54 protein-coding genes (1 of these 54 running past the window's edge) are annotated in these 57671 nt (G+C 64.0%); 38 read left to right on the forward strand and 16 right to left on the reverse strand.

Features of this window, described 5'->3' with window-relative positions; genetic code table 11:
• Both P0D87_RS24780 and P0D87_RS24785 read right to left on the reverse strand, forming a co-directional pair.
• Window positions 1-903 (reverse strand): DNA translocase FtsK 4TM domain-containing protein (locus P0D87_RS24780; RefSeq protein ID WP_459252723.1); only part of this gene is annotated, 903 nt, incomplete at its 3' end.
• Between the two features lie 170 nt (window positions 904-1073).
• Window positions 1074-1622, reverse strand: a complete 549-nt coding sequence (locus P0D87_RS24785; RefSeq protein ID WP_006048358.1) for an META domain-containing protein — start codon at window positions 1620-1622, stop codon at window positions 1074-1076.
• A gap of 257 nt (window positions 1623-1879) precedes the next feature.
• Between P0D87_RS24785 and purT the strand changes: the two genes are divergently transcribed.
• From purT to P0D87_RS24815, 6 genes are all read left to right on the forward strand, one after another.
• On the forward strand, window positions 1880-3103 hold the full coding sequence (gene purT, locus P0D87_RS24790) for a formate-dependent phosphoribosylglycinamide formyltransferase (protein ID WP_053857747.1): 1224 nt from the start codon (window positions 1880-1882) through the stop codon (window positions 3101-3103).
• A gap of 86 nt (window positions 3104-3189) precedes the next feature.
• Window positions 3190-3438, forward strand: a complete 249-nt coding sequence (locus P0D87_RS24795; protein WP_029969968.1) for a DUF6726 family protein — start codon at window positions 3190-3192, stop codon at window positions 3436-3438.
• Window positions 3439-3460: 22 nt separating this feature from the next.
• Window positions 3461-3817, forward strand: a complete 357-nt coding sequence (locus P0D87_RS24800; protein WP_029969966.1) for an MliC family protein — start codon at window positions 3461-3463, stop codon at window positions 3815-3817.
• 282 nt (window positions 3818-4099) lie between these two features.
• Window positions 4100-5752 (forward strand): acetolactate synthase large subunit, encoded by a 1653-nt coding sequence (locus P0D87_RS24805; RefSeq protein WP_053857748.1) that lies wholly within the window; start codon window positions 4100-4102, stop codon window positions 5750-5752.
• 76 nt (window positions 5753-5828) lie between these two features.
• A complete protein-coding gene (locus P0D87_RS24810) occupies window positions 5829-7265 on the forward strand; it encodes an aldehyde dehydrogenase family protein (RefSeq protein ID WP_053857749.1) in 1437 nt (478 codons plus the stop codon).
• Window positions 7266-7807: 542 nt separating this feature from the next.
• On the forward strand, window positions 7808-9289 hold the full coding sequence (locus P0D87_RS24815; protein ID WP_006048352.1) for a DEAD/DEAH box helicase: 1482 nt from the start codon (window positions 7808-7810) through the stop codon (window positions 9287-9289).
• 132 nt (window positions 9290-9421) lie between these two features.
• Here P0D87_RS24815 and gluQRS read toward each other — a convergent pair whose 3' ends face one another.
• Window positions 9422-10321 carry a tRNA glutamyl-Q(34) synthetase GluQRS gene (gene gluQRS, locus P0D87_RS24820; RefSeq protein WP_053857750.1) on the reverse strand — a complete coding sequence of 300 codons (900 nt, stop codon included), beginning with the start codon at window positions 10319-10321 and terminating at the stop codon, window positions 9422-9424.
• Window positions 10322-10395: 74 nt separating this feature from the next.
• Entirely contained in the window at window positions 10396-11259 is an 864-nt protein-coding gene (locus P0D87_RS24825) for a sulfurtransferase (RefSeq protein WP_029969960.1), read from the reverse strand.
• Between the two features lie 402 nt (window positions 11260-11661).
• On the opposite strand from P0D87_RS24825, the gene dnaE reads away from it, so the two are divergent.
• Complete coding sequence (gene dnaE / locus P0D87_RS24830; RefSeq protein ID WP_053857751.1) at window positions 11662-15252, forward strand: DNA polymerase III subunit alpha; 3591 nt, start codon at window positions 11662-11664, stop codon at window positions 15250-15252.
• A gap of 13 nt (window positions 15253-15265) precedes the next feature.
• Here the strand turns inward: dnaE and P0D87_RS24835 are convergent, their stop codons facing one another.
• Window positions 15266-16051, reverse strand: coding sequence for a glycosyltransferase family 2 protein (locus tag P0D87_RS24835; protein WP_053857752.1), 786 nt, complete (start codon window positions 16049-16051; stop codon window positions 15266-15268).
• A gap of 239 nt (window positions 16052-16290) precedes the next feature.
• Between P0D87_RS24835 and msbA the strand changes: the two genes are divergently transcribed.
• The gene (gene msbA, locus P0D87_RS24840; protein ID WP_006048347.1) at window positions 16291-18084 is read left to right on the forward strand and encodes a lipid A export permease/ATP-binding protein MsbA; all 1794 of its coding nucleotides are present in this window, start codon (window positions 16291-16293) and stop codon (window positions 18082-18084) included.
• A 147-nt stretch (window positions 18085-18231) separates the two neighbouring features.
• On the opposite strand, the gene P0D87_RS24845 is transcribed toward msbA, so the two are convergent.
• On the reverse strand, window positions 18232-18564 hold the full coding sequence (locus P0D87_RS24845) for a hypothetical protein (RefSeq protein WP_006048346.1): 333 nt from the start codon (window positions 18562-18564) through the stop codon (window positions 18232-18234).
• 249 nt (window positions 18565-18813) lie between these two features.
• Here P0D87_RS24845 and P0D87_RS24850 point away from each other — a divergent pair, with 249 nt between their 5' ends.
• Window positions 18814-19731: a recombination-associated protein RdgC gene (locus P0D87_RS24850; protein WP_029969958.1), complete on the forward strand. Its 918-nt coding sequence runs from the start codon at window positions 18814-18816 to the stop codon at window positions 19729-19731.
• Between the two features lie 192 nt (window positions 19732-19923).
• On the opposite strand, the gene P0D87_RS24855 is transcribed toward P0D87_RS24850, so the two are convergent.
• Window positions 19924-20388: a VOC family protein gene (locus P0D87_RS24855; protein WP_006048344.1), complete on the reverse strand. Its 465-nt coding sequence runs from the start codon at window positions 20386-20388 to the stop codon at window positions 19924-19926.
• Between the two features lie 174 nt (window positions 20389-20562).
• The gene (locus tag P0D87_RS24860; RefSeq protein WP_053857753.1) at window positions 20563-22239 is read right to left on the reverse strand and encodes an SH3 domain-containing C40 family peptidase; all 1677 of its coding nucleotides are present in this window, start codon (window positions 22237-22239) and stop codon (window positions 20563-20565) included.
• A gap of 204 nt (window positions 22240-22443) precedes the next feature.
• On the opposite strand from P0D87_RS24860, the gene P0D87_RS24865 reads away from it, so the two are divergent.
• From P0D87_RS24865 to P0D87_RS24945, 17 genes are all read left to right on the forward strand, one after another.
• Window positions 22444-22869 (forward strand): TOBE domain-containing protein, encoded by a 426-nt coding sequence (locus P0D87_RS24865; RefSeq protein ID WP_006048342.1) that lies wholly within the window; start codon window positions 22444-22446, stop codon window positions 22867-22869.
• Between the two features lie 87 nt (window positions 22870-22956).
• Window positions 22957-23457, forward strand: a complete 501-nt coding sequence (gene msrC, locus P0D87_RS24870) for a free L-methionine (R)-S-oxide reductase MsrC (protein ID WP_006048341.1) — start codon at window positions 22957-22959, stop codon at window positions 23455-23457.
• A 102-nt stretch (window positions 23458-23559) separates the two neighbouring features.
• A complete protein-coding gene (locus P0D87_RS24875) occupies window positions 23560-25209 on the forward strand; it encodes a putative bifunctional diguanylate cyclase/phosphodiesterase (RefSeq protein WP_053858977.1) in 1650 nt (549 codons plus the stop codon).
• 103 nt (window positions 25210-25312) lie between these two features.
• Window positions 25313-25552, forward strand: a complete 240-nt coding sequence (locus P0D87_RS24880; RefSeq protein ID WP_006048339.1) for a type II toxin-antitoxin system ParD family antitoxin — start codon at window positions 25313-25315, stop codon at window positions 25550-25552.
• Window positions 25552-25776, forward strand: coding sequence for a chemotaxis protein CheB (locus tag P0D87_RS24885; RefSeq protein WP_408637072.1), 225 nt, complete (start codon window positions 25552-25554; stop codon window positions 25774-25776). The genes P0D87_RS24880 and P0D87_RS24885 overlap by 1 nt, the downstream gene beginning before the upstream one ends.
• Window positions 25736-28696 (forward strand): CheR family methyltransferase, encoded by a 2961-nt coding sequence (locus P0D87_RS24890; protein WP_408637070.1) that lies wholly within the window; start codon window positions 25736-25738, stop codon window positions 28694-28696. Before P0D87_RS24885 ends, P0D87_RS24890 begins: the two co-directional genes overlap by 41 nt.
• 2 nt (window positions 28697-28698) lie before the next feature.
• The gene (locus tag P0D87_RS24895; RefSeq protein WP_006048337.1) at window positions 28699-29076 is read left to right on the forward strand and encodes a response regulator; all 378 of its coding nucleotides are present in this window, start codon (window positions 28699-28701) and stop codon (window positions 29074-29076) included.
• A 190-nt stretch (window positions 29077-29266) separates the two neighbouring features.
• On the forward strand, window positions 29267-30286 hold the full coding sequence (locus P0D87_RS24900; RefSeq protein WP_053857755.1) for a chemotaxis protein CheB: 1020 nt from the start codon (window positions 29267-29269) through the stop codon (window positions 30284-30286).
• A gap of 194 nt (window positions 30287-30480) precedes the next feature.
• Entirely contained in the window at window positions 30481-32256 is a 1776-nt protein-coding gene (locus tag P0D87_RS24905) for a methanol/ethanol family PQQ-dependent dehydrogenase (protein WP_029969950.1), read from the forward strand.
• Window positions 32257-32308: 52 nt separating this feature from the next.
• The gene (locus P0D87_RS24910; RefSeq protein WP_321175789.1) at window positions 32309-33136 is read left to right on the forward strand and encodes a substrate-binding domain-containing protein; all 828 of its coding nucleotides are present in this window, start codon (window positions 32309-32311) and stop codon (window positions 33134-33136) included.
• Window positions 33133-33753, forward strand: a complete 621-nt coding sequence (locus P0D87_RS24915; protein WP_053857758.1) for a c-type cytochrome — start codon at window positions 33133-33135, stop codon at window positions 33751-33753. The genes P0D87_RS24910 and P0D87_RS24915 overlap by 4 nt, the downstream gene beginning before the upstream one ends.
• A gap of 1 nt (window position 33754) precedes the next feature.
• Window positions 33755-34822 carry a cytochrome c oxidase subunit II gene (gene coxB, locus P0D87_RS24920; protein WP_171800282.1) on the forward strand — a complete coding sequence of 356 codons (1068 nt, stop codon included), beginning with the start codon at window positions 33755-33757 and terminating at the stop codon, window positions 34820-34822.
• Window positions 34823-34833: 11 nt separating this feature from the next.
• Window positions 34834-36759, forward strand: a complete 1926-nt coding sequence (gene ctaD / locus P0D87_RS24925; RefSeq protein WP_053858979.1) for a cytochrome c oxidase subunit I — start codon at window positions 34834-34836, stop codon at window positions 36757-36759.
• Window positions 36756-37394: a cytochrome c oxidase subunit 3 gene (locus P0D87_RS24930; protein ID WP_053857759.1), complete on the forward strand. Its 639-nt coding sequence runs from the start codon at window positions 36756-36758 to the stop codon at window positions 37392-37394. The genes ctaD and P0D87_RS24930 overlap by 4 nt, the downstream gene beginning before the upstream one ends.
• 10 nt (window positions 37395-37404) lie before the next feature.
• Window positions 37405-37734: a hypothetical protein gene (locus tag P0D87_RS24935; protein ID WP_029969942.1), complete on the forward strand. Its 330-nt coding sequence runs from the start codon at window positions 37405-37407 to the stop codon at window positions 37732-37734.
• A 17-nt stretch (window positions 37735-37751) separates the two neighbouring features.
• Window positions 37752-38177 (forward strand): c-type cytochrome, encoded by a 426-nt coding sequence (locus tag P0D87_RS24940; RefSeq protein ID WP_321175791.1) that lies wholly within the window; start codon window positions 37752-37754, stop codon window positions 38175-38177.
• A 285-nt stretch (window positions 38178-38462) separates the two neighbouring features.
• Window positions 38463-39338, forward strand: a complete 876-nt coding sequence (locus P0D87_RS24945) for a lipid A biosynthesis lauroyl acyltransferase (protein WP_006048327.1) — start codon at window positions 38463-38465, stop codon at window positions 39336-39338.
• Window positions 39339-39359: 21 nt separating this feature from the next.
• On the opposite strand, the gene P0D87_RS24950 is transcribed toward P0D87_RS24945, so the two are convergent.
• The 3 genes from P0D87_RS24950 to P0D87_RS24960 form a co-directional block, all read right to left on the reverse strand.
• Window positions 39360-39830: a YaiI/YqxD family protein gene (locus P0D87_RS24950; RefSeq protein ID WP_006048326.1), complete on the reverse strand. Its 471-nt coding sequence runs from the start codon at window positions 39828-39830 to the stop codon at window positions 39360-39362.
• A 114-nt stretch (window positions 39831-39944) separates the two neighbouring features.
• Complete coding sequence (locus P0D87_RS24955; protein WP_053857760.1) at window positions 39945-40139, reverse strand: hypothetical protein; 195 nt, start codon at window positions 40137-40139, stop codon at window positions 39945-39947.
• Between the two features lie 539 nt (window positions 40140-40678).
• Window positions 40679-42274 carry an MFS transporter gene (locus P0D87_RS24960; protein WP_321175792.1) on the reverse strand — a complete coding sequence of 532 codons (1596 nt, stop codon included), beginning with the start codon at window positions 42272-42274 and terminating at the stop codon, window positions 40679-40681.
• A gap of 120 nt (window positions 42275-42394) precedes the next feature.
• On the opposite strand from P0D87_RS24960, the gene P0D87_RS24965 reads away from it, so the two are divergent.
• Together P0D87_RS24965 and P0D87_RS24970 are read left to right on the forward strand one after the other, a co-directional pair.
• Window positions 42395-43294, forward strand: a complete 900-nt coding sequence (locus P0D87_RS24965; RefSeq protein WP_006048322.1) for a LysR family transcriptional regulator — start codon at window positions 42395-42397, stop codon at window positions 43292-43294.
• A 24-nt stretch (window positions 43295-43318) separates the two neighbouring features.
• Complete coding sequence (locus tag P0D87_RS24970) at window positions 43319-43828, forward strand: GNAT family N-acetyltransferase (protein WP_029969936.1); 510 nt, start codon at window positions 43319-43321, stop codon at window positions 43826-43828.
• Window positions 43829-43843: 15 nt separating this feature from the next.
• On the opposite strand, the gene P0D87_RS24975 is transcribed toward P0D87_RS24970, so the two are convergent.
• Window positions 43844-45037: a porin gene (locus P0D87_RS24975; protein ID WP_082366956.1), complete on the reverse strand. Its 1194-nt coding sequence runs from the start codon at window positions 45035-45037 to the stop codon at window positions 43844-43846.
• A gap of 272 nt (window positions 45038-45309) precedes the next feature.
• On the reverse strand, window positions 45310-46668 hold the full coding sequence (locus P0D87_RS24980) for an MFS transporter (protein ID WP_053857762.1): 1359 nt from the start codon (window positions 46666-46668) through the stop codon (window positions 45310-45312).
• Window positions 46669-46881: 213 nt separating this feature from the next.
• Here P0D87_RS24980 and P0D87_RS24985 point away from each other — a divergent pair, with 213 nt between their 5' ends.
• From P0D87_RS24985 to P0D87_RS25015, 7 genes are all read left to right on the forward strand, one after another.
• Window positions 46882-48069: a CaiB/BaiF CoA transferase family protein gene (locus tag P0D87_RS24985; protein WP_053857763.1), complete on the forward strand. Its 1188-nt coding sequence runs from the start codon at window positions 46882-46884 to the stop codon at window positions 48067-48069.
• Window positions 48070-48107: 38 nt separating this feature from the next.
• The gene (locus tag P0D87_RS24990; protein ID WP_053857764.1) at window positions 48108-48752 is read left to right on the forward strand and encodes a carboxymuconolactone decarboxylase family protein; all 645 of its coding nucleotides are present in this window, start codon (window positions 48108-48110) and stop codon (window positions 48750-48752) included.
• Between the two features lie 184 nt (window positions 48753-48936).
• Window positions 48937-49701, forward strand: coding sequence for a GntR family transcriptional regulator (locus P0D87_RS24995; RefSeq protein WP_053857765.1), 765 nt, complete (start codon window positions 48937-48939; stop codon window positions 49699-49701).
• 110 nt (window positions 49702-49811) lie between these two features.
• Window positions 49812-50429: a glutathione S-transferase N-terminal domain-containing protein gene (locus tag P0D87_RS25000; RefSeq protein WP_053857766.1), complete on the forward strand. Its 618-nt coding sequence runs from the start codon at window positions 49812-49814 to the stop codon at window positions 50427-50429.
• A gap of 4 nt (window positions 50430-50433) precedes the next feature.
• Entirely contained in the window at window positions 50434-51351 is a 918-nt protein-coding gene (locus P0D87_RS25005) for an amidohydrolase family protein (RefSeq protein WP_051154040.1), read from the forward strand.
• Window positions 51352-51401: 50 nt separating this feature from the next.
• Window positions 51402-52163 carry an enoyl-CoA hydratase-related protein gene (locus tag P0D87_RS25010; protein WP_029969922.1) on the forward strand — a complete coding sequence of 254 codons (762 nt, stop codon included), beginning with the start codon at window positions 51402-51404 and terminating at the stop codon, window positions 52161-52163.
• 90 nt (window positions 52164-52253) lie between these two features.
• Window positions 52254-52706: a winged helix-turn-helix transcriptional regulator gene (locus P0D87_RS25015; RefSeq protein WP_006048319.1), complete on the forward strand. Its 453-nt coding sequence runs from the start codon at window positions 52254-52256 to the stop codon at window positions 52704-52706.
• An 86-nt stretch (window positions 52707-52792) separates the two neighbouring features.
• On the opposite strand, the gene P0D87_RS25020 is transcribed toward P0D87_RS25015, so the two are convergent.
• Window positions 52793-53698, reverse strand: coding sequence for a LysR family transcriptional regulator (locus tag P0D87_RS25020; RefSeq protein WP_029969921.1), 906 nt, complete (start codon window positions 53696-53698; stop codon window positions 52793-52795).
• Between the two features lie 130 nt (window positions 53699-53828).
• Between P0D87_RS25020 and P0D87_RS25025 the strand changes: the two genes are divergently transcribed.
• Window positions 53829-54227, forward strand: a complete 399-nt coding sequence (locus P0D87_RS25025) for a RidA family protein (RefSeq protein ID WP_053857767.1) — start codon at window positions 53829-53831, stop codon at window positions 54225-54227.
• Here the strand turns inward: P0D87_RS25025 and P0D87_RS25030 are convergent.
• Entirely contained in the window at window positions 54193-55095 is a 903-nt protein-coding gene (locus P0D87_RS25030) for a LysR family transcriptional regulator (protein WP_053857768.1), read from the reverse strand. The genes P0D87_RS25025 and P0D87_RS25030 overlap by 35 nt on opposite strands.
• 169 nt (window positions 55096-55264) lie before the next feature.
• On the opposite strand from P0D87_RS25030, the gene P0D87_RS25035 reads away from it, so the two are divergent.
• Window positions 55265-55447 carry a hypothetical protein gene (locus P0D87_RS25035; protein WP_053857769.1) on the forward strand — a complete coding sequence of 61 codons (183 nt, stop codon included), beginning with the start codon at window positions 55265-55267 and terminating at the stop codon, window positions 55445-55447.
• A 14-nt stretch (window positions 55448-55461) separates the two neighbouring features.
• On the opposite strand, the gene P0D87_RS25040 is transcribed toward P0D87_RS25035, so the two are convergent.
• A complete protein-coding gene (locus P0D87_RS25040; protein ID WP_053857770.1) occupies window positions 55462-56676 on the reverse strand; it encodes an MFS transporter in 1215 nt (404 codons plus the stop codon).
• A 136-nt stretch (window positions 56677-56812) separates the two neighbouring features.
• Here P0D87_RS25040 and P0D87_RS25045 point away from each other — a divergent pair, with 136 nt between their 5' ends.
• Window positions 56813-57671, forward strand: partial view of a LysR substrate-binding domain-containing protein gene (locus tag P0D87_RS25045; RefSeq protein WP_053857771.1) — the 5' portion only. It continues 116 nt past the right edge of the window; 859 of the gene's 975 nt are visible here — the first part of the coding sequence; it begins with the start codon at window positions 56813-56815; the stop codon falls past the right edge of the window.

Raw genomic sequence — 57671 nt, forward strand, 5'->3', positions numbered from 1 at the left:
ACCAACACCACCAACACCACCAACACCACCAACACCACCAACACCACCAACACCACCAACACCACCAACGCCGACCTTCGCACCCGCCCCCGACCGCGGACTCCCTTCCCGCAACCACCCAGCCGGCGCAACCGGCTCAGCCGGCGACCAACCCGATTTCCCAGCACCGGACGCAGACACCGGCGTCTGCCCCGAAGCCTGCCGAGCGGGCATCGCGCTACCAGTCCGCAACACCGGCTCAACTGGCGCAACCTGGCCGCGCGTCACACCTTGCCCGCCACGCCACCCTTGCGCAGCCGCGCGCGCTCCCGCATCCCGGCCAGCAGCCGGTCCAGCCGCCACCGAACCCGCACCGCCGACAGCCGCACCGCCCGCAACCCGTCCCTTGACAGGCGGCCGCCACACGGTCGGCCGCGCGTAGCGCCCCTTGCTTTTGGGCGCCATCGTGTTCATCGAACTGGAGATGTGCGGCGGCGCACCGTCGTCGAGCGCGCGATGGCGGCGCGCTTCGTCGTCGCGTTTCGCAAGACCGCGCGACGCGAGGCCGAGGCCGAACGCGCCGTCCGCCCACGCGAGGAACTCGCTCCAGTGAAAGCCGATCAGCCACGGCAGGCTGACGACCAAGAGCGCGAGCGCCGCGAGCGGCGTGCCGATATGCCCGAGCAGATGGCCGAAGCCCGCCGCGAGCGCGTGACCGATCGAGTTCATACCGGCCGCGCCGATCAGCGACGCCTCGAGCGTGCAGCTCGCCACCATCGCACAGATGAAGCCGAGCCATAGCCGGATCGTGCCGGGGCCGCGCAAGCCCGCGCCGCCCGGCAACATCGACTTGATGAGCCGCCAGATGAGAGGAATGAACCAGACGGCCGACCCGCCGAACCAGCCGAAAACTACCGTGTGCATACTAGACATCGACGAATGACGGATTGGCAAAAACGCAATCCGTCGAGTTTAAACCGGCGAAGCGCAACGCTTCGAAGGCGGACGCAAGTATGCCTGCGTCCTCGTGCAAAGCGGGCGGCGCGCCGGACAACTCGAACTCACGCGCCGTTCGCTTCGCCACTATTTCCCGCTTATTTGTCACTACTGCCGCTGCGCTCGAACACCAGCGTATCGCCGTTGTCGAGCACGAGCTGCATCTGCTGCGGCGCGCGCATCTGCACGCCGGTTCGCGCGATATGCGTGAGCGCGTTCAGATAAGTGCTTTCGATCTGTCCGCCCGGCGTCGCGCAGGCCATGCGCGTGCCGCCGAGTGTGCCGAACGAGAGCTTGCCGTCCTTCAGCGCGTACGAGCCCATATAGCGGTTACAGCCGGAAAAGCCGCTCGCGTGCCGCTGGCCTCCGGCGGTCGAAAGCGTCAGCGTGATCGGCGTGCCGAGGTTCGCGAACGGAACCGTGCGCGCCGTGCCGTCCGACTGCTTCCATGCAGTGAGCGTCCAGCTCGTGTCATCGAGCAATTGCGTCGCGGCGGGGTTGAACGGGTCAGGCGCGGCTGCTTCCGAATCCGGATGTTTCGGAATCGCGCATGCGCCGAGCAGCGCCGCGACGCTCAACGCGGCGAGGGCCGTGCGCGCGTAAGGGGCGATGCGCGCAAGACGTCGCGTGGACAAGCGTGGTTGCATGGCGTCGTTCCTCTTCAAACTGGCAAAGGCGTAAGGGTAACGCACTCGGCACGCGGCGCGCTCGTGGACATTGGCGCGAACTGACTAGGCGCTGCCTGCGTGCGCCGCGCCGTGCCGTGCGGCGTCATGTAGCGACCCGTTGCGCTTCGCGTGCGGATTAAAACCGGCCGCCGCGAGCAAGCCGCGGCGAGGGGTCCGCATGTTAACATCGTGTTCCACCCAATCCCACCCTCATCCGACTTTTATCTGGAGACCTCATGCAGATCGGCCAACGGATCGGCACGCCCCTTTCTGAATCCGCCACGCGCGTCATGCTGCTCGGCGCGGGCGAACTCGGCAAGGAGGTGATCATCGCGCTGCAACGGCTGGGCGTCGAAGTGATTGCCGTCGACCGTTATCCGAATGCGCCGGGGCATCAGGTCGCGCATCGCTCGCACGTGATCGACATGACCGACCGCGCCGCGCTGCGCGCACTTGTCGAACAGGAGCGTCCGCATTTGATCGTGCCGGAAATCGAGGCGATCGCGACAGACGCGCTGGCCGCAATCGAAACCGACGGCATCGCCGAAGTGATCCCGACCGCGCGCGCCACGCAACTCACGATGAACCGCGAAGGCATCCGGCGCCTCGCCGCCGAGGAACTGGGCTTGCCGACCTCGCCGTATGCATTCGCCGATTCGCTCGATGAACTGCGCGCGGGCATCGCAAAAGTGGGCTATCCGTGCGTCGTGAAGCCGGTCATGTCGTCGTCGGGTAAAGGGCAATCGGTACTGCGCAGCGACGCGGACGTCGAACCGGCCTGGCAATACGCGATGGCCGGCGGCCGCGTGAATCATGGGCGCGTGATCGTCGAAGGCTTTATCGACTTCGAGTACGAGATCACGCAGTTGACGGTGCGCGCGGTCGATCCGTCGAACGGCGAAGTCGCCACGTATTTCTGCGATCCGATCGGCCATGTGCAGGTCGCGGGCGATTACGTCGAATCGTGGCAGCCGCAGCCGATGAGCCCGCTCGCGCTCGAGCGTTCGCGCGAAGTCGCGCACAAGGTCACGGCCGCGCTCGGCGGGCGTGGACTCTTCGGCGTGGAACTTTTCGTGCGCGGCGATGACGTATGGTTCTCGGAAGTCAGTCCGCGTCCGCACGACACAGGCCTCGTCACGTTGTGCTCGCAACGCTTTTCGGAATTCGAACTGCACGCGCGCGCGATTCTCGGTTTGCCGGTGGACACGTCGTTGCGTGCGCCGGGTGCGTCGGCCGTGATTTACGGCGGGCTCGACGAGGCCGGTATTGCATTCGAAGGCGTCGCCGCCGCGCTTGCCGTGCCGAATGCGGACTTGCGTCTCTTCGGCAAGCCGGAGAGTTTCGTCAAGCGCCGCATGGGCGTTGCGCTCGCGACCGGCGAGAACATCGGCGAAGCACGCTCGCGTGCGAAAGAGGCTGCGGCGGCGGTGCGTCCGGTGTCGGCGAAATCCGCGCGATGATGTGCGCCGGGCTTATGTCCGCAAAGCTGGTGTGAATGATCCGAGCCCATCGAACGAATCGCGGGTTCATTGAAGTCGAGGTAGGTATGTCGCAGGAATCCCCGCAGGAATCCAGTTACGAAGCGGCGCGCGTGGCAACGCGGCGCACCGCGGCCGGCTCTGTCCGCACGCTTGGTTCTCTCGGCGTGCTGCTCGCGCTGTGCGCCGGATTGACGGGCTGCGGACTCGCGGCCGCGCCGTGCCGCATTGCGTCGGCGGGGCTGAAGATCGTGCCGGTGGTCGGACACGTAGCCGCCGCACCGACCGACGCCTGCGCCGATGTCATCGACCCTTGATCCGCAACGACCGGGGCATCCAATGAAAAAAACGCTGCTTGCAGTGAGCCTCGCGGCGATCTGCGGCTATACGTTCGCCGCGCCCTCGCAGCTCGACGAGGTTCAGGCCAAAAGCCGCCAGACGCGCAAATACACGTGCGCGACCGGCAAGATTCTGCACGTCACTTACTGGAACACGGCCAATGGCCAGAGCTTCGCGCTCGTGCCGGTGAAGGGCAAGCAACTGCTGTTCGTCAACACGATAGCGGCGTCGGGCGTGAAATATCAGGCCGGCAGCTATACGTGGTGGACCAAGGGCCCGCGCGCCGATCTCTACGACGTCATGGCCGGCGAGGACGCAACGCCGGTTTTGTCCGACTGTATTACGCTCAATCGCTGAGCTTAGGGTGAGCTTCGACCGAACGCGCCCGCTCGACATCATCGAGCGGCGCGTCGAAGCCGCCTGTTTCTTTCTTCAGCCACGCAGCATTGCCAGCGTGCGCGCATCATTTCCCCCTGAGTAGTAAGCTGTCCGGCGTGACCTTCGGCGCGTCGCCGCGACGGTTGCTGTCGTCGCGATCATCACCGTCTTTTACAGTCGCCCCGAGTCTCCGAAAGTCCGTTTCCGCTCACCCACGGCCCGGCGTCACGTCCGCGTCCATACCATCAAGCGAGACCCTCCATGAAAGCATCGGACCTGTTCGTCAAATCGCTGGAAGCCGAAGGTGTCGAGTACGTGTTCGGCATCCCCGGTGAAGAGAATCTCGATCTTCTAGAATCGCTGCGCCGCTCGAAAATCCGTTTGATCCTGACGCGTCACGAACAGGCGGCGGGCTTCATGGCCGCGACCTATGGACGCCTGACTGGCCGCACGGGCGTCTGTCTCGCGACGCTCGGCCCCGGCGCCACCAACTTCGTGACCGCGGCCGCGTACGCGCAACTGGGCGGCATGCCGATGCTGATGGTGACCGGCCAGAAGCCGATCAAGTCGAGCAAGCAGGGCCATTTTCAGATCGTCGACGTCGTGCGGATGATGGAGCCGCTCACCAAATACACGCGCCAGATCGTGTCGATCGCGAATATTCCGGCGGCCGTGCGCGAAGCCGTGCGGCAGGCGGAAGAAGAACGCCCCGGCGCCACGCATCTCGAACTGCCCGAGGACGTCGCGCATGAGGAAGGCGACGGCAAGCCGATTCCGAAGAGCTACAGCCGGCGTCCGGTCGCGGAAGAAAAAGCGGTCGCGCGCGCGGTCGAGGCGATCACGAAAGCGAAGCATCCGTTGCTAATGATCGGCGCGGGCGGCAATCGCAAGACCACGACGAAGATGCTGCGCGAATTCGTCGACCAGACCGGCATTCCGTTTTTCACGACGCAGATGGGCAAGGGCGTGATCGACGAATCGCATCCGATGTGGCTCGGCAACGCGACCTTGTCCGATGGCGACTTTGTGCATCGCGCGATCGATCACGCCGACTGCATCATCAACGTCGGGCATGACGTGATCGAGAAGCCGCCGTTCTTCATGCGCAGCGGCGAGGCCGGCGAGAAAACGGTGATTCATGTGAACTTCCTCGGCGCGGAAGTGGACACGGTGTACTTCCCGCAGATCGAGGTGGTCGGCGACATCGCCAACGCGGTGTGGCAACTGAAGGAAAGCCTCAAGGAGCGTCAGGAGCATTGGGACTTCACGCGCTTCAAGGAGATCAAGGAGCATTTCGAGGCGCATCTGGTGAAGGGCCAGCACGACGACCGCTTTCCCATGTATCCGGTGCGCGTGGTCAACGACGTGTACGAGACCACGCCGGTGGACGGCATCGTGTGTCTGGACAACGGCATGTACAAGATCTGGTTCGCGCGCTATTACCGCGCGCACGAACCGAATTCGCTGTTGCTCGATAACGCGCTGGCCTCGATGGGCGCGGGCTTGCCGTCGGCCATCGCCACCAAGATCGTGCATCCGGAGCGCAAGGTCATGGCCGTGTGCGGCGACGGCGGCTTCATGATGAACTCACAGGAACTCGAAACGGCGGTGCGTCTGAAGCTCGATCTCGTGATTCTGATTTTGCGCGACGACGCGTTCGGCATGATCCGCTGGAAGCAGGAGAACATGAACTTCCCCGACTACGGCATGACGCTGGCGAATCCGGACTTCGTCGCGTATGCGCAGAGCTATGGCGCAAAGGGGCATCGGATCGAATCGGCGGAGCAGTTCGCGCCCTTGCTGCGCGAGTGTTTCGCGACGCCGGGCGTGCATGTGATCGACCTGCCCATTGACTATTCGGATAACGAGCGCGTGCTGAACCGCGAGATCAAGCGGCTGTCCGCGCAATTGTGAGCGGCGCGGGTTCGGCTTCCTGCTCGTGCAAGAAGGCCCGAGTTGCCGCTGTCATCTATCGGAAGGAGAACGCGTGATGTTGAACAAGACCTACCCGTACTACCTCGCGAACGAAGCGGTGGCTGCGAATACGGATCTCGAAGTCACCGACAAATTCAGCGGCGAAGTCGCGACGCGCGTCGCGATGGCCGACGCGGCCGCGATCGACAAGGCGATCGGCTTCGCGGTCGATGCAATGCCCGCGCTGCGCGCGTTCCCGCCGTTCAAGCGCCAGGCGGTGCTCGAGCATTGCGGGAAGCGCTTTCGCGAACGTTACGACGAACTCGCGCTCGCGCTGTGCATCGAGGCGGGCAAGCCGATCAACGATTCGAAGGGTGAAGTCACGCGGCTAATCGACACGTTCAAGGTCGCGGCCGAGGAAGCCGTGCGCATCGACGGCGAGATCGTGAATCTGCAGATTTCGCCGCGCGCGAACGGCTATCACGGCTATGTAAAGCGCGTGCCGATCGGCCCGTGCTCGTTTATCTCGCCGTTTAATTTTCCGCTGAATCTGACCGCGCACAAGGTCGCGCCGGCCATCGCCGCGGGCGTGCCGTTCGTGCTGAAGCCGGCAAGCCGCACGCCGGTCGGCGCGCTGATCATGGGTGAGATTCTTGCGGAAACGGACCTGCCGAAGGGCGCGTTCTCGATTCTTCCCGCGCATCGCGACGGCGCCGATCTCTTCACCACCGACGAACGCTTCAAGCTGCTGTCGTTCACCGGCTCGCCGGCGGTGGGCTGGGAGCTGAAGAAAAAAGCCGGCAAGAAGAAGGTGATTCTCGAACTGGGCGGCAATGCGGCCGCGATCGTCGACGGCGATCAGGGCGGCAAGCTCGACTACGTGGTCGACCGGCTCGCGTTCGGCGCGTTCTATCAGTCGGGGCAAAGCTGTATCGGCGTGCAGCGGATTCTCGTGCACGCGAGCCTCTACGACGCGCTGCGCGAGAAGCTGATCGCTAAAACCAAGTCGCTGGTGATGGGCGATCCGAAGGACGAAAAGACCTTCGTCGGGCCGATGATCTCCGAATCGGAATCGAAGCGCCTCGCCGGCTGGATGGAAAGCGCGGTGCAGGCGGGAGCGAAAATCGTCGCGGGCGGAAAGGTGGAAGGCGCGATGTTCGAGGCGACGCTGCTCGAAGGCGTGAAGCGCGACACCGACCTGTATCGCAAGGAAGCGTTCGGGCCGGTCGCCATTCTGGAGCGTTTCGACGATTTCGGCGCGGCGCTCGCGACCGTCAACGACAGCGACTTCGGCCTGCAGGCGGGCGTCTTCACCGATTCGCTCGCGCACGCGCACCGCGCGTGGGACGAACTGGAAGTGGGCGGCGTCGTGATCAACGACGTGCCGTCGTTCCGCGTCGACAACATGCCTTATGGCGGCGTGAAGGACTCGGGGCTCGGGCGCGAGGGCGTGCGCTACGCGATCGAGGACATGACCGAGCTGCGTCTGATGGTGATGCGCGAGACGTGGTGAGGCGCGAGAGTTGGTGAGGCGCGAGAGTTGGTGAGGCGCGAGAGTTGGTGAGGCACGCGAGTTGGCGAGGCGGCGAGATTCACGGGCGGCGCGCACTGCAATGCACGCGATTGCCTGTAGCGGCCGCAAAATGGGCCGAATAGCGGCGGGCAAGGTGTTGCTCGACGCTGCGTCTGCCGGGACCGGCTGCGACGACAGCAGCACGGTCCCGCAAAACCGCTTTTCCGCTCTGTCATGCGACTGTCGTTTCAACGCACTACGCTCGCCGGGCGAGGCGCACGGCGGCGCGCGCCGGGATGCGGCGCCGTGCCTTTGCCGCACAAGCAGAAAGCCGGCGCATGCGCCATGAGTGTTTTTGCTGAAGTGCTACAATACCGGCCTTTCCGGCGGGTATTTCCGCCGGCCGGAGCCGGCCGCATCCTTTCCCGCAATAGCGACGGGTCCCGTGCGGAACGCCGTGGCTCCGCCTTCATCCTGATGCCTTCTGCGGTTCCGACCGCTGCCGCGCGCACGCGCCAAGCGCATTTTTAGCGAAAGCCACCATGTCCGACACAGCCGTCACGCCCAGCACTGCGACTTTTGACCAATTCGGTCTCGCACCCGACATCCTGAAAGCAGTCAAGGAATCGGGCTACACCACGCCCACGCCGATTCAGGCGCAGGCCATTCCTGTCGTGCTGGCAGGCCGCGACGTCATGGGCGCCGCGCAAACCGGCACCGGCAAGACCGCGAGTTTTTCGCTGCCGATCATCCAGCGGCTGTTGCCGCAGGCAAGCACGAGCGCGTCGCCCGCGCGCCATCCGGTACGCGCGCTGATCCTCACGCCGACCCGCGAACTCGCCGACCAGGTTGCCGCGAACGTCCAGTCGTATGCGAAGCACACGGCGCTGCGCAGCGCCGTGGTGTTCGGCGGCGTGGACATGAACCCGCAGTCCGAGCAGTTGCGCCGCGGCGTCGAAATTCTGATCGCCACGCCGGGCCGTCTGCTCGATCACGTGCAGCAGAAAACCGCCAATCTGGGCCAGGTGCAGATCCTCGTGCTCGACGAAGCCGACCGGATGCTCGACATGGGCTTCCTGCCGGACTTGCAGCGCATTCTGAATCTGCTGCCGAAAGAGCGTCAGACGCTGCTGTTTTCGGCCACATTCTCCGGCGAAATCAAGAAGCTCGCGGCCACGTATCTGCGCGATCCGCAAACCATCGAAGTCGCGCGCAGCAACTCGACGGCGACCAATGTCACGCAGATCGTCTATGAAGTGGCCGAGGGCGACAAGACCGGCGCCGTCGTCCAGTTGATCCGCGAGCGCAGCCTCAAGCAGGTGATCGTGTTCTGCAACAGCAAGATCGGCGCGAGCCGTCTGGCGCGCAGCCTGGAGCGCGACGGCGTGGTCGCGACCGCGATTCACGGCGACCGAACGCAGAACGAGCGTATGCAGGCGCTCGACGCGTTCAAGCGCGGCGAGATCGAGGCGCTGGTCGCAACGGACGTCGCCGCGCGCGGTCTGGACATCGCCGAATTGCCGGCCGTGATCAACTTCGATCTGCCGTTCAACGCGGAAGACTATGTGCACCGTATCGGCCGCACGGGCCGCGCGGGCGCTTCCGGCGACGCGTTGTCGCTGTGCAGCCCGAACGAGCGCAAGCAACTGGCGGACATCGAGAAGCTCATCAAGCGTCCGCTCGAGGTGCTGCGTCTGACCGTGGACACGCCTGTGCGTCATCATCACGAAGAGCGCGCGCCGCGCCGTGAGCGCAGCGAAGGTCGCGAGGGCCGTGAGGGTCGTGAAGAGCGGGGCGCTCGCCGCCGTTCGGGTGCGCCGTCGGGTTCGTACGACCGGCCGCATCATCACCGCGCGCAGCCCGTGGACGATTTTTTCCTGAAGCCTTACGAGCCGTCGCCTGCTTCGGTTCGCAAGGTGGAAGAGGCCGAGGCCGCCGGGTCCGCGCCGCAGAAGCCGTCTTCGAAGCAGCCGCTCGCGGCGTTGCTGGGAGGGTTCGGCATGCCGCGGAAGTCGTCGTCGTAAGGTTGGTTGTTGCGGGCTCGTCGTGCGGGCTCGCCCCGAGCCGCACCGTCCCAAGATTTCGCGCCAAGCCGCTTAACCGCGGGGCACGCATTGCCAGGCGCGTTAGTTAGCCGTGAAACGGCCACGCGCATATCACACGGTCAAGCGCATTTTCTTCGACCATGCCGCAGTAGCTGCGGCGTAGAAATCATCCAGCGTGGCGTGCACTGAGCCGCTCGCGCCGCCATCCGCCAGATTCAATCCCAGGTGCGTTGCCGCCGCGTTCAGCGCTTCGAGCGGCTTGTCGCAGTCGAGCGCGGTCGCTCCGTTCTGCTTGCTCAGCTTTTCACCGTGCTCGTTCGTCACTACCGGTACATGCAGGTAGCGGGGCGTCGGCACGCCGAGGCATTGCTGAAGGTAAATCTGCCGCGCCGTCGAATCCATCAGATCCGCGCCTCGCACAATGTGCGTGATGCCCGCGTCGGCGTCGTCGACAACCACGGCCAGTTGATATGCCCACTGGTCGTCCGCGCGTCTCAGCACGAAATCGCCGACTTCGGTGGCGAGATTCTGCGTCTGCTTGCCCTGCCAGCGATCTTCGAATGTGATGACAGCCGCGTCGCCGTCCGGCACGCGCAGCCGCCACGCGCGCGCCGGCTTGCCGTGCAGGCCGTTGCGGCACGTGCCCGGATAGGCGAGCGTCGTGTTGCGCGCATGCGCGTGCAGCAGCGAGTCGGCGATTTCCTTGCGCGTACAGCCGCACGGATAGACGAAGCCGGCCGCCTTCAACTGTTCCAGCGCTTGGCTGTAACGCTCGACGCGGGTGCTTTGCCAGACGGGCGGCTCGTCGGCGCGCATGCCGAAGCGCTCGAGCGTGGCGAGAATGTCCTGCGCGGCGCCCGGCACCGTGCGCGGGCCGTCAATATCTTCGACGCGAACGAGCCATGCGCCGCGATGCGCGCGCGCGTCGAGCCAGCTTGCGAGCGCGCTCACCAGCGAGCCGAAGTGCAGTGGTCCGGTAGGCGAGGGCGCGAAGCGTCCGCGATAGGTCATGAATCGATGCGTTGGAGATTGATTCCGTGCGCGGTGAGAAGCGGCCGGCGAAAAACGCCGCCGCGCCAAGCCGCCTAAGCCGCGCGAGCCGCCTTGCTATCCGGATGGCAGTGCGGACACGTCTTGCCCGCCACATACATCGGCGATTTCTGCTCTTCGGGCGTCACCACCGCACGGCAGCCGAAGCACTGCGCAGTCGCGGTCGGCTCGAGCTGCGGATTAAGGGCCGTGCGGTAATCGAACACGAAGCAGTCGCCGTGATAATGCGCGCCGCCCACTTCCTCGAAATATTTGAGGATGCCGCCTTCGAGCTGATACACGTGCTCGATGCCGACCTCTTTCATATGGATCGCGGCCTTCTCGCAGCGAATGCCGCCCGTGCAGAACGATACGACCGTCTTGCCTTCCAGGTCCGCGCGATTCTGCTCGATCACTTCCGGGAATTCGCTGAACTTGGTGATGCGATAGTCGAGCGCATTGTCGAATGTGCCGACATCCACTTCGAACGCGTTACGCGTGTCGAGCATGACGACGGGACGGCCCTGGTCGTCGTGACCGCGGTCGAGCCATGTCTTCAGCGTGGAGGCGTCGACGAATGGCGCGCGGCCGAGTTCCGGGCGAATGGCCGGCTTCTTCATCGTGATGATTTCGCGCTTGAGCTTGACGAGCATGCGCGTGAACGGCTGCTTGTCCGACAGGCTTTCCTTGAACTGCAGGTTCGCGAACTTGCCTTCGAACAGCGGATCGTGACGGATGTAGTCGATAAAAGCGTCCGTGTTCTCGCGCGTGCCCGCGACGAACAGGTTGATGCCTTCGGGCGCGAGCAGAATAGTGCCGCGCAAGCCGAGCGCATTGCAGCGCTCGGTGACGTGCGGGCGCCAGGCGGCGGTGTCTTCGATGGTCGCGAAATGATACGCGGCGAGATTGACGATACTCATGGGTGTCCAGCGGTAATAAGTGGCGGCGTGGGGCCAGGCGGGCGCGCGGTGCGACCGCGGGCGGCGCGCATGCCTCGCGAGCCCGAAAGCCTGTTGGGTGCACTCGAACGCGTCAGAGCATTTGAATGCCTTGCGCCGCAGCCACGTCGGATAGGCGAAACCCATATTATCCCTCAAGCCGGCGCTTTCCCCGATTCGGCCAAACGGCCAGGCGCTTGCGTTAGCGCAAACGCCGGCCAAACTTACGCGCCTGTATGTCGCTGCACGATGTCGCTGCACGAACAAAGCGACGCGCAGAAAAGCCTGGAAACTGTCGACGCCCGCGGCTCTCGCGGCAGCGTCTTAGGCCGGTTGGCTAACACGCGGTTTTGCGGCTGAAATCTCCGGGAGGCTGGGGTTACAATGTCGCCCATGTCAGATCCCCGCTTCGTCCATCTCCGCGTCCACTCCGAATTCTCGATCGCCGACGGCATCGTGCGTCTTGACGACGTCGTCAAGGCGGCCGCCAAAGACGGTCAGGGCGCGCTCGCTCTCACCGACCTCGGCAACGCGTTCGGTCTCGTTCGTTTCTACAAGGAAGCGCGCGGCAAAGGGGTCAAACCCATTGCCGGCTGCGACGTCTGGATCACGAATCCCGACGACCGCGACAAGCCTTCGCGCCTGTTGCTACTGGTGAAAGACCGGCGCGGCTATCTGAATCTGTGCGAGTTGCTAAGCAAGGCTTCGCTCACGAACCAGTATCGCGGACGCGCGGAAATCGAGGCCGGCTGGTTGGAATCCGGCCTCGGCGAAGGCTTGCTTGCGTTGTCGGGCGCGCAGCAGGGCGACGTCGGCTTGGCGCTTGCCGCCGGCAATCAGGAGGCGGCCAAGCGCAACGCGCTGCACTGGGCGAAGGTGTTTCCGGGCGGCTTCTACATCGAGTTGCAGCGCTGCGGTCAGCCGGGCGGCGAGCAGTACGTGCAGCAGGCGGTCGCGCTCGCGGCGTCGCTGAAACTGCCGGTGGTCGCCACGCACCCGATGCAGTTCATGACGCCCGACGACTTCACCGCGCACGAAGCGCGCGTGTGTATTTCCGAAGGCGACATCCTCGCGAATCCGCGGCGTCAGAAGCGCTTTACGCCCGAGCAGTATTTCCGCACGCAAGACGAAATGACCGCGCTGTTCGCGGACATTCCGTCGGCGCTTGCCAATACGGTGGAGATCGCCAAGCGCTGCAATCTCACACTCGAACTCGGCAAGCCGAAACTGCCGCTCTTTCCGACGCCCGACGGCATGTCGCTCGACGACTACCTCGTGCATCTGTCGAAAGAGGGCCTGGAAAAGCGTCTCGAGCAGTTGTACCCCGATGAAGCCGAGCGCGCCGCGCAGCGCGACACGTATTACCAGCGGCTCGAATTCGAGTGCGGCACGATCATCAAGATGGGCTTTCCGGGCTACTTCCTGATCGTCGCGGACTTCATCAACTGGGCAAAGAACAACGGCGTACCGGTGGGGCCGGGCCGGGGTTCGGGCGCGGGCTCGCTCGTCGCGTACGCGCTCGGCGTGACCGACCTCGATCCGCTGCGCTACAACCTGCTGTTCGAACGTTTCCTGAACCCGGAACGTGTGTCGATGCCCGACTTCGACATCGACTTCTGCCAGCACGGCCGCGACCGCGTGATCCAGTACGTGAAGGAAAAGTACGGCGCGGACGCCGTCTCGCAGATCGCGACCTTCGGCACGATGGCGGCGAAGGCGGCGGTGCGCGACATCGGCCGCGTGCTCGATCTCGGCTATATGTTCACGGACGGCATCGCCAAGCTGATCCCGTTCAAGCCGGGCAAGCACGTCACGATTGCCGACGCGATGAAGGAAGAGCCGCTCTTGCAGGAGCGCTTCGACAACGAAGACGAAGTGCATCAGTTGCTCGAGCTCGCACAACGCGTCGAAGGTCTCACCCGTAACGTCGGCATGCATGCGGGCGGCGTGCTGATCGCGCCCGGCAAGCTGACCGACTTTTGCCCGCTGTACACACAGGGCGACGAAAGCGGCGTCGTGAGCCAGTACGACAAGGACGACGTCGAAGCCGTCGGCCTCGTCAAGTTCGACTTTTTGGGCCTGACCACGCTCACGATTCTCGACTGGGCCGAGCGCTATATCCGCCGTCTCGATCCGTCGAAGAAAGACTGGTCGCTCGCGCAAGTGCCGCTCGACGATCCCGCCTCGTTTTCGATTCTCAAGAAAGCGAATACGGTCGCCGTGTTCCAGCTGGAAAGCCGCGGCATGCAGGGCATGCTGAAGGACGCGCAGCCCGACCGTTTCGAAGACATCATCGCGCTCGTCGCGTTGTATCGTCCGGGCCCGATGGACCTGATCCCGAGCTTCTGCGCGCGTAAGCACGGGCGCGAAGTGGTCGAGTATCCGGACCCGCGTGTCGAACCTGTTCTGAAAGAGACCTACGGCATCATGGTCTACCAGGAGCAGGTGATGCAGATGGCGCAGATCATCGGCGGCTACTCGCTCGGCGGCGCGGACTTGCTGCGTCGCGCGATGGGCAAGAAGAAGGCCGAGGAAATGGCCCAGCATCGCGAGCTGTTCCGCCAGGGCGCCGCGAAGAATGGCCTGACCGGCGAGAAGGCCGACGAAATTTTCGACTTGATGGAGAAGTTCGCCGGCTACGGCTTCAACAAGTCGCACGCGGCCGCGTATGCGTTGCTCGCGTATTACACCGCGTGGCTGAAGGCGCACCATCCGGCGGAATTCATGGCGGCGAATATGTCGCTCGCGATGGACGACACGGACAAGGTCAAGATCCTGTTCGAAGACTGCATCACGAACAAGATGACGGTGCTGCCGCCGGACATCAACCTGTCGGCGTATCGTTTCGAACCGGTTGCGGAGCCTGACGGCAAGCGCTCGAAAACCATCCGCTACGGCCTGGGCGCAATCAAGGGCAGCGGGCAGAATGCGATCGAAGAAATTTTGCGCGCGCGCGAAGACGGTCCGTTTATCGACATCTTCGATTTCTGCAACCGGATCGACCGTCGCGTGGTTAATCGCCGCACGGTCGAAGCACTGATTCGCGCCGGCGCGTTCGATACTTTGCATCAGAATCGCGCGCAACTCATCGCGTCCGTTTCGCTCGCGATGGAAGCCGCCGAACAGGCGAGCGCGAATGCGTTGCAGGCCGGTTTGTTCGATATGGGCGACGCGCCGTCGCAAGGCCACGAACTCGTCGACGAACCCGAGTGGCCGGAAAAGAAGAAGCTCCAGGAAGAGAAGGCCGCACTCGGCTTTTATCTGTCGGGCCATCTGTTCGACGCCTACAAGGACGAAGTGCGGCGCTTCGTGCGGCAGAAGATCGGCGAATTGAAAGAAGGGCGCGACAAGCTGGTCGCGGGCATCATCGCGTCGCTGCGCACGCAGATGACCCAGCGCGGCAAGATGCTGATCGCGCTGCTCGACGACGGCACCGGTCAATGCGAAGTGACGGTGTTCAACGAGACTTTCGAGGCGAACAAGCAACTCTTCAAGGAAGACGAGTTGCTGGTCGTGCAGGGCCAGGCGCGCAACGACGCGTTCACGGGCGGCATCCGCTTCACGGTGGATACGGTCATGGACCTCGGCCGCGCACGCTGCCGTTACGCAGAGGCCGTGAAAGTGAAGATGAACGGCAACGCCGACGCGCTGGCGCTGCGGCGCGTGCTCGAAGCGCATAGCGCGGGCAAGGATGAGCCGCAGGCGGCGCCGGCACCCGCGGCTTCGGCGCGCGGCAACGGCGGCGGGCGCAATGGCGGTAGCGGCGGCTTCGGTGGCGGCTACGGCGGCGACAACGGACGCCAGCGTCAGCCGGTGCAAATCCCGAACGGGCTCGCGGTTCAGATCGTGTATCGAAGCGAGAATGCCGAGGGCGAAATGCGTCTTGGCGACGCCTGGCGCGTGAAGCCGACCGACGAATTGCTGGCCGATCTGCGCGGCCAGTTCGCCGGCAGCGCGATTGAGATCGTGTATTAAGGGTGTGTCGCTGCTACGGGCGTTGCTTTGAGCCGGGCTTCGAACGCGACGCTTCCCCGAGTCGCGCAAGCTTCAGAAACCGGTAGTACACCGTCTCCGCGTTGAACATCGCGATCATGAAGCCGGCGCGGCCGTCCAGAAAGCCTCGGCGCAACAGGTAAGTCCGCACAAAGGCCCACGCGCCGCGGCCAAGCGCCTTGCCGAAACTGCCGCGCTGGCCCGCCGCATGACGCTGCAGCGCGCCGGCGCTCGAATAGGCATCGAGCTTGCGCAGCACGGACTCGAAGTCCTCGTACGAGTAGTGCATCAGCTTGCCGGTGAGGCGTTGCGCGGGCGTGTCGAAGACAAGCCGTTCGTGAACGAGGTCGTCGGAGAAACGCGCGGCGCCGCGCTTGAAGAGGCGCGGAATCCAGTCCGGATACCAGCCGCTGTGATGAATCCAGTGCCCGCAAAAACTCGACAGACGGTCTACCGCATAGACGTCGGCGGTGGGTGCCGCGAGCGCCGCGCGAATCGACGCGGCAAGCTCCGGCGAAACGATCTCGTCGGCGTCGAGCGAGAGAATCCAGGCGGTGTTGAGCGCGTCCACCGCGCGGTTCTTTTGCGGGCCGAAGCCTGGCCAGTCGGTCTGTTCGATCACCTGGGCGCCGTGCGCGCGGGCAATGTCGGCAGTGCCGTCGACGCTGCCGCCGTCGATCACGACAATCTGGTCCGCAAAGGCCACGGACTGCAGGCATTCGGCGAGCCGCGCCGCCGCGTTTTTGGTGATGATGGCGACGCCGAGGGTAGTTTCTTGCATACCTGAAGTGGTGATGGCGAGTGGCGTGAAGGCGGAGCGACGCAAGGGATCGCGCGGTGAGGCGCAACGGGCCGCGCAAGTATACCCGGGCAATACGATGCTTCGGCAAGCGGCGCAACCCCCCCAAAAAACGTCGGCCGAGCGTCAACACCAACCGTTTACAATGCTGCTTTTCGATCTTCGCGCCGCGGGCAGCCGGTCGCCGGCGCGAATCTCGTTCCGCATTCCCAGAGGATTCCTTGAGCGCGAAGCCAACGTTAAGCAAACCCATCGGTGAAGGCGAAGCGTCGTCGCCCGCCGTCGTTTTCCGGCGCCTGTGGCCGTTCGTCAAGCCGCTCTTGTGGGTGATCATCGGGGCCATTATCGCGATGGCCGCAAGCGCCGCCACCGACGCCGCCATTCCCGCGTTGCTCAAGCCGCTGCTCGACAAAGGTTTCGGCGCGCATGCAAGCGATAACGCGAAATGGTTCGTGCCCGTCGCCGTGATTGGCCTCGCGCTGATTCGAGGCGTGTCGCAATATGCGTCCGGCTATCTGCTCGCGTACGTCTCCAACAAGATCCTGCTCGAACTGCGGCTGCGCATGTTCGACCGCATGATTCACACGAGCGTCGCGTTTTTTCAGCGCGAAACCGCGAGCACGGTGATCAACGCGATCGTCTTCGAGGTCAACCAGATTCTCAACGTGCTGTTGAGCGTGTTGGTCACGCTGGTGCGCGACTCGCTCACGGTCGTCTTCCTGCTCGGCTATCTGTTCTATCTGAACTGGCGGCTCACGCTGATCGTCGCGGTGCTGCTGCCGGGCATCGGCTGGCTCGTCGGCAAGATCAATCGCCGGCTGCGGCGGCTGAACCGCGAGCATCAGTTGCTGACCAACGAGCTGTCCTACATCGTCGAGGAAACCGTGGGCGGCTATAAGGTCGTCAAGGTTCATAACGGCGAGAAGTACGAGATGGACCGCTTCTCGTCGATGAGCAAGCGTCTGCGCGGCTACGCGATGCGCATGACGGTCTCGGGCGGACTCGCTCAACCGCTGACGCAGTTCCTCGCGTCCATCGCGCTTGCCGTCGTGATCACGATCGCGGTGGTGCAGTCGTCGTCGGATCAGACCACGGTCGGCGGCTTTGTCGCCTTCGTCACGTCAATGCTGCTGATCATCTCGCCGCTCAAGCATCTGATGGATGTGAACCAGCCGCTGCAGCGGGGCATGACGGCGGCCGAGCTGATCTTCGGCCTGATCGACGAACCGGCGGAGCCAGCGGGCGGCGGCAAGCCGCTCGAGCGCGCGCGCGGCGAAGTGGAGTTCCGCGACGTCTCGTTCATGTACAGCGCCAACGCCACGCACAATCGCCACACGCTGGACAAGGTTTCGTTCAAGGTGGCGCCGGGTGAAATGGTCGCGCTCGCGGGTCCGTCGGGCAGCGGCAAGACCACGCTGGTGAACCTGCTGCCGCGCTTTTTCGATCCGACCGGCGGCGAGATTCTCGTCGACGGCGTCGCGCTTCCCGAATACGACCTGCACGCGCTGCGCAGCCAGATCGCGATGGTGAGCCAGGACGTCGTGCTCTTCAACGACACGGTGGCGAACAACGTCGCTTACGGCCAGACAGCCGACCGCGACAGGGTGACCGCGGCGCTACGCGCGGCCAACCTGTGGGACACGGTCGACGCGATGCCCAACGGCATCGACACGCTCGTCGGCGACAACGGCATGATGCTGTCCGGCGGCCAGCGCCAGCGTCTCGCGATCGCGCGCGCCATCTACAAGGACGCGCCGATCCTGATTCTCGACGAAGCCACGTCGGCGCTGGATTCGGAGTCCGAGCGCCACGTGCAGGCCGCGCTCGAAACGCTGATGAAAGGCCGCACCACGCTCGTCATCGCGCACCGGCTGTCCACCATCGAGCGCGCGAACCGCATCCTTGTGATGGAGGCGGGGCATATCGTCGAGTGCGGCAGTCATCGGGAACTGCTGGCGCAGAACGGGTTGTACGCACATCTGCATCGGATTCAGTTTCAGCAGAGTGCGGCATAAACGTCCGGCAGTTGCGCCGTCTGCCAGCCGCATCTCCGTTCCACGGTTCTGGTTACCCGACCGGGCCGCGGGACTTGCTGGAAGATGGCAACGCTGGCTTGCTAGTGCCGATCGGCGTGCCGTTGCCGGGTGATTGACGACAGACGCTCAAACACCGCCCGTGACCAGCGGCAGCACGGTCAAATCCGGATGCGTGCCATCGACAATGCTGCGTCCCACGTGCACGCCTTCGTACAGCGCGTCGTCCTTGCTGGCGAAGCTTTCCTCGCCGTCCGCATGAAACGGGACCGCGTGACCGGGAATCGACGGGTCCGCGCCCGGATGACAGACGTAGCCGACATACGTGTAGCGGTTATTCGCCTCGTTCGGCGGCGCGTAGGACGCGTTGCCTTCGTCCGGCTCATTCTTTGGCATGAGCGCCACGTGAATCTCGAAGCCCTCGTATTCGACCATTTGCCAAGGTGCGGTTTCGTCGGCCATGGCCGCCTCCGTCTTCGTCGCGCATATCGGAAAGTCTAGGCGATTTAGCGGCGAAGCGCGGGCCTCGACGACTACGGCAAAACCATTAAACGATTACGGCTTGACCGCGCCTCAGACGAATGGCCACCGACGCAGCACATTGCGGACTTTTCATGAAGCCCCAGCGGACATCGGCCAATTGGCCACCGCAGTTGCTTGACCAGCGCCGTCATATAGAATGACGCGCTTTGCCCGTCGGACATCTCGCCTATGTGGTTCAAAAACCTACAGCTTCACCGTCTTCCCGCTCCGTGGTCCGTCACGGCGGAACAAATGGAAAAGTGGCTCGCGCCGCACGCGTTCGCGCCCGGCAATAGCGTCGAAATGCAAAGCCACGGCTGGGCGTCGCCGCGCGATAACGACTCGCTCGTTTATGCGCTGAACGGCCAGTTGCTGCTCACGTTCCGCACGGAGAAGAAGCTGCTGCCGGCTTCGGTCGTCACGCAAGTGACGAAAGCGCGTGCCGCCGAACTCGAAGAGCAGCAGGGCTTCAAACCTGGCCGCAAGCAGATGCGCGAACTCAAGGAGCAGGTCACCGACGAACTGCTGCCGCGCGCCTTTAGCATTCGTCGCGATACGCGCGTGTGGATCGATTGCCGCAACGGCTGGCTGGTGATCGACGCGGCGTCACAGACGGTCGCCGACGAAGTGCGCGGCCTGCTCGTGAAGTCGATTGATCAGTTGCCGCTCGGCACGGTGCGCGTCACGCAATCGCCGGTCGCGGCCATGACCGAGTGGCTGCTTTCCGGTGAGGGGCCGAGCGGCTTCACCGTCGATCAGGATACCGAATTGCGCTCGCCGACCGAAGGCAACGCGACGGTCCGTTACGTCGGCCATACGTTGGACGCGGAAGATATGCGCCGTCACATCGAAGCGGGCAAGCAATGCATGCGGCTCGCGATGACGTGGAAGGACCGCGTGTCGTTCGTGCTGACGCCTTCGCTGACGATCAAGCGCATTGCACCGCTCGACGTGCTGAAGGAAGCAAGCGACCCAACCGCTCAAGGCGACGACGAGCTGTTCGATTCCGACTTCACGCTGATGACCGCGGAGCTCGAGCGCATGCTGGGCGATCTCGTCGATGCGTTGGGTGGTGAAGAGGGCGATGCGATGGCGCGGGCGGCTTGAGAGAGGGGCGGTTTGCAGCGGGGAAAGTTACCCACAGATTCTGTTTGCAAGGCTGTGCATAACTACCCCGCAATCTCCGCAACTCATTGACGCGCTGGCCGTTTTTGCAGAGACATCGAAGTTGGGCACGCTTGCGCGCGCCCGGCTTTATAACGGCCCACACCGACCATCGTCGCCAAACGGCCGAAGACCTTACTTCATTGCCGCCATCGCCTGCTCGATCTCTTCCTTGCTCAGATCGCGCTTGTGCGTGGCCAGCGACCAGCTATGCCCGAACGGGTCTTTCAACTGGCCGTAGCGGTCGCCCCAGAACATGTCGGTGACCGGCATCTTCACGGTCGCGCCGGCATTGACAGCTTGCTGAAAACTTGCGTCGACATCTTCGACATAGTGGTGAATCGTCACCGGCGTGCCTTGCAGATGATTCGGGCCGAACGCCTGGTGCTCCGGCCATTCGTCGGTGAGCATCAGCATTGAATCGCCGATTTTCAGGCAGGCGTGCATCACCTTGCCGCCCGGCCCTGGCAAGCGGAACTGCTCGACGGCGTTGAAGGCTTTTGTATAAAACGCGATGGCTTCGGCGGCGTTGGCGCAAATCAGATACGGCGTGAGCGAGTGCATCCCGTCCGGGATCGGTTTGACAGCGGGGCTGCTCATGACGGCGACTCCTTGAAGTAACTGGTTCGTGGATTGAAAGTCCGACTGTTTCAGCGAGCCTTTCAACGTTACGACGAACGCGTCGCCACCGAATCGACACTCCGAAAAAAATATTTCGCGCACGTACGCACGTACGCGCCCCGGCTATTAGTCCTACGGATCGTCGACGAGTCGTTAGCCCGCCGGATTGTCCTCATCAGCCGGTGCGGCGGGCGTCGGCGCGGAACCCGGCGAAGGCGCCGACGCGCCGGTCGGCGCACCGAGTATGCTGATCTGGAACGTCGGCGTGCCCGCGAGCGATTGCAGCGTCGCATCCTCGGGAATGTGTTCGAGGAGCGGCAGAATCACCGAGCCGCCGATCACCGCGCGCCGGCTGTTGTCGGACGGACGCAATCCCCAGATGTCCTGATAAACCACCGGCACGGTGACGCCGTTGCGAGTCGTATTGCCGATGTAAAGCATCACATGCCCGCCGATGTAGATCAGCGTGCGCAGCGGCACGCCATGCGCGGCCAGATAGTCGAGCCGTTGCGCGGGCGTCGACGCGGACAGATCGATCATGCGCCCGGCGCTCATCTGCGTGGACGAATGGCGCGGCAGCCACACGCCAAAGGTCGCGAAGATGCTTTGCAGTTCCGACGAACAATCGTTGTAGAGGCCGCTGTTGCCCCAGCCATAAGGCCGGCCGATCAGCGCTTTCATCAGCGTCGCGAGATGGCGCGGCGTGGCGGCGAGCGGCATCGGCGCAATCTGCGTGTCGTCGAGTTCGGCCGTGCGGATCAACGCCTCGCCTTCCGCGCCGCGCGCGGGCACGAGGACTGTGCGAGGCGTCGGCGGTGGAGGCGCGGCATTGGCGTCCATGCCCGCCTCGTTGTCGTTCGAACTCACATCGGACGCTGGCGCGGAAGCCCGCATCCTCCCCCGCACCGCACGATCCGCCGACGCCGCCACCAACGGCAGCAGCGTGCCCGCGGGCGCCTCGAAGCGGAACACGCCGCGGCTATCGCGCACCGGCGTAAAAGCGCCGATCACCGCACCGAGCGATTTCGCACTCGCGGCGCGCCAGCTATCGACGAAACGCTCGCTCGCCATGCCGACGCCGTCGCTGCGCACCCAGCCTTGCACATCGGGCGTCTGCACGTAATGCCATGCACCGTCGACGCTCGTACCGAGCACATACAGCGGCGTGCCCGGCCGCACGGCGGAGATTTGCAGGTTGTCGAACGGATAGCCTTCGCCGGCCAGACGGTGATCGTAGAACGACGGATCGGTGGTCGGCAGTTCGCGCACCATCAGATTGGTGGTCGCAATCGCGCGCCGTGCCGGCTGGTAGACCGGCGCCTCGGTGAACTGCGCGACGTTCATGTTGCGCGCGATGGCGTCGATCCACGCCTTGTCGTGCGGACGAAAGTTCTCGCCATAACCGATGCCCGCGCCGCTCTTGCCGGTATTGTCGAAGCGGGCGATGCGGCGCTGCTGCAGCGCGGCGACATCCGCGCCTTGCTGGCGATAGACGCGCATCGTCACATACGCGGAGTTCCACGGCGACGGCGCGCTCGTCCCGGTGCCGAAGTAGCGGGCGTAAAGCGCCTGGAAATGCGCCTGCTGATCGGCGGGGCTCAGGAACGGCTTGTCGTAGCCGGCGCTGTCGGGCTCGAGCCAGTGATCGACGTTCTGGTCGTAGGCGGCGAGCGGAAAGAGCGTGAGGTTATCGGCGGCGATTCGCGCGTCATGCGTCTGGGACGGATTGCTGCAAGCGGCCAGAGCCGCGAGCGACGCGAGCGCCATGAACGACGCCACACGGCGCCAGGCATGCGGCAACGCGTGTGCAATGCGGGCAACGCGGACCATACGAACAACGCTCACAACATAAACAACGCGCCCAAAATAAACAACGCGCACAACGCGAAAAGGAACGGCTAAAGACATGAGTTCGGCAAAGAGAGTGCAAGGGAGACTGCAAGGGCACGATGATACGGCGTTGCGCCTTCCATTACACTTGACCGCCAGCTAAAGCAACACATCAGCGCTTCCCAAACTCCAAAGGAGCCCAACATGAAAACGAGCGCACGCAATCAGTTCGCAGGCGAAATAGTTCAGCTCACGCACGGCGCCGTCAACGACGAGGTCACGCTGCGAACCGCCGACGGCCTCGACATCGTCGCCATCATCACGCACGGCAGCGCTAAAACGCTTGGGCTCGCCGTGGGCAAGCAGGCGTTTGCGCTGGTGAAGGCATCGTCGGTGATCGTGATGGTCGACGTATCGAAGGACCAGGTGTCGGCGCGCAATTGCATCGCGGGCACGGTGACCGCCGTGACGACCGGCGCGGTGAATTCCGAAGTAACGATCGGCGCGGGCAGCGCGCAGATCGCCGCGATCGTGACCAACGAGAGCGTCGAGCGCCTCGGCCTCGCGGTCGGCCAGGCGGCGACGGGAATCTTCAAGGCGTCGAGCGTGATCGTCGGCGTCGAGTCGTAGTGGCCGCATTCCAGTGATCGAGCAAGCTGCTTGCTTTACACTGGAGCGCCACGTTGCATCGTTTCCCGCCTTCATCACGGACCCCTCATGTTCGAAGTCTCCTCCGCATCGCACTTGCCCAAGGCCGCGCAATACGAAGAACTCGTCGCGCAGGCGCGCGCGCTTCTCGCCGGCGAAACCGACTGGATCGCCAACGCGGCCAACTTCTCGTCGTTCGTGTTCCATTCGTTGAGCGATCTGAACTGGGCCGGCTTTTACTTTCATGACGGCCGCGAACTGGTGGTCGGGCCTTTCCAGGGCAAGCCGGCGTGCGTGCGCATTGCGCTCGGCAAAGGCGTCTGCGGCACGGCCGCGCAAACGCGCGAGACGCAGATCGTGCGCGACGTCCACGAATTCCCCGGCCACATCGCGTGCGATTCGGCGTCGCAATCGGAAGTTGTCGTGCCGCTCGTCGCGCCCGACGGCACGCTGATCGGCGTATGGGACGTCGATAGCCCGGTCCTCGCGCGCTTCGACGAAGAAGACGCGAAGGGCATGGAGGCGCTGTGCGCGGTCTTCATCGAAGCGGCATTGCCGCGCGCGTCGTAGTCACCGCACAGACACCGCGTTTTGAACACGACCCACGCCGGCGGGACGCAAGCTGAGTCGCGTCTTGCACAAGAAGCGCCGGCCTCGGCACTAGCCGCCGCACTGACCGCCGCTCCCTTCGGCATGTTCATTTGCGACGAGCGCGGCACCTTTCAGTTCGTCAACGCGGCGCTCGAAAAGCTGACCGGATGGAGCGCCGACGAACTGATCGGCCGGCGCAGCTTCGAATCGCTGCACGATTCCGCCGAACTCACGAGACGCCGCGCCGAACTGCCGTCGCTCGCGGACATCGACGCTCGCTACGAGGGCGAATGGACGTACCGGCGACGCAGCGGCACGCCGGTGCGCGTCGTACTCGCGCTGTCGCCGCTGCCTGCATGTTCCGACGCCACAGCCTGCCACGCGTCCGACGCGCGTTACGTCGGCGTGGTCGTCGACATGACGCGCTATGCGCAGTCCGAGGCGCGCCTCTGGTACGTCTCGCATCACGACGGCGTCACGCGTCTGCCGAATCAGACGCTCTTCACCGAACGTCTCGAGCTGACGATCTCACGCTGCGCACGCAGCCACGCTTCCTTTACCGTGCTGATCGCCGAACTCGATCATCTGCGTAAGCTCCGCGATGCGCTCGGCCTGCATGCGGCCGAACTGGTGCTGCAGATCGTCGGCGAACGCTTGCGTGGACTTTTTCCCAACGACGGCACGATCGCGTCGATCGGCGGCACGCAGTTCGCGCTGCTGATCAACGAAACCGGCGCCGCCGCCGACGCATTCGCCGCGGAGGCGCTCGCGCGCATCGCCGAGCCGATCGACTATGGCGGCACGGCGCTCAACATCGCGGCGAGCATCGGCATCGCCGCGTATCCGGACGACGGCGGCGACGCGGCCACGCTCATGCGGCGCGCGGGCGTTGCGCTGTCGGCGGCGTCGGCGGTGAACGGCAATGCGGTCCGGCGTTTTTCGACGGCGCTCGAAGGACAGGCCGCGCGCCGCTTCCAGATCGAGACGATGCTGCGCGAAGCGTTGGAGCGCCGGCAATTGCACCTCGTGTATCAGCCGCAGGTGACGCTCGCCAACGGACGCATCGCGCAAGTCGAAACGCTGCTGCGCTGGAATCATCCGCAGCGCGGCATGATCAGCCCGGCGGAATTCGTGCCGGTCGCCGAAGAGTCGGGCTTGATCGAGCAGATCGGCGAGTGGGTGATCCGCACCGCGTGCCGCGAAGCGGGCAGGCTGCGGCGGTTGACCGGCAACTTGCCGCGCGTGGCGGTCAACGTGTCGCCGCAGCAGTTCCGGCGGCCGGACCTGTTCGACACGATTCGCGACGCGCTCGACCAGGCCGCGCTCGATCCGTCTTACCTGGAAGTGGAGATCACCGAAGGCGCGTTGCTCGGCGACGTGGACCAGGCGCTGGAAACCTTGCACGCGTTACGCGAACTTGGGGTGGAAATTGCCGTCGACGACTTCGGCACCGGCTATTCCAGCCTCGCCTATTTGACGCGTTTTCCGTTGAACCGCCTGAAGATAGACCGCTCGTTCGTCGCGCGCATGGGCAACGATCCGCAAAGTCTTGCACTGGTCGGCGCGATCATCGCGATGGCGCATGCGCTGGAGTTGCGCGTCACGGCCGAAGGCGTCGAAACACCGGAGCAGGCCGCACAATTGCAGACGCTCGGTTGCGACGAGGCGCAAGGCTTCTGGTTTTCGCGACCGGTGACGGCATCGGGACTGCGGAATTTGCTCGGGCCGTAGAACCGCGTTCAAGCGCCGCCAAGTCGGAAACGTCTGCAAAAATTCATGCCAGGTGGGAATCGCAAGGGTAGTATAAACAACCACCCTCGCGATTCGAAACGCCATGCCGGCCAAGTACGCAATAAGCATTAGCCTGACGGAGCATCTCGCTTCGTTTATCAAAACAGAAATCGCCTCTGGCCGTTATGGCACGGCCAGCGAAGTCGTGCGCGCGGGCCTGCGCCTGCTTCAGGAACGAACCCCCGGCCGCGCGGTTGCGGACGACAGCGACGGCACCGCGAGCCTCAAGCGCAAGCAGCGCGCCCGTGCGCGGGAACGCGCTCTGCTGGCGGAGAAGTCATGATGCCAGCAAATAACTTTCCAGTAGTGGGCGTGGGCGCTTCAGCGGGGGCTGTCGAAGCACTCGAAGGATTTTTCCGCGGCATGCCGCAAGCCCCCGGCCTTGCATTCGTGATCGTCACGCATTTGAGTCCGGACCGCGAAAGCCCTGCTTCCGGAAATCATCGCGCGATTTACGTCGTTGCCGGTGCACGTCATTACCGATGGCATGCAGATCGAAGTCGATAACGTGTACCTGTTACCGACCGACGCGGTGCTGAGCGTCGAGAAACGCGCGCTTCATGTTCAGCCGCAGGATAGTCATCGGCGGGAACGGAAGCTGATCGACGTTCTGTTCAGCAGCCTCGCCGCGGAGTTCGGCGAACTGTCTGCTGGCGTCGTGCTGTCCGGCGGGGATTCGGACGGAACGCTGGGCATCAAGGCCATCAAGGAGCGCGGCGGACTGACGCTCGCCCAGGCGGCTGACGGCTTCGGCCCGCAGCATTCCGACATGCCGGGCAGTGCAATCGCCACTGGACTCGTCGATTTCGCCGTGCCGGTCGGACAGATGGGCGAAAAGCTCGCCACTTTCGCGACCGGCGCGTTCATGCTCGAGGGCCTGGCCGGAAACGCGACCGCGCAAGCTCAAACTTCGGAGTTCGACGCGGCGCGCGAAGCGATCTATGCGATTTTGCGCAACCAGGTCGGACACGATTTCAGCGGCTACAAGGTCAAGACTTTCGTGCGCCGCGTGCAGCGGCGCATGCAGGTTCTGGAGATCGACACGCCCGACGCCTATGTGGCGCGGCTATCCACGGACTCCGAAGAAGTCACGGCTCTGTTCCGCGATCTGCTCATCAACGTGACCAGTTTCTTTCGCGATGCGCAGGCGTTCGAGACGCTCGCGAGCGTCGTGATTCCCAAGCTGTTCGAGGGGCGCAGTTCGGCCGACACGGTTCGCGTGTGGGTGCCCGGCTGCGCGACCGGCGAAGAAGTCTATTCGATCGCGATTCTGATGCGCGAGCATTTCGACGGCCAGGCCGATACGCCGCGCGTGCAGATTTTCGCAACCGACATCGACGACGGCGCGCTCGCGGTGGCACGCGCGGCGCGTTATCCGTTAGCGCTGCTCGACGGCGTTTCCGAGGAACGCCGGCAGCGCTTTTTCCGGCTCGAGGGCAGCAGTTATGTACTGGCCAAGGACGTACGCGATCTCTGCATCTTCTCGCCGCATAGCGTGATTCGCGACCCGCCTTTTTCGCGTATCGACCTCGTGTCGTGCCGCAACCTGCTGATCTATCTCGGCGCCGACGTGCAGAACCAGGTGATCCCGACGTTTCACTATGCGTTGCGTCCGGGCGGCTACCTTTTTCTCGGCACGTCGGAGAACGTCAGTCAGTTCGACGAACTGTTCGTGGCTGTCGAGAAGAAGCACCGGATCTTCCGCCGTCGCGCCGACGTGTCGCCGCAGATCCGTTTGCCCATGACCGTCTCTGCGCTGCGCGTCGGGCATCCGGCCGCGCTCGCGCCCGGCCGGCCCGTGCTCGGCAGCGGCGCAATGCGTCATACGGTCGATACGCACATGCTCGAGCGGTTCACGCCGCCGCACGTGCTCGCCACGCGCGACGGCGACGTCGTCTACTTTTCGAGCCGCACCGGCAAGTATCTGGAAGCCGCGCCTGGCGTCCCGTCGCGCCAGCTCTTTGCGATGGCGCGCAAGGGTCTCGGCCTCGACCTGCGCTCGGTGTTCCGCGAAGCGGTCGAATCGGGCAGAGCGGTGACGCGCGACGGCGTCGCGGTCGAGGGAGAAGACGGCCGCGTGCAGATCCTCAGTCTGACGGTCGAGCCGCTGAACGGAAACCCGCAGAACGAGCGAATGTACCTCGTCGTGTTCGCGGATCAAGGCCCGGGTCTGAGCCGCGAAGAAGCCATCGCGCGCGCGCAGTTGCCGCGTGACGGCACGGTGGCCGAAGCCGAAAAAGAATTGCGCGACACGCGCGAACGCTTGCAGTCGATGATCGAGGAATACGAAACCGCGCTTGAGGAACTGAAATCGTCGAACGAGGAACTCGTGTCGGTCAACGAGGAACTGCAGTCGTCCAATGAAGAACTGGAGGCGTCGAAAGAAGAACTCGTTTCGCTGAACGAGGAACTGCATACCGTCAATCTCGAACTGAACGGCAAGATCGAAGCGCTCGACCGGGCGAACACCGATCTGCAGAATCTCTTTGAAAGCACGTCGGTTGCGACCGTGTTTCTCGATCGCGACCTGGTGATCCGTTCGTTCACGCCGGCGATGAACGGCATCTTCCACATTCGCCCGACGGATCGCGGCCGGCCGATCACCGAACTCGCGAGCCGCCTCGATTTGCCGGGGCTCGAGAAGGACATTGCGACCGTCTTTCGCACCAATGCGCCGCGCGAACGGCACGTGAGCAGCAACGACGGGCTGACGCACTTTCTGATCCGCCTCGCGCCGTATCGCAACGGCGACCGTGCAACGGACGGCGTCGTCGTCGCGTTCGTCGACGTCACGGGAATGGTCCATGCTGAAGAAAGGCAGAGTGTCCTCATTGCCGAGTTGCAGCATCGCACCCGCAATCTGCTGGCTGTCATCCAGTCGATCGCACAGCAGACGCTTCCGGCCGCTCCCTCGCTCGAAACGTTCATCAGCCGTCTCGCGGCGCTCGGACGTTTGCAGGGACTTATCGGCGAAGCGAACGGCGATCTCATCAATCTGACCGACATCGTGCGGCTGGAACTGGAGGCATTGGGGGTCGCGGACAGCGAGCGGATCGCCGTGGCCGGTCCGCCTGTGCCGCTCGGATTCCGCAACGTGCAGACGGTCGCGCTGGTGTTGCACGAACTGGCGACGAATGCCGTCAAGTACGGCGCGCTCAAGGATTGCGAGGCGCGGCTCGAAGTCACATGGGACGTGCGCAATACGGCGTCCGGTGCCGCCTCGCTCGTGATCGACTGGACCGAGAGCGGTCTGCGCTCAGTGCCCGACTCGTCGAGAACGGGGTTCGGGCGGCGGCTGATCGAGAAAGCGCTGAAGTTCACGCTGCATGCAACGACTGAACTCGCGTTCAAGACCGACGGCGTCTCATGTCACATTGAGATACCGCTGCCATCGCCACGCGTGCGCAGCGGTTCGCAGGAGGGATAGAAATGGGCAGTGTCGCCAAATTGCTGCAGGGCCGGCGAGTCATGGTGGTCGAAGACGACTACCTGGTTGCGCTGGCGCTGTCGAGTGCGCTCGAGGACGCGGGAGCCAGTGTCGTCGGTCCCATCTCGGGCGCGCAGGAAGCGGTGGCCATGATCGAAGAAGGCAAGGAGCAGGTCGACGTTGCGGTTCTCGACGTGGATCTGAACGGCGAGAAGTCATACCGGGTCGCAGATGCGCTTGTGTCGCGCAATATCCGCTTTGTATTCGTGACCGGTTATGGCGCGGACGCCGTCGATGGAGAGTATCGTCAGTACGAGCGTTGTCAGAAGCCGTTCGACCATCAGATGCTTTTCAGGGCGCTGACAGTCGGCACGCGATAACGGGCGAATCCCGTAGCCGTAGTGCCGCAGGCAATGGGTTGAATCATCGAGGCAAGGACAATCCGTCAGGCGGTCATGACACTGGTTTTAAGCTGAGCTGATGGCGATTGCGCGCGTGCGCAGCCAAAAAGGCGGCGCGCGCCGGACGACAGGCTTGCCATTTGCTGCTCCTCTCCAGCGGAGGGCATTCATGGCAAAGATTTCGAATGGGCGGGACATCGTCGTCGTTGCAGCGTCGCTCGGCGGCCTTCAGGTGCTGAAGAAGATCGTCGGCGTGCTGCCGGCCGATCTTCCGGCGAGCGTGTTCATCGTCATGCACGTCGGCACGTGGCCGAGCCAGTTGCCACATCTGCTTGCGTCGGACAGCCGGCTACCGGTAGTCCATGCATCGGACGGCGAAGCAATCGAGAAGGGCACGATCTACGTCGCGCCACCCGACCGCCACATGTTGCTGCGCGACGATACGGTGGTGCTGTCGACCGGACCCAAGGAAAACTTCGCGCGCCCGGCCGCCGATCCGCTGTTTCGTTCGGCGGCGGTCAATTATGGCGCTCGCGCGATCGGCGTCGTGCTGACCGGCAAACTGGACGACGGCGCGGCGGGACTGAAGGCGATTCACGCGTGCGGCGGCTTCACCATCGTGCAGGACCCGTCGACTTGCGCAGCGCCCGACATGCCCGACGCTGCGCTTAAAGCTGTTCCCCCCGACGTGGTCGCGCCGATTGACGACATCGGTCCGGCCATCGTCAGAGCCTTGACAGACCGCACACCGAGGCGCATCGACATGGACGAAAGCGAGCGCGCCGCGCTGGAACTGAAGATTGCAGCGACCGGCTATTCTTCCCCCGCGGAAATGGAGCGGATCGGCCACCGAACGAGCCTGACCTGCCCGGAGTGCGGCGGCGTGATCTGGCGTATCGGCGAAGGGTATCCGCTGAGGTATCGCTGCCATACGGGGCATGCGTTTTCCGCGATGTCGCTCGAGTCGCGCCAGCGCTCCGGCGCCGAAGACGCGCTGTGGTCCGCGGTGCGGCGCCTCGAAGAAGAACTGCTGCTGGTACGCGACCGGCTTTCGCTCGCGGAAGCGACGCACAGCGACGACGCCGAAGCGCTGCGCGACGAAATAGCTCCGCTCGAGGCAGCGGTCGAGGCCGTCAGGCGCCTGGCGCTCGAGTCGGCCAAGTCGACGAGCAGTCAAAAGGTCGGCTAAGCGCGGCTAAGCCTGCGACACCATTCCAGCCCGGTATGCGTTGAAAAATAGTCCGGGACCAGTTGCTATTGCTGCCACTAAAGCAGCGTGATCGACGCCGCCAGTTCGACTCACACGCCGCTGCCGCTTCGATCTCACCCTCATGCACGAATTTTGCTGGATGCGCCTCGAGTGCCTTGCAACGGGAGCGCATCATGGCGTGGGCCAGACCGGTACGGAACCTGATGGCGGCGTTAGCGGCGGCGTCGCTCGCCTATGGTTCGACGGCCTGCGCTCAGACCAGCGACGGCGACTGGCCGATGGCGGCGAAGAATTACCAGAACACGCGCTACAGCGAACTCGCTGAAATCAACACATCGAATGTGAGCCGGTTAAAGCCCGCGTTCACCTTCTCGACCGGCGTGCTGCGCGGCCAGGAAGCGGCGCCGCTCGTCGTGTCGAATACGATGTTCATCGTCACGCCGTATCCCAATCGCGTGTATGCGCTCGATCTGACGAAACCCGGCGCTCCCGTCAAATGGCAGTTCGATCCGGCGCCCAACGCGAGCGCGCAGGGTGTCGCGTGTTGCGACGTTGTGAACCGCGGCGCTGCGTATGCGGACGGTCGAATCTTCATCAACACGCTCGACGCACAAACCATCGCGCTCGATGCCGCGAGCGGCAAGGAATTGTGGCGCACGCGGCTCGGCGACATCAGCCGCGGCGAGACGACAACGATGGCGCCGCTCGTCGTCAAAGGCAAGGTGCTGGTCGGCAATAGCGGCGGCGAACTCGGCGTGCGCGGATGGCTGACCGCGCTCGACGCCGCGACCGGCCGCATCGTCTGGCGCGCGTACAGCACGGGGCCCGACAGCGACGTGCTGATCGGCGATCAGTTCAAGCCCTGGTACGGACAGGACAAGGGCAAGGACCTCGGCGTGACGACCTGGCCGTCCGGTGCGTGGAAGATCGGCGGCGGCAATGTGTGGGGCTGGATTTCCTACGACCCCGACGCCAACCTGATCTATTACGGCACCGCCAACCCCGGCCCGTGGAATCCCGAGCAGCGTCCCGGCGACAACAAATGGACGGCCGGCATTTTCGCGCGCGATCCCGACACGGGGCAGGCGCGCTGGTTCTATCAATGGAGCCCGCACGATCTGCACGACTACGACGGCGTCAACGAAAATGTGCTGTTGACGCTCACCGTCGGCGGCAAGCCGAGGCAAGTGCTCGTGCATCCGGATCGCAACGGCTACGTGTACATGCTCGACCGGTTGACCGGCGAAGTGTTGTCGGCGAAACCGTTTGTTCATATCACGACGAGCGAGGGCGTCGATCTCAGGACGGGGCTGTTGAAATACAACCCGGCAACCGAACCGAAGGTCGGCCATTCGGTGCGCAACATCTGTCCGGTGTCGCCTGGCGGCAAGGACTGGCAGCCGTCCGCGTGGTCGCCGCGCACGGGCCTGCTGTATATCCCGCACCAGAATCTGTGCGAGGACGCCGAGGCTTACGCGACGAGCTACATCGCGGGTACGCCGTACGTGGGCGTCGATACGAAAATGTACGCCGGGCCCGGTGGCAATCGCGGCGAGTTCTCCGCGTGGGACCCGATTGCGGGCAAGAAGGCGTGGTCGATCAAGGAAGACTTTCCCGTGTGGAGCGGGGCGCTTGCCACGGCCGGCGACGTCGTTTTCTACGGCACGATGGACGGCTGGTTCAAAGCCGTCGACGCGCGCAGCGGTGCGCTCTTGTGGCAGTTCAAGACAGGCTCCGGGATCATCGGCCAGCCGGTTGCGTATCGCGGCCCGGACGGCAAGGAATACATCGCGATCCTCGCGGGCGTCGGCGGATGGGCCGGCGCGATCGTCTCGAACAATCTGGATCCGCGCGACGGCACCGGGGCGAAGGGCTTCGTCAACGCGATGCGCGATCTGCCGCAGCGCACGACCAAGGGGGGCACGCTCTATGTGTTCGCGCTTCCTTGAAATGTGTGTTGTGCGGCGTTGCGGTGGGCTGCCGCGTGCGGTTATTTTCGGTGTGCTGGGTTTGCTCGCCGTTGCGCTTGGCGCATGCGCTCATCGACCTGTCGACGAAGCCGCGTCCGGCGCGACCGAACTGCGCGTCTGCGCCGATCCCGACAATCTGCCGTATTCGAAGGAAGACGGCAGCGGCTTCGAAAACCGCATCGCGCAGGTGCTCGCAAGCGACCTGCATCTGCGCCTCACTTACGCGTGGCTTCCGCAACGCCGCGGGTTCGTGCGCAAGACGGTCGGCGCGGGCTTATGCGATGTGTTCATCGGCGTGCCCGACGGCTTCGAGCGTCTGCTGCTGACGCGGCCTTACTATCGGTCGAGTTATGTGTTCGTGCAACGCGCGGCGGACCCGCCACTCGAAGGCTTCGAGCCGCGCGCGCTGTCGCAGCGCCGCATCGGCGTGCAACTGATCGGCGACGACCTCGCGGCGACGCCGCCCGCTTACGCGCTCGCGCGTGCGGGCGCGACCGACAACGTGACCGGCTATACCGTCTACGGCGACGGCCCCGCGAGCGAGCGCATGGTGAACGACATCGCGGCGGGCCGCATCGACGTCGCGCTTGGCTGGGGTCCGCAGCTTGCGTACTTCGCGACTCGCGCCGCTGTGCCGCTGACAGTCGAACGGGCCCGCCCGCCGGCTGGTTCGGCGCTGCCGTTCGAATTCTCGGTGGCGGTCGGCGTGAACCGCGCGAAGCCGGCGTTGCGCGATGAACTGCAAGCGGCGCTCGATCGTCGGCACGCGGAGATCGATGCTATTCTCGCGGACTACAACGTGGTTCGCGTGGACGCGCCGCGCGCAGTGTCGTCGGCTGCGAGGGAGAGTGCGCGATGACAGCCGCCCGCTTTCGTCGACAGATGCCTCGGGCGCTCTGGCTCATCGCGCCGGTCGTGATCGCGAGCGTCGCGTGCCTCGCGGGCTGCGAACGCGAGCAGCGGCAATTGCACACGCCGCCTCCGGCTGCATCGGCGGCGTCCGCGGTGACCATGAGTTCGATACAACCGGTCGCTTCCGCCGTGACGACGAGCTCGACTCAACCCGTGGCCGCCGCTGTGAGCGCTACCGTTAGCAATCCCTATGAAAATAACGCGTACGCGGTCTCGCAAGGCAAGCGCCTGTTTCGCGCGTACAACTGCAGTGGTTGTCACGCGCAAGGCAGCGGCGATTCGGGTCCGGCGCTGATGGACGATAAATGGATTTACGGCGCGGACCCGGCCAGCGTGTTCACGACCATCAAGCAAGGCAGGCCGAACGGCATGCCGGCGTTCGGCGGCCACGTTTCCGACGATCAGATCTGGCAAATCGTGGCCTACGTCCGTTCGATGAGCGGCCAGTTGCGCTCCGATATCGAACCACCGCGCAGCGACAGTCTGCAGGCCGGCAAGCCCGAACAACGGCGCCCGCCGGAAGAGCCGAAGCGCTCTTCGGCGCCGCCCGCCGCGGAGCACTGACATGACTGCGCGAGTCGTTCTTCCGCTATCCGGCGCTGCCGCCATCGCAACCGCAACGGCAACCGTTCAGTCGGCGTGGGCCGCGCCATTGCAGGATGCGCTGCGACCGGCCGGTGTCCAGGCGAGGACCATCCTCGATCTGTTGAATCTGACGGTGATTGTCTGCACGGCAGTCTTCGCCGCCGTGCTGATCGCCTTCTTCTGGGCGCTGTGGCGCGCGCCGCGAGGCACGCGCGAAACGCCCGCCGATATGTCGACCGAGGCGGACTCCGCCGTGGGTCCGAAAGCGGTCGCGGAACCTGGCCTGAGAAGGGCGGTCATCGTCGCGACGATCGTGTCGACGGTATTGCTCTTCGGCCTCATTTTCGCCGACGTGCTGACCGACCGCGCGCTCGCGCGGCTTTCGATGCGCGATGCCGTGCAGATCGAAGTGACCGCGCATCAATGGTGGTGGGAGATACGGTACAACGACCCGCAAGCGTCGAACGTGTTCATTACGGCCAACGAGATGCACATTCCGGTCGGACAGCCCGTGCTCGTCACGCTCAAATCGTCGGATGTGATTCACTCGTTCTGGGTGCCGAATCTGCACGGCAAAAAAGATCTGATTCCCGGCCGCACCGCGACGATCCGTTTTCGCGCGGACCACGCGGGCGAGTATCGCGGCCAGTGCGCCGAGTTCTGCGGTTACGAACATGCGTTGATGTCGTTCCTCGTGATCGCCGAGACACCGGATAAATACGCGGCCTGGCTCGCGCATCAGCGCCAGGATGCGCCGCCGCCGTCGAACGAACTCCAAACGCGCGGCGAGCAGATTTTCCTCACGCACAGTTGCGCGATGTGCCACACGGTGCAGGGCATCGGTGCGAACGCGGTGCTCGGGCCGGACCTGACTCATGTTGCAAGCAGGCAGACGCTGGCTGCGGGCACGCTGCCGAATACACCAGGACACCTCGCCGGCTGGATCGTCGACGCACAGCGCATCAAGCCCGGCACCGTGATGCCTCCCAACCCGCTGGCGCCCGATGAACTGCACGCGCTGCTGGCCTACATGGCGACGCTCAGATGAATCATGCCTCGATGACGGACCGGTTCGACGTGATCGACGAACCGCAAACCGACCCGCAGGAAGCCGACAGGCTCGAAGCAACCTGGCGCGACCCGCCGGGCTTCCTGGGCGTGTTCGCCGCGATCAATCACAAGACGATCAGCCGCCGCTTCATGACCACGACGTTCGGCTTTTTCGTCGCGGGCGGCATCCTCGCGCTGGTGATGCGCCTGCAGCTTGCGCGTCCGGGCAACCGGCTTGTCGGCCCCGACATGTACAACCAGTTGTTCACGATGCACGGCACCACGATGATGTTCCTGTTCGCCGTGCCGGTCATGCAGGCGGTCGCCGTCTACCTCGTGCCGCTGATGATCGGTGCGCGCAGCGTCGCGTTTCCGCGCATGAACGCATACGCGTACTGGGTGTTCCTGTTCGGCGGACTGATGCTGTATGTGGCCTTCGCACTCGACATCGGTCCCGACGCCGGATGGTTCGCCTATGTGCCGCTCTCGGGTCCGGACTATTCGCCGGGCAAGCGCATCGACTTCTGGGCGCAGATGATCACCTTCACCGAGTTGTCCGCGCTGCTGGAGGCCATCGTGCTGATCACCACGATCTTCAAGATGCGCGCGCCGGGCATGACGCTCAACCGCATGCCGCTCTTCGTCTGGAGCGTGCTCGTGACGTCGTTCATGGTGCTGTTCGCGATGCCGTCGGTGATGCTTGGCAGTACTGCGCTGATTCTCGACCGGCTTGTCGGCACGCATTTCTATAACCCCGGCGAGGGCGGCGACGTGGTGCTCTGGCAGCATCTCTTCTGGTTCTTCGGGCACCCGGAGGTATATCTGATCTTCGTGCCGCCGCTCGGCTTTATCTCCAGCATCATTCCCACTTTCTCGCGACGGCCCGTATTCGGCTATCCGGCGATGGTGCTCGCGCTGATCGCGACGGCGTTTCTATCGTTCGGACTGTGGGTTCACCACATGTTCGCGACGAATCTGCCCGATCTCGGCAAGAGCTTTTTTACGGCGGCGAGCATTATGATCGCGGTGCCTTCGGCGATCCAGATTTTCTGCTGGATCGCGACACTATGGACCGGACGCCTCAGCTTCAAGACGCCGATGCTGTTCGTCCTCGCGTTCTTTTTCATTCTGGTGCTGGGCGGGCTGACGGGCATCATGCTCGCGTCGGTGTCGCTCGATTATCAGGTGCATGACACGTATTTCGTCGTCGCGCATCTGCATTACGTGCTGATCGGCGGCGCGGTGTTTCCGCTATTCGGCGCGTTCTACTACTGGTTTCCGAAGTTCACCGGACGCCTGCTCGACGAGACGCTCGGGCGCTGGAATTTCTGGCTGTTCTTCATCGGCTTTAACGTCGCATTCTTTCCGATGCATCTGCTCGGGCTGCATGGCATGCCGCGCAGGGTGTACACGTATCCGTCCGGAATGGGATGGGACACGATGAATCTGACCGCGACGATCGGCGCGTCGATTATCGCCGTGAGCGTGCTGCTGTTTATCGTCAACGTGCTGCATAGCCGTCGACGAGGACTCGTTGCCGGCGACGATCCGTGGGGCGCCGGAACGCTCGAATGGAGCACCGCGTCGCCGCCGCACGCGGGCAATTTCGTGAAGGTGCCGGTCGTGCATAGCGGCTATCCGCTGTGGGACGCGCCGCGCGAACCTTCCACCGTCAGCGGACTGGATTCGAATAGCCGGCAGGTGCTGGTGACGAGCGTTCTCGACGCGATGCCGGATCATCGGCCGGTCTTTCCGATGCCCAACATCTGGCCGTTCGTGAGCGCCGTGGCGACGACCGTGTTGTTCATTGGCTCAATCTTCACGCCGTGGGCGGTGGTGTGGGGCACGGTGCCCGTCGCTATCGCAATGACCGCGTGGTTCTGGCCGCGGCGGCGCGAAACCGATCAGCATCTCGCGCTGGAGAAACGCCCGTGACTACCGTTGACGAGCGCTATGCCGAGGGTCGGCCGCGCGCGGCCCGCAAGGCGATCCACGTCGGAGAGCTGCCGACGTATGGCTTCAGCCATCGCAGCCTGATGTGGTGGGGAACGATGGGACTGATGGTGATAGAGGGGACGGTGTTCGCCATCGCCGTCATGATGTACTTCTATCTGCGCACGCTCGCATCCGTCTGGCCGATGAACGCGCCAGGCCCCGGCCTGCTATGGGGCAGCGTGAATACGGCGATCCTCGTCGTGAGCATGTTGCCGAACCATCTCGCGAAGCGCGCGGCCGAGCGGGAGGATCGCGCGGCGTCGCGGCTCTGGCTGCTGGTGTGCCTCGCGTTTTCGTTCGCCTTTCTCGGCGTGCGGGCGCTGGAGTTCAAGGCGCTCAACGTGACCTGGTACGACAACGCTTATGGGTCCGTGCTGTGGATGCTGATGGGCTTGCATACCGTTCACCTGATCACCGATACGTTCGACACAGCCGTGCTCGACGTCCTGCTGTTCACGGGGCCGCTGGAAGGCAAGCGCTATGTCGACGTCAGCGAGAACGCCGCTTACTGGTACTTCGTCGTGCTTAGCTGGCTGCCGATTTATGCAGTCGTCTACTGGGCGCCGCGTTTGTGAGGAGATCGACATGGCAGTGTGGTCCGCGCTATTGCTCGCGCCTTTCCTGACGCTCTCGAATCTGTCGCTGACCTATGCGCTGGTGCCGCGATCGTGCGATGCCGGCACGACCTGGATGCTGCACGCCGTGACGCTTGCGAGCGCGGTGTTGAGCGCGGCGGCGACGGTCGGCGCGTGGCGGCATTGGATGGGCGGCCTGTTTCCACCGGATGCCACCGCGGAAAGCACCGCGCGCGCGCATTTTCTCGCGCAGGTCGCGACGCTGGTCGGTCTGCTATCGACCTTCGTGCTGTTCGCGCAGTATCTGCCGCAATGGGTGCTTCAGCCATGCGCGCAATGACGATCCGGCGATTTCCGTTGGCACGCATCGGTGGATGCGCGAGCGGGCTGGCGGCGCGGCGAGCGACGGTCACTAAAGCGGTCCTCGCTTACGCGATGACGGGTCTCGCCGTCCTCATGCTGAGTGCTTGCGGACAAAAGACGCCGCAACGCGAGCCGTTGACCGGCGGCGATCCGGCTCGAGGCCAAGCCTTGATCGTGCACGCCGGTTGCGGCTCGTGCCACACCATCGAAGGCGTGGAAGGAGCCAACAGCCTGGTCGGGCCGCCGCTCATGGGCCTTCGTCAACGGACGTACATCGGCGGAGTTGCGGCCAATTCGGCGACCAACCTCGAGCGCTGGCTGATGCATCCGCAAGCGTTCAGCCCGCGCACCGCGATGCCCGATCTCGGCCTCACCGAGGATCAGGCGCGCGACATTGCCGCTTATCTCTATCTGCATTGAACGGGCTACAGGTGCACCGGTTTGCATCGTGGCGCGCCGGCGTCGATGCGCTCGCAAAGATTCGGGGCTCGATCGTGAAGTGAGTCGCCACTGAGCCGCCTGTTACACTGCCGGGATTCGCGAGTCGTCCCAGTCATTCGGTAATCACGCGTGGGCTGTGCGGTCCACGGTTGGTATTTCGAGCGAAGACATTCCTGTTCTTAGGCAATCGGCGGCCGTCGCAACGGTCGAACGGCGGCTGCTGCACTTCGCTTTCCAACACTTACCACCGGTAGGGGACAACCTTTGAAACGCCTCAGCCTTGCGCTCATCGTGGCGTTGCTACGCACGCTTTCCGTACTTCCTTATAAATTCGTCGCACGGCTTGGAATCGTTATCGGCACGCTGCTGTATGCGCTTCCCGGCCGCCGCAAGCACATCGTGCTGGTGAACTTGCGGCTTTGCTTCCCCGAGAAGACGGCGCACGAACATCAACAGCTTGCGAAAGCACACTTTCGTCATGTTGTCCGAAGCTATCTCGAGCGAGGCATTCAGTGGTTCGGCAGTGCGCAATCGATCCGGGACATCGTGCAGATCGAAAGCAGAATCGATCTCGACGACGAGTCCGCGCCGCCTACTATTTTCATGGGCTTTCACTTCGTGGGCATCGAGGTCGGCTGCATGCTGTACTCGACGCGCCTGCCGATTGCGTCGCTGTACACGCGCATGTCGAACGCAGGTCTATGTGAGCTGGCAAAGCGGCAACGCGGCCGGTTCGGCGCCGAGATGATCGAGCGCGGGTCGAGCGCCAAAAGGATCGTCGCGTTATTGCGTTCGGGCAAAGACGTGATGCTCGCGGCGGATATGGACCACGGCGTCGACAACTCTGTTTTCGTGCCTTTCTTCGGCGTTCCCGCCTGCACGCTGACGGCTGTTTCGCGTCTCGCGCGACTTGGGCGCGCGCGCGTCGTGCCGTTCGTGACCGAAGTGCTGCCGGATTACGAAGGCTACAAGCTGACGATCTTCGAGCCGCTCGCCGACTTTCCCTCGGACAGCGATGAGGTCGATGCGCGTCGGATGAACGCGTTTCTCGAGGAGCAGGTCGTTAGGTTTCCGGAACAATATTACTGGGTGCACCGGCGCTTCAAGCACCGGCCGCCGGGCATGGCACCGGTGTATTGAAGCGTTTGACTCGCTCGCGGCCTATCCACCTGGCGCGCGAGGCGGCGTGCCGTGACGCGCGAGGAAGCGGTCGAGTTCGCCGGCAAACGCTTTGCTGTCGCGTGCGGTGAAGGGCGCAGGGCCGCCCGTATCGATACCCGTATTGCGCAATTGATCCATCACGTCGCGCATCGTCAGACGCTCCTGGATGTTTTCGCGTGTGAACCGGTTGCCGCGCGGATCGAGCACATGCGCGCCCTTGTCGAGCACCGCGGCGGCGAGCGGTATGTCAGCCGTAATCACGAGATCGCCCGACGCGGCGAGTTCGACGATGCGCGCATCGGCCACGTCGAAACCCGCCGGCACCTGGATCGACCTGATAAACGGCGACGGCGGGGTGCGCAGATATTGGTTTGCGACCAGCGTCACGAGTATTTCGGCACGCCGCGCGGCCCGAAACAACATGTCTTTGATGACGGCGGGACAAGCGTCGGCGTCGACCAGGACTTGCATGAAGGCCATTCCAGCAGGTTAAAACGCGATCATATATCAACGGTGGCAGCGGTCCTGTGGTTGTCTCGGCGTTGGTTCGGCGTTGCTTCGGTGTACTTCGGTCGGCCGTCGTGTCTACGGCCTGGCGGCGGAACCGTCGTCGCGGCGTTGCTCGTCTTGCTGCTGTGGCTGGACACCTTCGGCGCCGCCAGGCGCATCGTCCTCGTTAGTTAGTTCGACTATTCCTTCCTCTTCCTTGACGATCGACGTTTCAACCGCGGTCGGTTTCCCCGGCCCCGACGGGCTATTGGCGTGTCTTCCTGTGCTCATAGAAATCTCCAGGCTGGATCGTGGATGACTTGGCGTTGCCGGTTCGCTCGCGAGTTGCAGCGAGCACTTCCGGCTGATTTCTCGCCGCAACCGGTATGCCACGCGCACGCCGACGCTTGCTGGATGACGCAACCGATGCGGTGTAGCAAGTACACGTCGACTCGTAAATCCTTCAATTGCGCGGTTCAACGGAGCTGGTTGCCGCCGCTATTGCGCTGACTGCCCCTGCATGTGCCGCGAAAATCGCGCTCGGGTATCGCGCTTGCGGCGTAGCGGTATTTTGTAGTCCGGCGCAAAAAAGGAGGCGCAATGAATCGAACCAAGCAATCATCCATGCCGAGCCGTGGCGAAGCCGATAGGCAACAGGCAAGCGGCGTTCGCCGCGAGCCCTCCGAGCAGGCGCGCGAAGACGCACGACGCGAGCGGCAGCAAACGGAGGTGTCCGGAAAGTCCCCGACGAGCGGCAGCGGCAACTCGCTCGGATCGGGAACCAGTCAAGCGAAAGGACGCAGTTGAGTGCGTGCTTTTTAGCGAGGCGTCTATCGGTCCGCGGCTTCCGGCACGGTTGCGTTCGTGATGCGCGTTGCAGTTTGCGGATGGGGCCGAAGGTAATACAGCGTCGCGAGCGCGGCGAGCACGGTCACGATGGCGAGTCCATCTGCGAGCAACGAGAACGCGTCGACGTATTGTTCGCGTAAGAACGCTGCGTGAACGCCTGGCAGTCGCGCCGCGGCGCCGGCGAGATCGCCGGTCGCGAGCTGCTGCGCGGCGGCCGCAAGCCGGTCCCGGTCGATGCCGGGCAACGACGGCAATGACGACAACGACGACAACGACGACAACGACGACAGCGCCGCGCGCAACCGTGCACTGACCAACGCCGAGAGCGCCGCACTGACCATCGCGAGCGCGAGCCCTTCGCCGGCCACGCGTGTCGTGCTGAAGATGCCTGTGGCCATGCCCGCGCGCTCCTTCGGCACGACGCTCACCGACAGTCCATCCATCAAGCCCCACGGCAGTCCCGCGCCGATGCCGATCGCGGCCATCGGCGCGAGCATCGCGAACGGCGTGGCGTCGGCGGGCAGTCTGCCGAGCCACACAAGCGCCGCCGCCGACATCAGCAAGCCCGCCGCCGACACGACGCCCGGCGACACATGACGCGTGAGCCACACCGCGAGTGAAGGAACGAACAGCATCGGACCGCAGAGCGCGAGCATCATCAGGCCGGAGATCAACGGCGTATGACCGTCGATGCCGACGAAGCGGATCGGCAGCAGCACCAGCAGCACAACGAAGCAATAGCAGGTCGCGATCGGCAGCATCTGCACGCCGATAAAGCGGCGATAGCGGAACAGCGACAGATCGAGCATCGGATGCGCGCTGCGCCGCTCGATCGCGACGAATGCCGCGAGCGCGAACACTGCCGCCACGAACAACGCGCGGATCGCCGGGTCCGACCAGCCGCGCGCGGGCGCTTCGAGAATGGCGACCGTGAACAGGCACAGCATCGCGGTGAAGCTGACGATGCCAGGCCAGTCGATCCGGCCCGCCGATGGATTGCGCGTCTCGCGCATCCACGGCGCCGCGAGTAGCAGGGCGATCACGCCGATGACCGCCGTCGACGCAAACACCGCACGCCAACCCGCTGCTTCGATCAACGCGCCCGCGAGTACCGGGCCGAATGCGAGTCCCACGCCGAAGGTCGTCCCGAGCAGGCTGAACGCGCGCGTTTGCGCGTGGCCGTCGAACTCCTGCGCGAGCGCGGCCGAGCCGCCCGCGAGCGCGCCGGCTGCCGCGATGCCTTGCGCGCCGCGCAGCACATCGATCCAGACGATGTCTGGTGCGATCGTCAGCAGCAGCGAAAAAAGCGCGAACGCGGCGATGCCCGCGAGGAACACGCGGCGCCGGCCGAACTGATCCGACAGCGCGCCGGCGGCCATCAGGCAACTGCCGAACGACAGCATGAACGCGTTGGTGATCCAATTCAGCGCGACAGGACTGCCGCCGAGCGCGCGGCCGATCGCGGGCGTTGCTATCGCTCCCGCCGAGAAACTGAGCGGCAGCACGACGGCTGCCGAGCACACTCCGAGCAGCACCATCCAGCGGGCTGACGCGGGTCGATCGATTGAAGAAGTCATGATGTGTCCATCCAGGCGTGACGTGATGCCGGGCAGTCTAGTTGCGGACATTCAATCGATAAATGCCCGACAGGTACAATCAATGCGGACTTTAATTCCGTAATCTGCTGAGCGCCTTCCATGGAAAATCTCACCGGTATCGTCGCGTTCGTTCATACGGTCGAAGCACAGAGCTTCGTCGGCGCTGCGCGGCGGCTCGGGCTGTCCGCGTCGGCGGTGGGCAAGAGCGTGGTTCGGCTGGAGACGCGGCTTGGCGTGCGGCTGCTGCAGCGGAGCACGCGGCGCGTCAGCGTGACGGAAGACGGCGAGCGCTTTTATGAACGCTGCCGTCGCATCCTCGACGCGCTCACCGATGCGGAAACGATGATGCTGCAAGCCAACGCCGCGCCGCGCGGCCGCCTTCGCGTCACGCTGCCGACCATCGGCTACCGCTTCCTGCTGCCGGTCGTCCCCGAGTTCATGCAGCGTTATCCCGACGTCGAGCTGGAACTGGATTTCAACGACCGCATCGTCGACGTGATCGCAGGCGGCTTTGACGCGGCCATCCGCAGCGGCGATCTCGCCGATTCACAGTTGACCGCGCGCCGTCTCGGACCTTTTCGCTTCGTGTTGTGCGCGACGCCCGCTTACTTTGCGCAACACGGCGTGCCGCGCGTGCCCGCCGATCTCGCGCGGCACGCTTGCATCCGCTTTCGCTTTCCGACCACCGGCAAGCTGCACGACTGGCAGTTCCGCGACCAGCCCGCGAACTTCGTGGCGTCGTTTCCGACGGTGCTCACCTGCAATAACATGGAGGCGTTGCGCGGCGCGACTGTGCTCGGACTCGGCATCGGCTATATGCCCGACTTCCTCGTGCGCGACGATCTCGCCGCCGGCACGCTGCGAACCGTACTCGACGCGCATCTGAAACACGAAGGCCAGTTCTCGGTGCTGTGGCCGTCGAGCAGGCAACTGTCGCCGAAGCTGCGCGTGTTCGTCGATTTCCTTGCTGAACGGCTGTTTGGCGGTCGCGAGGGTTAGCGGCAACCGGAGGAAGGCTCTTATATGCAACCTGTTTTCGAAACGCCTCGCTTGATATTGCGGCCGCGGACGCTAGCGGATACGGATGAATGTCTTGCGATGGATCGAGATCCGCTGGTCACGCGCTTCGTCGATGGGCCCTGGTCGGACGCACAGAAGCATCGCGCATTCGTCGAAGCGCGCACGCTCGGCCCGTATCCGGAGGGCATGGGCTATTGGACGATCGGAAGCCGGAATGATGCGGCGGATTTTCTTGGGTGGGTTCTCCTGATTCCCGCGGATGCTGTTGGACCGGAGATTGAAATTGGGTGGCGCTTGCCGCGAAAAGCGTGGGGCGCGGGCATAGCGACGGAGGCTGCAACAGCGGTGTTGCAGCATGCTTTCGCAACGCTGCGTTTGCACGAAGTGGTGGCTGAAATCGATCCGTTGAACCTGGCGTCTATTCGCGTTGCGGAGAAGCTTGGGTTGGTGCGGCGAGGGGATGTGGTGGGGCACGGAAGGAAGATGGTTCGGTATGCGTCGATGAACGATTAGCAGCCACGCACCCCATCAAAACTTATGCCGCATCCCTATCCGCACGACCTTGATACTGTCGGACGATGACGGTGTGAGCACGTTGATGGCTGCAACCGCCGGCCGGTTGGTCGAATCGGTGCCGGACGCATGCTGGTAGATTGCCGACACGTACACGTCGGTCGTCTTCGATAGAAAATAATGCGTGCTCGCTTCCGCCTGATGATAGGTCGCGCCGCCGTTGACGTTGTTCGCGTGGCCTCTCGTGTAATCGTAGGCGACACCGGCCATCCATGCCGGCGTGATCTGGTAGCTGAAGTTGGCTTCTGCGTTGTCGAACGTCGCGTTTCCGCTGTAGCGGGCGGGATTCGGCCCGGACGTGGTGTCGCCCATGTTGCGGAAGCTGATGTTCGAATACGTCGCGCCGAGTGTCGCCTTGCCGATCGTGTACGACGCGCCGACGCCGATGTCCTGATACGAGTGCGCCGACAGAAAGCCGCGATAGACAGGCGACGACGCATTGGCCGCCGTCGCGGCGGCAGTCGATGAGAGGTTGCTGGCGAACAGGCTCGTGTTGGGGTTGCGCACGTTCAGATAGGCCACGCCGATCGACAATGGGCCCCGCGTGTAGCCCGCGCCGACTGCCCAGATCTGGTTGCGAGTCTCGTCGCCGGCCGTGCCGCCGAAAGCATACGTGCCGCCGAACGAAAAGCCGTTGTAGTCCGCGCTCCTGAACTTCACCGAATTATTGCTGCGGAAGCTGTAGTTGAAGTTGTCCAGATCGCCCGGATGCGCGGAGATGTAGCCGCCCCACTGATTGCTGACTGAGTATTGGCTCACGAACTCGATCAGCGAATCATACTGGCGCCCGAAGGCGACTGTGCCGTACTGGCTCGTCAGGCCCACATAGGCCTGCCGGCCGAACAGCAGTCCGCCCTGGCCGAGCTTGCCGTTAGTGACGTCGAAGCCGTTCTCCAGGCGGAAGATCGCCTTCAGGCCGCCGCCGAGATCCTCGCTGCCGCTAAGCCCAAAGCGACTGCCCTGGTTGACGCCGCTCGTCATCGCGAAGAGGCGGCCGCCCGAGGCGTTCGACTGATAGTTCAGGCCGACATCCACGATGCCGTAGAGCGTGACGCTGCTCTGCGCGTGCGCGACCGTGCTTGCGGCCGCAGCAGCAGTGCTTGCGATCGCGACGGCGAGGGCGCGCGGGGAAAGTAAGCGTGATTTCATGCAAAGCCTCCGTGTGTATGTTTTGTTTATCGATGAAGCGTGCGTTGGGAGACGCGATGGCCGCGCGCAAGCGGCTCGCGCGCCGTGCGCGGGCTGCGTGCGTCAGGGAAATGCGGTGGGGTTTGCGAGGCGGCGCTGGATGCGCGAAGCGTGGCGGTGCTACAAGAGCGCGAAGCCGGGCCGGGCCGCAAAGGCCGAGCAAGCCACGCAGGCCCACGCAAGGTCACGCAAGCCACGTATCAACGGCGCGGGACGCTCTCCCGCCGCGCTACTCAGCGCCTCTGGCTGCTCGCGTCGTGCGGACCGACCGCAACAACGGTGATGGCGCCGATCAGCATCAGCGCGGCGAGGTAGTACTGGCCGGCCGCCATCGAGTGCGTCGTTTCGTTCAGCCAGCCCACAATGCCCGGGCTCACGAGGCTGCCAAGTCCCGCGAGTGTGCTGATCAGCGCGATGCCGCCGGCGGCCGCCTGCCGGCTCAGGTAGAGGCTAGGCATCGCCCAGAACGGCCCCATTGCGGCGAACGTACCGGCGGCCGTCACGGTCAGCGCGGCAACGGACAGTGCCGCGCTTCCGCCGACAAGCGGCAACGCCGCCCAGCCGATCGCAGCGGCCACCCCCGCGACTGCCGCATGCCAGCGACGCTCCTTGTGCGCATCCGAGTGGCGCGCCATCAGGTACTGGCAGACGAAGCCCGCCACGTACGGCAGCGCGGAGAGCATGCCGAGCGTCCACAGGTCGGTCACGCCGGTGCGTCGGATGATGGTCGGCAGCCAGAAGAAAACGTTGGCGGTTCCGGCAAGCAGCGCCACGCCCATGCCGGTCAGCAGATAAAAGCGCGGCGAGCGGAGCGCCGCGGCGAACGATTTGTGCTCGGTGTGGCGCGTGCTTTCGCGGTCGGCACGCAGATCGCGCTCGATGATCGCCAGCTCATCGGCAGTGAGCCACGGCGCCGAAGCCGGCGTGTCATGCAGCATCCGCGCGACGAAGAACATCAGCACGAGCGGCGGAAGTCCTTCGATCAGAAACAGCCAGCGCCAGCTCTGCAGGCCGAGCACGTCGTGCATCGTATGCATGATGAGGCCCGACACCGGGCTGCCGATCACACCGGCAATCGGAATCGAAGCCATGAATAGCGCGGTGAAACGCGCGCGCCGGGAAATGGGCACCCAGTAGGTCAGATAGAAGAGGATTCCGGGGAACAGGCCGGCTTCCGATGCACCCAGCAGGAAGCGCCACAAGTAGTAGCTATTCTGTCCCGTCATCGCGGCGAGCCCGGCGGAGCACACCGCCCACAGCAGCATGATGCGCAAAAAGGTTCGTCGCGCACCGATGCGGGCGAGCAGCAGATTGCTTGGCACTTCGAACAACATGTAGCCCGCGTAGAAAATGCCCGCGCCGATACCGAACACCGACTCCGAGAGACCCAGGTCGTGCAGGAAGCTGAGTTTCGCGAAGCCCACATTGGAGCGGTCGATGAACGCGACGATGTACAGCAGCATCAGCATCGGCATCAGGCGCCATAGCAGCTTGCGATAGACCGTCTGCTCCGCGAGTGCGGCGTCAGGTGCCGAGCCGGCGCGCGGCGCTGCTGTGTTCGCCGTTGCGTTCGCCGTTGCGTTTGTAGTCACGAATGTCTCCTGATGATTGCACGGCGCACCTGCTGATGCACTCGACAGGACGGATTACAATGCCGGCCGACGTAAAAGTCAATAACGTGACCTTTAGGGTTTTCACGAGGCCATAAAGATCATAAACATGGTTTAATAGGTAAAAGGCGCCGTGCCTCGCATGCGGCACGGCCTTCCCGGAACCAGCAACCAGCAACCAGACGGACATTCTCAATGAGCGGACCTCTTTCGCATATCCGCGTGCTCGATCTCAGCCGCATCATGGCCGGGCCCTGGAGCGGACAGATTCTCGCGGACCTGGGCGCCGACGTCATCAAGATCGAGCGGCCCGGCAACGGCGACGACACCCGCAGTTGGGGGCCGCCGTTCCTCACTGCTGCGGACGGCGCGCCCTCGAAGGAATCGGGCTACTTCCTGTCCGTGAACCGCGGCAAGCGGTCCGTGACTGTCGATCTGGCCACGGCCGAAGGGCAGGCAACGATCCGCGAGATCGCCGCGCACTGCGACGTGGTGCTCGAGAACTTCAAGGCCGGCGCGCTCAAGCGCTACGGTCTCGGGTATGACGACCTGAAGGCGGTCAAGCCCGACATCGTTTACTGCTCGATCACCGGCTTCGGCCAGGACGGACCGAAAGCCGACAACGCCGCCTACGATTTCATGATCCAGGCGATGGGCGGCCTGATGAGCGTGACCGGCGAGCGCGACGGCGAACCCGGAGGCGGCCCGCAAAAAGTGGGTGTGCCGATCGTCGACATCATGACCGGCATGTACGCCACCGTCGGCATTCTCGCGGCGCTCGCGAATCGCGCGCAGACAGGCGAGGGCGAATACATCGATCTCGCGATGCTCGACGTGCAGGTCGCGTTCCTCGCGAATCAGGCGATGAACTATCTCGTCTCGGGCAAGCCGCCCGCGCGTAACGGCAACAAGCATCCGAACATCCAGCCGCAAGACGTGTTCCGCTGCCGCGACGGCTATCTGGTGCTCGCCGTGGGCAACGACGGGCAGTTTCGTAAGTTTGCCGAAGTGATCGGCCATGCGGAACTCGCGGACGACGAACGCTTCGCGACCAACGCGCAGCGCGTGCGCAATCTGCCGGCGTTGCATGCGTTAATCAGCGCGGCTCTGGTCGAAGACGATCTGGCGGTCTGGCTCGCCAAATTGGACGCAGCGGCTGTGCCGTGCGGCCCCATCAACACGATTCCGATGGTGTTCGACGACGCGCAGGTCAAGCACCGCGAGATGCTGCGTCATCTGCCGCATCCTGTGTCGGGCACGGTGCCGCAGGTGGTGAGCCCGCTGCGTCTGCGCAATGCGCCGCTCGCCTTCGACCGCGCGCCGCCGACGCTCGGCCAGCACACCGACGAAGTGTTGCGCGAACTTGGCATCGCAGCGCGCTGACGCTGACGCGCACCGGCTTTCTGTTACGAGGACTTATCTTGGCTCGCATTCCCCTGTTTTCTCCCGATTCGATGACGCCTGAGCAGGAGCGCGTGTACCGCGCGGTGGTCGACGGTCCGCGCGGCACTGTGGTCGGGCCGCTGCGCGCGGCGCTGCATCGCCCGGAGCTGGCCGACCGCTGGCAACGCTTCGGCGAGATCCTGCGCTTCGGCACCTCGTTGCCCGCATGGGCGACGGAACTGGCGATCGTCGTGACGGCGCGGCGCTGGAACAGCCAGCTCGAGTGGCATGTGCACGCGCAGGCGGCGGCGTCGGCCGGGATCTCCGAGGCCGCGCTGGAGTCAATCCGTTGCGGCGGCGACGTGCGCTTCGACGATCAACAGCAGGCGGACATCTATGAATTCGCGCGCCAGCTTCAGCAGGGCGGCAACGTCGAGGAAGGCGTCTATCAGCGCGTGATGAACCGCTGGGGCACGGTGGGCGTCGTCGAACTCGGCGCGGTGATCGGCTATTACACGCTCGTGTCGATGACGCTCAACCTTCACGACATTCCGCTGCCCGAGGGCGTGCGTGCGCCGCTCGACGTGCTCGGCGCTCAGCACGGCGCGGACGCGGCGCAGGCGCCCGGCGAGCCGTCACTGCCCGTGCTCAAACCGGCACAGGTGACGCAGACTCAGCTTTGAGCGGGAAAGGACAATGCAGCGGAAGACCAGCGCAATGAGCCCAATGGAAACGGCAAGCATGACAACGGCCAATAAGCTAGATGACCGGCTTTTTGCTTTAAACTGGCAAAGCTCATTCTTGCGCCTAGGCGCGTCGCGTAGTGCGGCGCGCCGGCAAGCGCATTCGACCTTTTCCGGAGTTGCAATGGCGACAGAGATTGCCGTCAGGTCTTCCCCTTCAGTTCCTATTGATTTCAGCCTCAGCGGCGTCGCGCGCTACATACAGCTCGCCACGCTGTTCCGGCGGCGCATCGAAGCCGGGCAATGGACGGTCGGCCAGCAGATCCCGACGGTCGAGGAACTGGCCGACGAGTGCGCGGTCGCGCGCGCCACTGTGCGTCAGGCGCTCGACATTCTCGAAGCCGACAAACTCATCGAACGGTTCCGCGCGAAGGGCACTTTTGTGATCCAGAAACCGCAGAGCCAGTTGTGGTGCGCAGTGCCCACCGATCTGTCGGGTCTGCTGCTCGCGGCCGAAGGCGCGAGCATCGAGTTGCTGAAAACCGAGAAGGGCGTGATGCCGGCGCACGTGCAGCATGACATCGGCACGCTCGCGCCGTCGTACACGCATTGGCGACGGCGTCACTCGCGCGAAGGTCAGCCGTATTACATCGGCGACGCGTATGTCGACGAGCGGCTCACGCGGCGCATCCCCAAGTCGGCGTTCAAACGGCACACGACCATGCGAATTCTGCGTGACCTGCCAGGGCTCGAACTGAAGGAGATCGATCAGACGCTCACGGTGAGCACGGCCGACATGGATCTGTCGCGCATGCTCGAAATTCCGCTGAACGCGCCTGTCGCGCATGTCTACCGGACGGCGACCGACAAGGACGGCACGGTCGTGTTCGTCGGCAACGGCGTGTATCGCGGCGACGTCGTGCGACTCGATATCAAGGTGGAACTGTAGAGGCAGCGTCGCGATGGTATGCGACGCGCCGACGTGATAGGTCATAAGCCTAACTGATTAGTTTAATTGCGGACGGCTGCGGCCGCCGCGTCGAACCCGAGGATTGCCCGATGAAACTGCATTGGTCGCCGCGTTCGCCATTCGTCCGCAAGGTGATGGTGTGCGCCTACGAAACCGGCGTCGCGGACCGCTTCGAATGCGTGCGCACGCCGGTCGCCATGGACACGCCGAATCTTTCGCTGCTGCGCGACAATCCGCTCAGCAAGTTGCCCACGCTCGTGCTCGACGACGGCAGCGCGTTGTTCGATTCGTCGGTGATCTGCGAATATCTCGACACGCTGCATGGCGGCGCGCCGCTCTTTCCGGCCAACGGCAGCGAGCGGTTCCGCGCGTTGCAGCAGCAGGCTTTCGCAGATGGCTTGCTGGACATCTATCTGCTGTGGCGTCAGGAGCGCAACAAGCCGCCCGCGCAACAGCGCGCGCAGTGGCTCGCCGCGTTCAGCGTGAAGTCGGACGCTTCGCTCGACGCATTTGAAACGCTTGCGCCTTCGCTGCGGCTCGATGCGATCCAGATAGGCGATATCGCGATTGCGTGCATGCTCGCGTGGCTCGACTTCCGCTTGCCTGATCTTGAATGGCGCGCGAATCGTCCGCGACTGGCCGCCTGGCACGCGCGCTTCGCCGAGCGCGGTTCGATGCGCCGCACCGAGCCTGCCGATGCCGAGTGACGCGATGAGTCCTCAGTCCGCGCATACCGATCCGCTGCGTCCGACCGACGTCGTACCCGCGAAGATGCCGCACGCGCCGGCCGCCGCGCTCCCGGCCAATGCATGCGACACGCACTCGCATGTGTTCGGCCCGTACGAGCGCTTCGCGTTTTCGACGGCGTCGAGCTATCCGCCGCCGCTCGCACCGTTCGACACCTATCTGGCGATGCTCGACACGATCGGCGCAGGCCGCGGCGTGCTGGTGCAGCCCGCACCGTACGGGACCGACAACACCGCGCTCGCCGATGCACTGGTGCGCGGCCAAGGCCGCATTCGCGGCGTCGCGGTGCTCGACGCGAACGCGGACGACGCGACGCTGACCGCGCTCGAAAACAGCGGCGTGCGCGCACTGCGCTTTAACGAAATGCCGGTTCCGCAGACCGGCAAACCTTATCCGGGCAGCGTCGGCATGAGCGCGGCGCTTGCGCTGGCGAGCCGCATGCGCGACATCGGCTGGCATGCACAGGTGTGGGCCCGTTGCGCGGACGTGCCGTCGATTGCGGACAAGCTTGCGAACGTCGGGCTGCCCATCGTGTTCGAGCACATGGGCTGCTTCGATCCAGCGCTCGGCACGCGACATGCCGACTTCCAGAACCTGCTCGCGCTGCTTCGCGAAGGACGCATCGTCGTGAAGCTCGCCGTTTGCCGTGTGTCGAACCAGGCGCCGCATTACACCGATCTGCGTCCGTTCCACGACAGCATGATCGAAGCGAATCCACGGCAACTGCTGTGGGCATCGGACTGGCCGTATGTGCGAATGGGCGATGCGGCGCCCGACGTCGGCGCGCTGCTCGATACCTTCACCGAATGGGTCGACGACGCTGCGATTCGCAAGGCAATTCTCGTCGACAACCCGGCGCGCGTTTACGGCTTCGAGCGCTGACGCACGTTCAAATTCCGGCAACAGACATCGACACGCAAACAGGAGGCAGCATGTCATTGAAACTCGAGAAGCGCGACGGCGTCGCCATTGTCACGCTTGACCGTCCGCCCGTGAACGCGCTCACGCTCGCGCTCTACGCCGAGATCGCCGATCTGTTCGAAGGGCTCGGCAAGGAAATGGATGTGCATTGCGCGGTGTTCACCGGCGCAGGCCGCCGCGCATTCTGCGCCGGTCTCGATCTCGACGAGTTCCTGCGCGCGACGCCCGAGGAAGACCCGGCGCGCGCGGCGATCGTGCGGCGCACGTTTTCGTCGGTCTATCGCTGCGCGATTCCGGTGATTGCCGCGATCAACGGTCCCGCGCTCGGCGCCGGCTCGGTGCTCGCTACCGTCTGCGACGTACGCATTGCATCGAGCGCGGCTCGCTTCGGCACGCCGGAAATCAACGTCGGACGCTGCGGCGGCGCGGCACATCATGGCCGCCTGATTCCGCAAGGCGCGTTGCGTCGGATGTACTTCACCGGTGAGCCGATCAGCGCGCAGGAGGCGTTCCGGCTTGGACTCGTCGATGAGGTTGTCGAGCCGGACGAAGTCATGCCGGCCGCGCTGGCGCTCGCGGCGAAAATAGCCAAAAAGAGTCCGCTCGGTTTGCGCTACGCGAAGCAGGCGCTCAACGACATCGAATCGATGCCGCTGGAGGCCGGGTACGAACACGAGCAGGGCTTCAGTACGAGGCTCATGTACACCGAGGATGCACGCGAAGCGACGCGTGCATCGGTGGAAAAGCGCGCGCCTGTATTCAAGGGGCGTTGAAACGCAGATCAGTCGATAACCGACCCCCTCAACCTGGAAGTCAACGACCGAAATTAACTTGCGACATGCAAGCGATGTTAGAATCCAGCCATGAAGACGACGTGTAAAGAAGACCTTCGGTCCCATTGCGCGGTCAATTACGGCGTGGAGATCTTCGGCGACCGGTGGTCGCTGCTGATCATTCGCGACATCGTGTTTGCTGGCAAGAAGACGTATGGCGAATTCCTGAAATCGGAAGAGGGAATCGCGACCAACGTACTGGCTACGCGCCTTGCGTTTCTTGAAGAGCAAGGCATTCTCTCGAAGGCGCCCAGCCCCGAGGACAGGCGCAAGGATTTCTACACGCTGACCGAGAAGGGCCTCGACCTGATTCCGATCGTGCTTAGCATAGTCGTTTGGAGCGCCAGGCACGATTCGAAGTCGTACGTGAGGCGCCGCAAGGACTTCGTTGCACGTTTGAAGGCAAGCCCGGTGCAGGTGAGCGAAGAGGTAAAGGAACTGGTCCGCAATGGCGGATGTATTTTTCCTGAGAGTAGGGAGTGAGCGGGAGGCAGTCCGCGACGGGACAAGGAAGGCGTCGTTGCATCCATCATTCACTATCGCATCGACGGTGCTCAGATAGCTTCCCGTCACACGTCCCGTTCATTCATCAGTTCCACCACCCAATCAATAAACACACGCAGCTTCGCGCTGACGTGGCGGTTCGGCGGATACGCGATGTAAAGCGGCATCGGATCGAGTTGCCAGTCTTCGAATAGTGCGACCAGTTCGCGTCGTTTCAGATGCGCTTTCGACATATAACGCGGCAGCCACATGATGCCGAGCCCCGCGACTCCGGCCGCGAGATAGGCGTTGCCGTCATCCACCGCGAGCGCGTAGCGGCCTTGCACCTTTGCCGTTTCCCCTGCACGACGCATGACGGCCGGATAGAGATTGCCCGCGCGTCCCCACGAAAACCCGACAATACGATGATGCGAGTTTTCCAGTTCCGCGGGATGCGAAGGCACACCCGCCAACGCCAGATATCCAGGCGAAGCGAACACGCCGAGCGCAAGATCCGCCACGCGCCGGGCCACCATCGACTGATCGTTCGGCTCGCCGCCACGCACGACGCAATCCACGTTCTCGCCGATCATATCGACGGTGCGGTCGCTGACGCCCATGTCGAGTTGAATGTCCGGATAGCGGGCGAGAAATGCCGGAAGCGCCGGGATGAGGATCAGACGGGCGAGCGGACTCGGCACGTCCACGCGAAGGCGGCCTCGCGGTGCCGCCGATGCGCTCGAGAGACTCGTCTCGGCGTCGTCCATGTCGGCGAGCAGCCGCGTCACCCGTTCGTAATACGCGATGCCGTCCGGCGTGACGTTGATCCTGCGCGTCGTCCGGTTCAGCAGACGGACGCGTAAGCGCGCTTCCAGTTGCTGGACCAGATGCGTCACCGTGGTCTTGCTCATATGCAGCGTTTCGGCCGCTTTCGTGAAGCTGCCAGCCTCGACGACCCGGACGAAAGCGCGCATTGCGTCGAAGCGGTCCATGAACGTTTGCCTTGTGATTAGATTGTTTGCATTCTACAAATAGTCATGGACAGCGTTGATGGTTTATCGTGCGCGCGTCGATCGGTAGAGTGGGCTGATCGAAACCAGCGATCGATCAACGGAGGCGAAAGTGGCGAAGCGCGATGTGGTATTTCCGCCGGGACGTCGGGCGCTTTACGAGCGTAACCGGTATTCACCGGCCGTGAGGGCGAACGGGTTGCTGTTCGTATCGGGTCAGGTCGGCAGCCGCGACGACGGGACGCCTGAACCGGACTTGCAGGAGCAGGTGCGTCTCGCGTTTAGGAACGTGAATGCGATCCTGCACGAGGCCGGATGCACATTCGACGATGTGGTCGACGTGACCGTGTTCATGGTCGACCCGCAATCGACATTCGAGCGCGTGTGGCAGGTCGTTCCCGAGTTTTGGGGCGACGCGCCGCATCCGGCGCTCACCGCAGTCGGAGTGACATGGCTCTACGGCTTCGACTTCGAGATCAAGGTAATTGCGAAGCTTCCTCTGAACGATTGATACGTCGGTCAGGCGCGTTGGCCGGTGTCGAGCGGAAAGCACTGACCAGCGTGCGCAACGCCGCGCGGACCTGCGCGTCGGACGTCGACGAATACAACACGACTTCGCGCGACGGCAGCGGCGGCAAGCCGAGGCGCGGGCCGACATCGACCGTGCCCGGCGGCGCGACGCGCAACGCGAGGGCGGCGACCGCGAGCCCCGCTTGCGTGGCCGCGCCGATCGTCCCAATGCCGCCGCCGACGAATACTTCGACCCACGGCACGCGTGCTTCATCGAGCGCGCTCACGGCCATTGCCCGCACACGGCACGGGTGAGCCTGAGTCGCGAGCCGCAGCGGCTGCCCCGCGTGATGAACCCAGTCCGGTGTCGCTATCCAGCCGAACGGTTCATCGAGCAGCGTTTCGCCGTCGCGGCGGCTGTCGTCATGCCGCAGGACGAGCGCGGCATCCAGTGCGCCGCTGTCGAATTGCGCTTCGATATCGCGCGAACTCGATACGCGCATCTCAACCAGCAGACCCGGATCGGCGCGATGCATATGCCGCAGCAGCAGCGGCAATTCATTGCCGACGATGTGATGGCTGATGCCCACTTTGAGCGTGATGCGCTCGCGTGCCAGCGCGCTGAGCGCGTCGTCGTGCGCGCCGAGCAGATTGCGCGCGGCCTGCAGAAAGATTTCGCCCTTCGGCGACAGACGCACCATGCGCGGCGTGCGTTCGATCAGGCGGTGGCCGAGCCGTTCTTCGAGCCGTTTGAGCTTGATGCTGATTGCCGATTGCGTGCTGTCCAGCGCATCGGCCGCGCGCGTGAAGCTGCGTAGATCGGCGACCAGCACGAAGGCTTGTACCGCTTCGAAATCGAGTGTTTTCATGACGATCCATTCGATTATGTCATCACAGAAATACGCGGCAGCCGGTTTGAAAGCAGCACGTTTCGTGACACGCTAACGTCATCCGTTGCATTGCGCAAGCAGACGTGCGGCTTCCCGGCGTTTGCCGTTCGATGCATGGTCCACGATGGATCGATCACGAAGAGACGCCATGTCCGACACTGAACAGGCTCACTATGACGACGCTATTTATCCGCGCATTCCGCCGGATGGCGACCCCGTTACGTTCGACGCGCAGCAGGCATTGTTCGCGTACCTAACGGGTTTATGTTGTGGGGCATTGATCATTCTCGCGACGACCGCAGTGGTGTGCGGGGTAATGCGTTTGCTATGAGGCCCCGCGAAAGCTTACGTTCTGCGCAAATGCGGACGGAGCGCAAGCGCGAGTGGCAAGACCGCCAGCGCCGTGGCCGCGGTTGCAAGCGTGGCGCCGTGTGCGCCGATGCCGTCGCCGAGAAAACCATAAGCCACCGGAGACAGCGCGCCCGAAGCGATAGTGCCGGTATAGAAGAGCGCAAATGCCCGCTCTGTCCGCTCGACCGAAGTCAGTTCGGGCACCGTTCCATAAAGCACCGACGATGTGCCGTTGAGCATCGCGCCGAGCAGCGGCAACAAGACGAGGGCGGGCGTCAATGGCAGGTAAAGCACGGCAAGAATCAGCGCGGCCGTGCCGCCTTCGGTTGCAAACACAGTGCCGATGACGCCCATGCGTGCGCCGAGCCAGCCGCACACGAACTTGCCCGCCGCGCCTCCGATGAACACGAGCGCGAGCGCGGTGCCCATCATCGGCGGCGAGATGCCTTTCGCTTTCAGCAGGAATGGCAGAAAGGTCAATAAGCCCATGCGCACGGCGGTGTCGAGTACGCCGATGGTGAACAGCAGTGAGAAGCCCGAGCGCGAACCGTTGCTGTTGTGGCTCGGCGCTTCGGCTGTGGAAGCCTCGCTTGCTGGTATCGAAGGGAGAAAAAGTGCAATGACGACGGCGACTAAAACGCCGATGGCCGACATGGCCCAGAGCGCATGACGCCACGGCATGACGGTGATCAGAAGCGAAATAGCCGCAGGAAGCGCGGATTTTCCAAGGTCGCCTGCAAAGTTGTAGACGCTCAGCGGCCCGCGAGCGTTGCGTCCATATGCGCGCGCGACTGCTCCCGAAGCCAGCGGATGTTGCGTGCTCGAACCGCTTCCCGAGATGGCGAGCGCGACGCATAAACCCAAGAGCGTTCCCGACATGCCGGCGACGGCGTAACCCAGCGCGGCCAGCAACGTACCCAACGCGAGCGTCAGAGGTGTGCCCCACGCGCGCGCGAGGCGCCCGGCGGGCAATTGAAGCGTCGCCATGGTGCCCGCATAGACGCCGCGCACGATAGCGAGCGCGCCATAACCCAATCCGAAGTCCGTCTGCCAGACCGGCAGCAACGCGTAGATCATGTCGGTGTAGCCGTCGTGCAGCGCGTGCGCCGTGCATGAGAGCCAGAGCACGCGCGCGCGCGAAACGGAGGACGAGTTACCGGATGCGTTGGCCGCCGCCGTCGTTGGCAACGAGGAAGAGAAAGGTCTCATGGTTCAATCGAGTGGTGAAAGCGCGCGGCCTGGCGACTGCTCGAGCGTTTGTTGAAGCGCACCCATAGTCTATGGGTCGTCGGGAGCGGCGCACAACTGACGTAAAATAGCGTCAGACGGGAGAAAAAGTCACCACATGGACACAGACGAACGCACGGGTAAGCAGGCCGGAAACCTGCCTCCGTTGAATGCATTGCGGCACTTCGAGGCGGTCGCGCGGTTGGGCAGTTTCGCCGCGGCGGCGAGCGATCTGCACGTCACGCACTGGGCGGTCGGCAAGCAGATCCGAATGCTGGAAGACTGGTTCGGAGTGCCTCTCTTTGAGCGCCGCTCGCGCGGCGTCGTCCCGACCGACGAGGGCGCCGCTCTGCTCAATGATGTCAAAGGTGCGTTTTCGCGGCTGAGCAGTTCGGTCACGCGGCTGCGCCACGAATCGATTACGCGTCGCGTAACGGGCGTCGTGCGCGTGAATACGCTGGCGAGCTTCGCGTTGTGCTGGCTCATACCGCGCCTGACCGATTTCCGCGCTCTTTATCCGGACATCGATGTCCGGCTTTCGACAACCTCACGCAAGCTGCGTTATGTCGGCGGCGCATTCGACATCGGCGTGCGTTCGGGGCCCGAGGACGCAGCGGGCCTCACGTCGACGCCGCTGATGCCCGACCTGCGCCTGCCCGCCTGTAGTCCAGCGGTGCTGCAAAGCCATCCGATCAGGACGGTTGCCGATTTGCGAAATCACACGCTGCTTCACTCGATGAGCACGCGCACGGCATGGTCCGACTGGTTACGCGAGGCCGGCGCGCCGGGCTTGCAGGGCGCGGGCCATCTCGACTTCGATCATGTCTTTCTGCAACTCGGCGCGGCGGCGGAAGGGCTCGGCGTGACGTTGGCATCGCTGCCGCTGATCGAGCGCGACATCGCGACCGGGCGTCTTGTGTGTCCGATATCCGAGCCCGCGGGGCGCGGACCCGATTACACCCTGGTCGTGAACACCG

It is taken from the genome of Paraburkholderia sp. RL17-368-BIF-A, from assembly GCF_046054045.1.
Taxonomy (GTDB): Bacteria; Pseudomonadota; Gammaproteobacteria; order Burkholderiales; family Burkholderiaceae; genus Paraburkholderia; species Paraburkholderia graminis.

Excerpts from the sequence above, each read along its gene's own strand:
- P0D87_RS24880 (WP_006048339.1), top strand. The coding sequence starts at position 25,313 with ATGCCGGCCAAGTACGCAATAAGCATTAGCCTGACGGAGCATCTCGCT.
- P0D87_RS24955 (WP_053857760.1), bottom strand. The coding sequence starts at position 40,139 with ATGAGCACAGGAAGACACGCCAATAGCCCGTCGGGGCCGGGGAAACCG.
- P0D87_RS24810 (WP_053857749.1), top strand. The coding sequence starts at position 5,829 with ATGTTGAACAAGACCTACCCGTACTACCTCGCGAACGAAGCGGTGGCT.
- P0D87_RS24905 (WP_029969950.1), top strand. The coding sequence starts at position 30,481 with ATGGCGTGGGCCAGACCGGTACGGAACCTGATGGCGGCGTTAGCGGCG.
- purT (WP_053857747.1), top strand. The coding sequence starts at position 1,880 with ATGCAGATCGGCCAACGGATCGGCACGCCCCTTTCTGAATCCGCCACG.
- msrC (WP_006048341.1), top strand. The coding sequence starts at position 22,957 with ATGTTCGAAGTCTCCTCCGCATCGCACTTGCCCAAGGCCGCGCAATAC.
- P0D87_RS25015 (WP_006048319.1), top strand. The coding sequence starts at position 52,254 with ATGAAGACGACGTGTAAAGAAGACCTTCGGTCCCATTGCGCGGTCAAT.
- P0D87_RS24785 (WP_006048358.1), bottom strand. The coding sequence starts at position 1,622 with ATGCAACCACGCTTGTCCACGCGACGTCTTGCGCGCATCGCCCCTTAC.
- P0D87_RS24895 (WP_006048337.1), top strand. The coding sequence starts at position 28,699 with ATGGGCAGTGTCGCCAAATTGCTGCAGGGCCGGCGAGTCATGGTGGTC.
- P0D87_RS24965 (WP_006048322.1), top strand. The coding sequence starts at position 42,395 with ATGGAAAATCTCACCGGTATCGTCGCGTTCGTTCATACGGTCGAAGCA.
- P0D87_RS24865 (WP_006048342.1), top strand. The coding sequence starts at position 22,444 with ATGAAAACGAGCGCACGCAATCAGTTCGCAGGCGAAATAGTTCAGCTC.
- P0D87_RS24860 (WP_053857753.1), bottom strand. The coding sequence starts at position 22,239 with ATGGTCCGCGTTGCCCGCATTGCACACGCGTTGCCGCATGCCTGGCGC.
- P0D87_RS24935 (WP_029969942.1), top strand. The coding sequence starts at position 37,405 with ATGGCAGTGTGGTCCGCGCTATTGCTCGCGCCTTTCCTGACGCTCTCG.
- P0D87_RS25030 (WP_053857768.1), bottom strand. The coding sequence starts at position 55,095 with ATGAAAACACTCGATTTCGAAGCGGTACAAGCCTTCGTGCTGGTCGCC.
- P0D87_RS24850 (WP_029969958.1), top strand. The coding sequence starts at position 18,814 with ATGTGGTTCAAAAACCTACAGCTTCACCGTCTTCCCGCTCCGTGGTCC.
- P0D87_RS24800 (WP_029969966.1), top strand. The coding sequence starts at position 3,461 with ATGAAAAAAACGCTGCTTGCAGTGAGCCTCGCGGCGATCTGCGGCTAT.
- P0D87_RS25020 (WP_029969921.1), bottom strand. The coding sequence starts at position 53,698 with ATGGACCGCTTCGACGCAATGCGCGCTTTCGTCCGGGTCGTCGAGGCT.
- coxB (WP_171800282.1), top strand. The coding sequence starts at position 33,755 with ATGACTGCGCGAGTCGTTCTTCCGCTATCCGGCGCTGCCGCCATCGCA.
- gluQRS (WP_053857750.1), bottom strand. The coding sequence starts at position 10,321 with ATGACCTATCGCGGACGCTTCGCGCCCTCGCCTACCGGACCACTGCAC.
- P0D87_RS25005 (WP_051154040.1), top strand. The coding sequence starts at position 50,434 with ATGAGTCCTCAGTCCGCGCATACCGATCCGCTGCGTCCGACCGACGTC.
- P0D87_RS24825 (WP_029969960.1), bottom strand. The coding sequence starts at position 11,259 with ATGAGTATCGTCAATCTCGCCGCGTATCATTTCGCGACCATCGAAGAC.
- P0D87_RS24805 (WP_053857748.1), top strand. The coding sequence starts at position 4,100 with ATGAAAGCATCGGACCTGTTCGTCAAATCGCTGGAAGCCGAAGGTGTC.
- P0D87_RS24900 (WP_053857755.1), top strand. The coding sequence starts at position 29,267 with ATGGCAAAGATTTCGAATGGGCGGGACATCGTCGTCGTTGCAGCGTCG.
- P0D87_RS24845 (WP_006048346.1), bottom strand. The coding sequence starts at position 18,564 with ATGGCCGACGAAACCGCACCTTGGCAAATGGTCGAATACGAGGGCTTC.
- P0D87_RS24960 (WP_321175792.1), bottom strand. The coding sequence starts at position 42,274 with ATGACTTCTTCAATCGATCGACCCGCGTCAGCCCGCTGGATGGTGCTG.
- P0D87_RS24985 (WP_053857763.1), top strand. The coding sequence starts at position 46,882 with ATGAGCGGACCTCTTTCGCATATCCGCGTGCTCGATCTCAGCCGCATC.
- P0D87_RS24995 (WP_053857765.1), top strand. The coding sequence starts at position 48,937 with ATGGCGACAGAGATTGCCGTCAGGTCTTCCCCTTCAGTTCCTATTGAT.
- P0D87_RS24855 (WP_006048344.1), bottom strand. The coding sequence starts at position 20,388 with ATGAGCAGCCCCGCTGTCAAACCGATCCCGGACGGGATGCACTCGCTC.
- P0D87_RS25035 (WP_053857769.1), top strand. The coding sequence starts at position 55,265 with ATGTCCGACACTGAACAGGCTCACTATGACGACGCTATTTATCCGCGC.
- P0D87_RS24950 (WP_006048326.1), bottom strand. The coding sequence starts at position 39,830 with ATGCAAGTCCTGGTCGACGCCGACGCTTGTCCCGCCGTCATCAAAGAC.
- P0D87_RS24975 (WP_082366956.1), bottom strand. The coding sequence starts at position 45,037 with ATGAAATCACGCTTACTTTCCCCGCGCGCCCTCGCCGTCGCGATCGCA.
- P0D87_RS24835 (WP_053857752.1), bottom strand. The coding sequence starts at position 16,051 with ATGCAAGAAACTACCCTCGGCGTCGCCATCATCACCAAAAACGCGGCG.
- P0D87_RS25010 (WP_029969922.1), top strand. The coding sequence starts at position 51,402 with ATGTCATTGAAACTCGAGAAGCGCGACGGCGTCGCCATTGTCACGCTT.
- P0D87_RS24815 (WP_006048352.1), top strand. The coding sequence starts at position 7,808 with ATGTCCGACACAGCCGTCACGCCCAGCACTGCGACTTTTGACCAATTC.
- dnaE (WP_053857751.1), top strand. The coding sequence starts at position 11,662 with ATGTCGCCCATGTCAGATCCCCGCTTCGTCCATCTCCGCGTCCACTCC.
- P0D87_RS24795 (WP_029969968.1), top strand. The coding sequence starts at position 3,190 with ATGTCGCAGGAATCCCCGCAGGAATCCAGTTACGAAGCGGCGCGCGTG.
- P0D87_RS24970 (WP_029969936.1), top strand. The coding sequence starts at position 43,319 with ATGCAACCTGTTTTCGAAACGCCTCGCTTGATATTGCGGCCGCGGACG.
- P0D87_RS24915 (WP_053857758.1), top strand. The coding sequence starts at position 33,133 with ATGACAGCCGCCCGCTTTCGTCGACAGATGCCTCGGGCGCTCTGGCTC.
- P0D87_RS25000 (WP_053857766.1), top strand. The coding sequence starts at position 49,812 with ATGAAACTGCATTGGTCGCCGCGTTCGCCATTCGTCCGCAAGGTGATG.
- ctaD (WP_053858979.1), top strand. The coding sequence starts at position 34,834 with ATGACGGACCGGTTCGACGTGATCGACGAACCGCAAACCGACCCGCAG.
- P0D87_RS25040 (WP_053857770.1), bottom strand. The coding sequence starts at position 56,676 with ATGAGACCTTTCTCTTCCTCGTTGCCAACGACGGCGGCGGCCAACGCA.
- P0D87_RS24885 (WP_408637072.1), top strand. The coding sequence starts at position 25,552 with ATGCCAGCAAATAACTTTCCAGTAGTGGGCGTGGGCGCTTCAGCGGGG.